Origin of the sequence: Ancylobacter sp. SL191 (genome assembly GCF_026625645.1) — a bacterium.
GTDB lineage: Bacteria > Pseudomonadota > Alphaproteobacteria > Rhizobiales > Xanthobacteraceae > Ancylobacter.
Map to the genome: position 1 here is coordinate 3,417,061 of NZ_CP113056.1, position 54,229 is coordinate 3,471,289.

General features: G+C 68.3%; 60 protein-coding genes, 1 tRNA gene and 1 pseudogene (2 of these 62 running past the window's edge). 27 read left to right on the forward strand and 35 right to left on the reverse strand.

All coding sequences use genetic code 11. The features are described 5' to 3' along the window. The 14 genes from OU996_RS15630 to OU996_RS15695 form a co-directional block, all read left to right on the forward strand. Window positions 1-31 carry the end of a phage baseplate assembly protein domain-containing protein gene (locus tag OU996_RS15630; protein ID WP_267582536.1) on the forward strand. It extends 452 nt beyond the left edge of the window, so 31 of the gene's 483 nt are visible here — the last part of the coding sequence; its start codon lies beyond the left edge, outside the window; it ends in the stop codon at window positions 29-31. Window positions 32-48: 17 nt separating this feature from the next. Beyond that, window positions 49-558, forward strand: coding sequence for a phage GP46 family protein (locus OU996_RS15635; RefSeq protein ID WP_267582537.1), 510 nt, complete (start codon window positions 49-51; stop codon window positions 556-558). Window position 559: 1 nt separating this feature from the next. Then, window positions 560-1,642: a baseplate J/gp47 family protein gene (locus tag OU996_RS15640; RefSeq protein ID WP_267582538.1), complete on the forward strand. Its 1,083-nt coding sequence runs from the start codon at window positions 560-562 to the stop codon at window positions 1,640-1,642. 24 nt (window positions 1,643-1,666) lie between these two features. Then, a complete protein-coding gene (locus OU996_RS15645) occupies window positions 1,667-2,377 on the forward strand; it encodes a putative phage tail protein (protein WP_267582539.1) in 711 nt (236 codons plus the stop codon). 34 nt (window positions 2,378-2,411) lie between these two features. Next, window positions 2,412-3,194, forward strand: coding sequence for a gp53-like domain-containing protein (locus OU996_RS15650; RefSeq protein ID WP_267582540.1), 783 nt, complete (start codon window positions 2,412-2,414; stop codon window positions 3,192-3,194). A 9-nt stretch (window positions 3,195-3,203) separates the two neighbouring features. Continuing rightward, the gene (locus tag OU996_RS15655) at window positions 3,204-3,752 is read left to right on the forward strand and encodes a hypothetical protein (protein ID WP_267582541.1); all 549 of its coding nucleotides are present in this window, start codon (window positions 3,204-3,206) and stop codon (window positions 3,750-3,752) included. Window positions 3,753-3,754: 2 nt separating this feature from the next. Beyond that, window positions 3,755-4,849 (forward strand): alpha/beta hydrolase family protein, encoded by a 1,095-nt coding sequence (locus OU996_RS15660; RefSeq protein WP_267582542.1) that lies wholly within the window; start codon window positions 3,755-3,757, stop codon window positions 4,847-4,849. Between the two features lie 65 nt (window positions 4,850-4,914). Then, entirely contained in the window at window positions 4,915-8,337 is a 3,423-nt protein-coding gene (locus OU996_RS15665) for a hypothetical protein (RefSeq protein WP_267582543.1), read from the forward strand. A 136-nt stretch (window positions 8,338-8,473) separates the two neighbouring features. Beyond that, entirely contained in the window at window positions 8,474-8,707 is a 234-nt protein-coding gene (locus OU996_RS15670; protein ID WP_267582544.1) for a hypothetical protein, read from the forward strand. Beyond that, window positions 8,694-9,269: a lysozyme gene (locus OU996_RS15675; protein ID WP_267582545.1), complete on the forward strand. Its 576-nt coding sequence runs from the start codon at window positions 8,694-8,696 to the stop codon at window positions 9,267-9,269. Before OU996_RS15670 ends, OU996_RS15675 begins: the two co-directional genes overlap by 14 nt. After that, a complete protein-coding gene (locus tag OU996_RS15680) occupies window positions 9,269-9,628 on the forward strand; it encodes a hypothetical protein (RefSeq protein ID WP_267582546.1) in 360 nt (119 codons plus the stop codon). Before OU996_RS15675 ends, OU996_RS15680 begins: the two co-directional genes overlap by 1 nt. Continuing rightward, on the forward strand, window positions 9,579-9,863 hold the full coding sequence (locus OU996_RS15685) for a hypothetical protein (RefSeq protein WP_267582547.1): 285 nt from the start codon (window positions 9,579-9,581) through the stop codon (window positions 9,861-9,863). The genes OU996_RS15680 and OU996_RS15685 overlap by 50 nt, the downstream gene beginning before the upstream one ends. Then, a complete protein-coding gene (locus tag OU996_RS15690; protein WP_267582548.1) occupies window positions 9,863-10,255 on the forward strand; it encodes a hypothetical protein in 393 nt (130 codons plus the stop codon). The genes OU996_RS15685 and OU996_RS15690 overlap by 1 nt, the downstream gene beginning before the upstream one ends. Continuing rightward, window positions 10,233-10,448 carry a hypothetical protein gene (locus OU996_RS15695; RefSeq protein ID WP_267582549.1) on the forward strand — a complete coding sequence of 72 codons (216 nt, stop codon included), beginning with the start codon at window positions 10,233-10,235 and terminating at the stop codon, window positions 10,446-10,448. The genes OU996_RS15690 and OU996_RS15695 overlap by 23 nt, the downstream gene beginning before the upstream one ends. Before the next feature lie 143 nt (window positions 10,449-10,591). Here the strand turns inward: OU996_RS15695 and OU996_RS15700 are convergent, their stop codons facing one another. The 3 genes from OU996_RS15700 to OU996_RS15710 all read right to left on the reverse strand — a co-directional run bounded on the left by OU996_RS15700 (window position 10,592) and on the right by OU996_RS15710 (window position 11,725). Continuing rightward, entirely contained in the window at window positions 10,592-10,840 is a 249-nt protein-coding gene (locus OU996_RS15700; RefSeq protein WP_267582550.1) for a hypothetical protein, read from the reverse strand. A 200-nt stretch (window positions 10,841-11,040) separates the two neighbouring features. Then, a tRNA-Pro gene (locus tag OU996_RS15705) sits at window positions 11,041-11,118 on the reverse strand. Between the two features lie 22 nt (window positions 11,119-11,140). Further along, on the reverse strand, window positions 11,141-11,725 hold the full coding sequence (locus tag OU996_RS15710; RefSeq protein ID WP_267582551.1) for a GNAT family acetyltransferase: 585 nt from the start codon (window positions 11,723-11,725) through the stop codon (window positions 11,141-11,143). 130 nt (window positions 11,726-11,855) lie between these two features. Here OU996_RS15710 and OU996_RS15715 point away from each other — a divergent pair, with 130 nt between their 5' ends. Then, entirely contained in the window at window positions 11,856-12,542 is a 687-nt protein-coding gene (locus OU996_RS15715; RefSeq protein ID WP_267582552.1) for a nitroreductase family protein, read from the forward strand. Here the strand turns inward: OU996_RS15715 and OU996_RS15720 are convergent. Further along, the gene (locus tag OU996_RS15720) at window positions 12,512-14,062 is read right to left on the reverse strand and encodes an aldehyde dehydrogenase family protein (RefSeq protein WP_267582553.1); all 1,551 of its coding nucleotides are present in this window, start codon (window positions 14,060-14,062) and stop codon (window positions 12,512-12,514) included. The genes OU996_RS15715 and OU996_RS15720 overlap by 31 nt on opposite strands. A gap of 413 nt (window positions 14,063-14,475) precedes the next feature. On the opposite strand from OU996_RS15720, the gene OU996_RS15725 reads away from it, so the two are divergent. Continuing rightward, window positions 14,476-14,844, forward strand: coding sequence for a septal ring lytic transglycosylase RlpA family protein (locus tag OU996_RS15725; protein ID WP_267582554.1), 369 nt, complete (start codon window positions 14,476-14,478; stop codon window positions 14,842-14,844). Between the two features lie 1,127 nt (window positions 14,845-15,971). Here the strand turns inward: OU996_RS15725 and OU996_RS15730 are convergent. From OU996_RS15730 to OU996_RS15755, 6 genes and pseudogenes are all read right to left on the reverse strand, one after another. Next, a pseudogene (locus OU996_RS15730) lies at window positions 15,972-16,212 on the reverse strand (MerR family transcriptional regulator); the annotation flags it as partial. 47 nt (window positions 16,213-16,259) lie between these two features. After that, complete coding sequence (locus OU996_RS15735) at window positions 16,260-16,565, reverse strand: integration host factor subunit alpha (RefSeq protein ID WP_267582555.1); 306 nt, start codon at window positions 16,563-16,565, stop codon at window positions 16,260-16,262. Between the two features lie 106 nt (window positions 16,566-16,671). After that, the gene (locus OU996_RS15740; RefSeq protein ID WP_324290705.1) at window positions 16,672-17,643 is read right to left on the reverse strand and encodes a beta-ketoacyl-ACP synthase III; all 972 of its coding nucleotides are present in this window, start codon (window positions 17,641-17,643) and stop codon (window positions 16,672-16,674) included. Continuing rightward, on the reverse strand, window positions 17,640-18,716 hold the full coding sequence (plsX, locus tag OU996_RS15745; protein WP_267582556.1) for a phosphate acyltransferase PlsX: 1,077 nt from the start codon (window positions 18,714-18,716) through the stop codon (window positions 17,640-17,642). Before plsX ends, OU996_RS15740 begins: the two co-directional genes overlap by 4 nt. A 120-nt stretch (window positions 18,717-18,836) precedes the next feature. Continuing rightward, entirely contained in the window at window positions 18,837-19,367 is a 531-nt protein-coding gene (locus OU996_RS15750) for a YceD family protein (RefSeq protein WP_267582557.1), read from the reverse strand. Beyond that, window positions 19,364-19,927, reverse strand: a complete 564-nt coding sequence (locus tag OU996_RS15755) for a ubiquinol-cytochrome C chaperone family protein (protein ID WP_267582558.1) — start codon at window positions 19,925-19,927, stop codon at window positions 19,364-19,366. The genes OU996_RS15750 and OU996_RS15755 overlap by 4 nt, the downstream gene beginning before the upstream one ends. A 318-nt stretch (window positions 19,928-20,245) precedes the next feature. Here OU996_RS15755 and OU996_RS15760 point away from each other — a divergent pair, with 318 nt between their 5' ends. Further along, the gene (locus OU996_RS15760) at window positions 20,246-20,662 is read left to right on the forward strand and encodes an outer membrane protein assembly factor BamE (RefSeq protein WP_267582559.1); all 417 of its coding nucleotides are present in this window, start codon (window positions 20,246-20,248) and stop codon (window positions 20,660-20,662) included. 39 nt (window positions 20,663-20,701) lie between these two features. Here the strand turns inward: OU996_RS15760 and OU996_RS15765 are convergent, their stop codons facing one another. The 9 genes from OU996_RS15765 to glyA form a co-directional block, all read right to left on the reverse strand. After that, window positions 20,702-21,940 (reverse strand): NAD(P)/FAD-dependent oxidoreductase, encoded by a 1,239-nt coding sequence (locus tag OU996_RS15765; protein WP_267582560.1) that lies wholly within the window; start codon window positions 21,938-21,940, stop codon window positions 20,702-20,704. An 86-nt stretch (window positions 21,941-22,026) separates the two neighbouring features. Further along, the gene (locus OU996_RS15770) at window positions 22,027-22,791 is read right to left on the reverse strand and encodes an ABC transporter substrate-binding protein (RefSeq protein ID WP_267582561.1); all 765 of its coding nucleotides are present in this window, start codon (window positions 22,789-22,791) and stop codon (window positions 22,027-22,029) included. Between the two features lie 103 nt (window positions 22,792-22,894). Further along, window positions 22,895-23,890, reverse strand: a complete 996-nt coding sequence (thiL, locus tag OU996_RS15775; RefSeq protein WP_267582562.1) for a thiamine-phosphate kinase — start codon at window positions 23,888-23,890, stop codon at window positions 22,895-22,897. Between the two features lie 21 nt (window positions 23,891-23,911). Beyond that, window positions 23,912-24,412 carry a transcription antitermination factor NusB gene (nusB, locus tag OU996_RS15780; protein ID WP_267582563.1) on the reverse strand — a complete coding sequence of 167 codons (501 nt, stop codon included), beginning with the start codon at window positions 24,410-24,412 and terminating at the stop codon, window positions 23,912-23,914. Between the two features lie 6 nt (window positions 24,413-24,418). Then, entirely contained in the window at window positions 24,419-24,916 is a 498-nt protein-coding gene (gene ribH / locus OU996_RS15785; RefSeq protein ID WP_267582564.1) for a 6,7-dimethyl-8-ribityllumazine synthase, read from the reverse strand. A gap of 45 nt (window positions 24,917-24,961) precedes the next feature. Continuing rightward, complete coding sequence (locus OU996_RS15790; RefSeq protein WP_267582565.1) at window positions 24,962-25,552, reverse strand: riboflavin synthase; 591 nt, start codon at window positions 25,550-25,552, stop codon at window positions 24,962-24,964. A 1-nt stretch (window position 25,553) separates the two neighbouring features. Next, on the reverse strand, window positions 25,554-26,681 hold the full coding sequence (gene ribD / locus OU996_RS15795) for a bifunctional diaminohydroxyphosphoribosylaminopyrimidine deaminase/5-amino-6-(5-phosphoribosylamino)uracil reductase RibD (protein WP_267582566.1): 1,128 nt from the start codon (window positions 26,679-26,681) through the stop codon (window positions 25,554-25,556). 32 nt (window positions 26,682-26,713) lie between these two features. Further along, window positions 26,714-27,244 (reverse strand): transcriptional regulator NrdR, encoded by a 531-nt coding sequence (nrdR, locus tag OU996_RS15800; RefSeq protein ID WP_267582567.1) that lies wholly within the window; start codon window positions 27,242-27,244, stop codon window positions 26,714-26,716. A 9-nt stretch (window positions 27,245-27,253) separates the two neighbouring features. Next, window positions 27,254-28,561 carry a serine hydroxymethyltransferase gene (gene glyA, locus OU996_RS15805; RefSeq protein ID WP_267582568.1) on the reverse strand — a complete coding sequence of 436 codons (1,308 nt, stop codon included), beginning with the start codon at window positions 28,559-28,561 and terminating at the stop codon, window positions 27,254-27,256. A 254-nt stretch (window positions 28,562-28,815) separates the two neighbouring features. Here glyA and OU996_RS15810 point away from each other — a divergent pair, with 254 nt between their 5' ends. Then, a complete protein-coding gene (locus OU996_RS15810; protein WP_267582569.1) occupies window positions 28,816-29,844 on the forward strand; it encodes a histone deacetylase family protein in 1,029 nt (342 codons plus the stop codon). Window positions 29,845-29,862: 18 nt separating this feature from the next. On the opposite strand, the gene ldtR is transcribed toward OU996_RS15810, so the two are convergent. The 3 genes from ldtR to OU996_RS15825 form a co-directional block, all read right to left on the reverse strand. After that, window positions 29,863-30,429, reverse strand: coding sequence for a transcriptional regulator LdtR (gene ldtR / locus OU996_RS15815; RefSeq protein WP_267582570.1), 567 nt, complete (start codon window positions 30,427-30,429; stop codon window positions 29,863-29,865). Window positions 30,430-30,587: 158 nt separating this feature from the next. Continuing rightward, window positions 30,588-31,019, reverse strand: coding sequence for a DUF6163 family protein (locus tag OU996_RS15820; protein ID WP_267582571.1), 432 nt, complete (start codon window positions 31,017-31,019; stop codon window positions 30,588-30,590). A gap of 25 nt (window positions 31,020-31,044) precedes the next feature. After that, window positions 31,045-32,106, reverse strand: coding sequence for an enoyl-CoA hydratase/isomerase family protein (locus OU996_RS15825; RefSeq protein WP_267582572.1), 1,062 nt, complete (start codon window positions 32,104-32,106; stop codon window positions 31,045-31,047). A 250-nt stretch (window positions 32,107-32,356) separates the two neighbouring features. Here OU996_RS15825 and hemB point away from each other — a divergent pair, with 250 nt between their 5' ends. The 6 genes from hemB (at window position 32,357) to OU996_RS15855 (ending at window position 39,686) form a co-directional block, all read left to right on the forward strand. Then, complete coding sequence (gene hemB, locus OU996_RS15830; protein WP_267582573.1) at window positions 32,357-33,418, forward strand: porphobilinogen synthase; 1,062 nt, start codon at window positions 32,357-32,359, stop codon at window positions 33,416-33,418. An 86-nt stretch (window positions 33,419-33,504) separates the two neighbouring features. After that, entirely contained in the window at window positions 33,505-34,914 is a 1,410-nt protein-coding gene (locus OU996_RS15835; protein ID WP_267582574.1) for a branched-chain amino acid ABC transporter permease, read from the forward strand. An 8-nt stretch (window positions 34,915-34,922) separates the two neighbouring features. After that, on the forward strand, window positions 34,923-36,149 hold the full coding sequence (locus OU996_RS15840) for a threonine ammonia-lyase (RefSeq protein ID WP_267582575.1): 1,227 nt from the start codon (window positions 34,923-34,925) through the stop codon (window positions 36,147-36,149). A 120-nt stretch (window positions 36,150-36,269) separates the two neighbouring features. Then, window positions 36,270-36,734, forward strand: a complete 465-nt coding sequence (locus OU996_RS15845) for an RDD family protein (RefSeq protein WP_267582576.1) — start codon at window positions 36,270-36,272, stop codon at window positions 36,732-36,734. A 109-nt stretch (window positions 36,735-36,843) separates the two neighbouring features. Then, window positions 36,844-37,596 (forward strand): arginyltransferase, encoded by a 753-nt coding sequence (locus tag OU996_RS15850; protein ID WP_267582577.1) that lies wholly within the window; start codon window positions 36,844-36,846, stop codon window positions 37,594-37,596. Window positions 37,597-37,670: 74 nt separating this feature from the next. Continuing rightward, entirely contained in the window at window positions 37,671-39,686 is a 2,016-nt protein-coding gene (locus tag OU996_RS15855) for a PhoX family protein (RefSeq protein WP_267582578.1), read from the forward strand. Between the two features lie 99 nt (window positions 39,687-39,785). Here the strand turns inward: OU996_RS15855 and parC are convergent, their stop codons facing one another. Then, window positions 39,786-42,017 carry a DNA topoisomerase IV subunit A gene (parC, locus tag OU996_RS15860; protein ID WP_267582579.1) on the reverse strand — a complete coding sequence of 744 codons (2,232 nt, stop codon included), beginning with the start codon at window positions 42,015-42,017 and terminating at the stop codon, window positions 39,786-39,788. A gap of 315 nt (window positions 42,018-42,332) precedes the next feature. Between parC and OU996_RS15865 the strand changes: the two genes are divergently transcribed. Next, on the forward strand, window positions 42,333-42,623 hold the full coding sequence (locus OU996_RS15865; protein ID WP_267582580.1) for a hypothetical protein: 291 nt from the start codon (window positions 42,333-42,335) through the stop codon (window positions 42,621-42,623). Here OU996_RS15865 and recO read toward each other — a convergent pair. The 11 genes from recO to rpoZ all read right to left on the reverse strand — a co-directional run bounded on the left by recO (window position 42,604) and on the right by rpoZ (window position 51,666). Beyond that, window positions 42,604-43,347 carry a DNA repair protein RecO gene (gene recO / locus OU996_RS15870; protein ID WP_267582581.1) on the reverse strand — a complete coding sequence of 248 codons (744 nt, stop codon included), beginning with the start codon at window positions 43,345-43,347 and terminating at the stop codon, window positions 42,604-42,606. The two genes, OU996_RS15865 and recO, sit on opposite strands and share 20 nt — an antisense overlap. Before the next feature lie 15 nt (window positions 43,348-43,362). Continuing rightward, window positions 43,363-44,307, reverse strand: coding sequence for a GTPase Era (gene era / locus OU996_RS15875; protein ID WP_267582582.1), 945 nt, complete (start codon window positions 44,305-44,307; stop codon window positions 43,363-43,365). Further along, window positions 44,304-45,029, reverse strand: a complete 726-nt coding sequence (rnc, locus tag OU996_RS15880; protein ID WP_267582583.1) for a ribonuclease III — start codon at window positions 45,027-45,029, stop codon at window positions 44,304-44,306. The genes era and rnc overlap by 4 nt, the downstream gene beginning before the upstream one ends. Further along, window positions 45,026-45,781 (reverse strand): signal peptidase I, encoded by a 756-nt coding sequence (lepB, locus tag OU996_RS15885; protein ID WP_267582584.1) that lies wholly within the window; start codon window positions 45,779-45,781, stop codon window positions 45,026-45,028. Before lepB ends, rnc begins: the two co-directional genes overlap by 4 nt. A 115-nt stretch (window positions 45,782-45,896) precedes the next feature. Beyond that, on the reverse strand, window positions 45,897-46,307 hold the full coding sequence (acpS, locus tag OU996_RS15890) for a holo-ACP synthase (protein ID WP_267582585.1): 411 nt from the start codon (window positions 46,305-46,307) through the stop codon (window positions 45,897-45,899). A gap of 35 nt (window positions 46,308-46,342) precedes the next feature. Further along, window positions 46,343-47,116, reverse strand: coding sequence for a pyridoxine 5'-phosphate synthase (locus OU996_RS15895; RefSeq protein WP_267582586.1), 774 nt, complete (start codon window positions 47,114-47,116; stop codon window positions 46,343-46,345). A 4-nt stretch (window positions 47,117-47,120) separates the two neighbouring features. Beyond that, window positions 47,121-47,714 carry an orotate phosphoribosyltransferase gene (pyrE, locus tag OU996_RS15900; protein WP_267582587.1) on the reverse strand — a complete coding sequence of 198 codons (594 nt, stop codon included), beginning with the start codon at window positions 47,712-47,714 and terminating at the stop codon, window positions 47,121-47,123. An 84-nt stretch (window positions 47,715-47,798) separates the two neighbouring features. Then, complete coding sequence (locus tag OU996_RS15905) at window positions 47,799-48,635, reverse strand: transglutaminase-like domain-containing protein (RefSeq protein ID WP_267582588.1); 837 nt, start codon at window positions 48,633-48,635, stop codon at window positions 47,799-47,801. A gap of 32 nt (window positions 48,636-48,667) precedes the next feature. Beyond that, a complete protein-coding gene (locus OU996_RS15910) occupies window positions 48,668-48,847 on the reverse strand; it encodes a CsbD family protein (RefSeq protein ID WP_267582589.1) in 180 nt (59 codons plus the stop codon). 67 nt (window positions 48,848-48,914) lie between these two features. Next, window positions 48,915-51,119, reverse strand: a complete 2,205-nt coding sequence (locus tag OU996_RS15915; protein WP_267582590.1) for a RelA/SpoT family protein — start codon at window positions 51,117-51,119, stop codon at window positions 48,915-48,917. A gap of 157 nt (window positions 51,120-51,276) precedes the next feature. After that, entirely contained in the window at window positions 51,277-51,666 is a 390-nt protein-coding gene (rpoZ, locus tag OU996_RS15920) for a DNA-directed RNA polymerase subunit omega (RefSeq protein ID WP_267582591.1), read from the reverse strand. A 255-nt stretch (window positions 51,667-51,921) separates the two neighbouring features. Between rpoZ and OU996_RS15925 the strand changes: the two genes are divergently transcribed. Beyond that, window positions 51,922-52,539, forward strand: a complete 618-nt coding sequence (locus OU996_RS15925) for an NYN domain-containing protein (RefSeq protein ID WP_420712640.1) — start codon at window positions 51,922-51,924, stop codon at window positions 52,537-52,539. An 11-nt stretch (window positions 52,540-52,550) separates the two neighbouring features. Further along, a complete protein-coding gene (locus OU996_RS15930; RefSeq protein ID WP_267582593.1) occupies window positions 52,551-53,207 on the forward strand; it encodes a uracil-DNA glycosylase in 657 nt (218 codons plus the stop codon). A 3-nt stretch (window positions 53,208-53,210) separates the two neighbouring features. Here OU996_RS15930 and epmA read toward each other — a convergent pair whose 3' ends face one another. Beyond that, on the reverse strand, window positions 53,211-54,229 hold the 3' portion of the coding sequence (gene epmA / locus OU996_RS15935; RefSeq protein ID WP_267582594.1) for an EF-P lysine aminoacylase EpmA. Its footprint extends 37 nt past the window's final position; 1,019 of the gene's 1,056 nt are visible here — the last part of the coding sequence; its start codon lies beyond the right edge, outside the window; its stop codon occupies window positions 53,211-53,213.

Genomic DNA, 54,229 nt, shown 5'->3' on the forward strand with positions numbered 1-54,229 from the left:
TCCCGGGGCAGACCCCGATCCGTCCATCTAATCCCAACGAGGCCCGCCATGCGCATCGTGCCGATCACGCAGGCGCAGGAGCCGGTGCGGATCCCCGATCTGATCTGGAACCCGCTCGGCTTCATCGGCGATCTCGCCCTCGATGCCGGCACGGCGGACCTGCAAAGTGGCGCGGCGATCGAGACCGCCGTGCTTATCTGCCTGATGACCGACCGGCGGGTCGATGCCAGCGAGCTGCCCGAGGGCGAGAGCAACCGGGGCTGGCCGGGCGACGGCTTCGACCGGCAGAGGGGCGAGGTGCCGCTCGGCTCCAAGCTCTGGCTGCTGCGGCGGCGGGCGCTGACCGAGGATATCGACACCGAGGCCGAGGATTACGCCCGCGAGGCGCTGCAGACGCTGATCGACCAGGGTGTGTGCGTGCGGGTGGAGGTGACCGTCGAGCGGCGGCCGGCCGACAACCGGCTCGACCTCGAGGTGCGGCTGTTCGGCCGCGATGGCGCGGCCACCTATCAGCGGCGCTTCGCCGTGCTGTGGGACCAGATCGACGCGAGGGGATGAGATGGCGTGGTTCGAAGCGCGCGGCCTGGACGAGCTCGGCGCGCGGGCGCGGGGCTATTTCCGGGAATATCTGACGGGGGCGGATGCCTGGATTCAGCAGAATTTCGCGGCGGTGACGGCGAAGGTGCTGGCTCTGCTCGGGCGGGCCTTCGAGCTGCGGCTGGTCTACATCTCCCGCCAGATCTTCACCCGCACGGCGACCGATCTCGCCATTCTGCGCATTCATGGCGCGGATGTGCGGGTCTATCTCAAGGCTGCCGCCGCCGCGAGCGGGGTGATCACCGGCACCGGGCAGGCGGGCGCAACCTATCCCGCCGGGGTGCGCTACCTCTCGGCCGGGCAGACCTATGTGACCATGGCGGCCTTCACGGCGGCGGGGGATGGCAGCTTCAGCGCGACGGTGCAGGCCGAGGCGACGGGCTCGGTGACCAACCGCGACGGCGGCGCCAACCTGACGCTGGCCGACCCGGCGCTGTACCCCACCCTGTCCGACACGGCGGCGGTTTCCAGCGACGGGTTGGGCGGCGGCGCCGATGTCGAGGATATCGAGGACTTCCGCGGGCGAATCCTCGCGCGCAAGGGGCGGCCGCCGCAGGGTGGCGCCCTTCCCGACTATGAGGCCATGGCGCTCGAGGTGCCCGGCGTGCTCAAGGCCTGGGCCTATGCCTTCACCGGCGGTGTCGGCTCCATCGTCGTCTTCTTCCTGTTCCGGGGCCGGCCGAACCTCATCCCCACCGAGGCGGATGTCGCGGTGGTGCAGGCCTATATCGACGCGCGCCGGCTGATCCGCGTGGATGGCGACGTGGTCGCCGCGCCAACGGCCGAACCGGTGGATATCACCATCACCGACCTCGCGGTCGACACGGATGATGTGCGCGCGGCCATCGCCACCAATCTCGCCGCCCTGTTCTTCGAGCGGGCGCGGCCGGGCGTGGTGGCGGAGCCCTTCACGCTCTACCGCTCCTGGCTCTCCGAGGCGATCTCGACCGCGACGGGTGAGGACAGCCACACGCTGAGCGTACCGGCTTCCGACCTTGTCTTCACCGCCAGCTACCCCGTGCTCGGCACCATCAACTATGCCTGAGGCTGGCCATGCGGGAGGCAAGCGATGCGTGATCCCGGGCTGAACACCTGGACCTATTACGAGCCGGTCACCCCCGGCGGCGACACGCTGCCGCCGGTGCCCGGCGATGCGCTCTCCAACCCCAGCGTTGAGGATCTGCTCCCCGCCGGGCTCGCGCTGTGGCCGCGCGGGCCAGTGTGGGGCACGCCGGACGGCATGGCGGCCGGCACCGATACGGTGCTCGCCCGCTTCACCCGCGTTCTGGTGGCGCCGTTCCGCGACCTCTGCGTGCGCGGCTGGTCGCTGGTGCTGGAAAGCACGGCGACCACGATGGACGCCAGCCTGCCGGCATGGGAGGCGGATTACGGCCTGCCGGACGCCTGCACGGCAGCGGACCAGAGCACGGCCGGGCGCAAGGCCACGGTGCAGGCACGGGTGCGCGGCAATGCGGTGATCACGCCGCAGGATTTCGTGCGCCTCGCCTATGACCGCGGCTTCGACATCGCGATCGAGGAGCCCGACATCTTCGAGTGCGGCTTCTCGGAATGCGGCGGCGAGCACACGACCGGCGATCCGCTGCAGGAGGTCTACTGGATCGTCCATGTCTACGGACTGGCGGTCGATTACTTCATCTGCGGCGAGAGCGAATGCGGCTTCGATCCGCTGTTCCAGATCGCCGATATCGAGCGGCTGCAATGCCTGTTCCGGCAGCTTTACCCCGGCTGGACCCAGCCGGTTTACGTGGTCGAAGAGTGAGCGGCGGCGCCGCCGACAACCTCCCGAGGCTTTCATGAAATACTACGCTCCGTTCGGGTCGAGCGACCCGAACGCATCCTATGTCGACCGCAACACGCCGGGAGCCGTCCGAGGCTCGGCAGTGCCGGGAAAAGCGGTCGAGGCGACGCAGCGCGAACTGGTCAATTTCCTGCTGGCGAGCGGGCTGACCCCAACCGAGGAGGATCTTGACCAGGTCGCGACGGCGGCGCGCTCGCAGGCGATGAATTACCGCGTGGCGGGCGGCACGGCGAATGCCTTGACCGCGACGCTTGACCCGGCGCCGGCCTCCCTCGCCGCGCTGGTGGGCGTGCCGCTGCGGCTGGTGACGGTGGCCAATACCTCCGGCACCGTCACGCTTTCGGTCAACGGGCTGGCGGCGACCACGGTCTACCGCCGGAACAGCAACAGCCTTCTGCCGGGCGACATCCGCGCCGGCATCACCGAACTCATGTTCGACGGCACCTATTTCCGGGTGCTCTCGGTGCCCTTCGGTGCGTCGCTGATCAGCGGCAATGGCTGGATTGATCTGCATGGCGGCCTGACGCTGCAATGGGGCAACGGAAACACGGCGAGCGGCACGGCCACCATCACCTTTCCGAAGGCGTTCTCCGCGTCCCCCTATTCCGTGGTTGGCATTGACGGCGGCGCGCTGTCATGGACGACGACAAACGCCACGTTCCTCGGCGTTTCCACCCGCACCTCCACCACCTGCATCTTCCGCTCGGTCAACTGGACGGGTAGCGCCATGGTGCTTGATGTCGCCGGGTTCTTCTGGATGGCCATTGGCCCGACCTGAGAGACGATCATGAAATATTCGGCAAGCACCCGTGGCTTTTACACGGGCGGACAGGCGGCGCCGGAAGATGCCGTCGACCTCAGCCATGAAGAATGGGAGGCGCTGCTCGCCGCGCAGTCGGTCGGCCACCAGATCGTGCCGGATGAAAACGGGCACCCCGTGCTTGTCGATCCAGCGGACAGCGTGTCGCTGGACGATTTCAAGACCCGGCTGAGAGCGGCGGTCGACGCGGCGGCCGAAGTCGAGCGCGCCAAGCACATCACGGGGGGCGCCGGCCAGGCGATGACGTACCAGCAAAAGGCCAGCGAGGCCGTGATGCTGGAGGATGACCCGTCGCCCGATCCGGCCTCATATCCCATGCTGTCCGCCGAGGTGGGCATCACTGCGGCGACGCTTGCCGAGGTCGGCGCGGTCGTGCGGCAGGCTCACGCGAGCTGGATCGTGCTCGGGGCGCAGATTGAGGGCGTGCGACTCGGCGCCAAGAAGGCAATCGGTGCTGCCACCGATGCTGAAGCCGCGCGCGCCGCCGCTGTGGTCATCTGGCCGGGTGGCGCCTGATCATGACCCTCGCCACACCCGCCGCCGCGCTGGCGAAGCGCGCCGCGCTGACCAATGCCATCTGGGGCAGCTCTGCCCGCATCCCCCTCCCCGTCACTCGCTATTCCTGCTCTGAGGCGGGCGGGCCGGCCAATCTCGCGCTCACCACCTATTGGGCGCCGGATGCCGACGATTGCGGCTGGCTGGTCGTGCAATCGCTCGGGGTCGGCCTCACACCGTCCGCCCCGGCGAAGATCCACTCCAAGATGCTGTATGCGCAGTTCCCCGGCGCGACGCGGCTGCTGATCGTTCACGGCGGGCATCATCAGGGCTTCACATGGCCCAACCCGACCGACGGCGGGTACACGGGCGGGACGACGCCGGCCGATGTGCATTGGCAGCCGCCGGGCATGCGCTGGCTCATCAAGCGGGCGGCGGTCAACGGCTGCGATCTGCTGATGGTGCCCATGCCGCTGATGGGCGAGAACCGCATCTTCTGCGACCGCGACGGCGAGAATGTCGACCTTGTGGTCGCGGGGCCGCAGACGCCCGACGGCAACCCGCATGAGTTCTTCCCGATCCGCCCGGACCTCTGGCCGGTGACGGGGCATTGGCTCAAGTTCTTCCTTGATCCGGTGCTGAGCGGGCTCGACTGGATGCTTGCCGCCCGCGCCTATGATCGCGTGGGCATCACAGGCGTCTCGGGCGGCGGCTGGACCAGCACGGTTGCGGCGGCTCTCGATCCTCGTATCGAACGGTCCTACCCCGTGTCCGGCAGCGTGCCGTTGGCTTATCGCCGCGAAGTCATCCGCCCTGGCTATGCCGGCCGGGAGGGCGATGCCGAGCAGTATGAGCCGGCGTTGGTCGGCACGGCCGACTATGACGACCTGTACCTGATGGGCGTGGCCGATGCCGGGCGGCGGTCGCACCTCTATTACAGCATGTGCGATCCCGTCTGCTTCAGCGGCGAGGCGGTCTCGCGCTTCGGCTCTGCTCTGGAACGGCACGCGGCGGATGGTGGCTTTGGCGATCTGCGCATCCGCGTGCTGCCCGGCGATACCCACGATTTCCAGATCCCGATGGTCGACGCCATCCTCGACGACTTCCTCGGCGCCTGAGCGCCGCCGACATTGCCCCCTTCCATGCCGCCTCCGGGCGGCTTTTTCATTTCTGGAGCCCGCGCGTGACCAGCATCGACACCACCCAGACCCTGATCACGCTCTATCGCCGGGCCGACAAGGCCACGCAGCGCATCGTGTTTCCCGTCGGCATCAGCCTCGCCGGGTGGACGGTGGAGCTGCGCGTGCGGGTGCGCTATGCCGCGACCGACACGGTGCTGACCACGGAGAGCGCCGACCTGGTGATCGAGAGCGACCGCGTGCTGCGCTGGACGGTGCGCCGCGCCATCGTCGACCCGCTGCCGCTTGGCCTGCTGTCCGATTTCGAGGTGCAGCGCGTGGCCGGCGACGTGCGCGAGACCATCGGCGGCGGGCAGATCGAGGTGCTCGACATCGGCCAGTTCCGCGAGGCGGCCGAGGTTCGCATCCAGACGCCCGGCCGCGATGGCTGGTCGCCGCTGCTGGCGGCGGAGACGCTGGAGGATGGCGTCGTGCTGCGCGTGGCCGACTGGACGGGCGGCGGCGGCCCGAAGCCCGGCATCGGCGCCTATCTCGGTGCCGCCGGGTGGGTGTCTGCGGCGGCGGATGCCACGCGCTTTGCCACTGTCGCTGCGGCACAGAGCGCTTTGACCGAGGCCGCCGAGGCGCTCTCCGCCGTGCAAAGCGCGGTGCAGACGACCACACAGGCGGCGGCGCAGGCGACATCCGGGGCCAGTGCCTCGCTCGCCTCGGCGCAGATTGCCAATGGCGCGGCGTCGGCCTCGATCGCGGCGGCCGAATCGGCAACGGGTGCGGCGGCGACGGTTGCCACCCATGCCGCGCAGGTGGCGGGCGATGCGCAGGCCGTGGAGACCGCCCGGCAGGCGGTCGCCGACGACCGATCCGCCGTGCAGGGTCTGCGTGACGAAGCTGTCCCAGCCGCGGCAGCCGCCGCGACCTCGGAGGCCAATTCGGCGGCGCATGAGACAGCCGCGCAGTCGGCTGCCGCCGCGGCCCTCGCCGCGGCGCAGGACACGCAGCCGCTCTCGGCCGCGTCGTGGTCGGATCTTGCCTTGCTGGTCCCGGCCTATCTCGGGCAGCAGGCGCGAATCAGCGCCAGCGACACCGGCTCCCACACCGGACGCACGGCGTTGAGCCCCGATGCCGACGTGAGCGTGCCGCTCAATGCCGGCGTGTACGGCGCCTACGCGCTGACCGCCGGCGCGTGGCGGCGCGACGGAGACCTGAACGTCACCGGCACGGCCTCCGGCAACGAAGCAGCCGCCGGAACCGACACGACCAAGGCGGTGACGCCCTCGGCGCTCAAGGCGGCGCTGCAGTTCGGTCCCTCGGCTGCGCTGGGCGCCGGCACCAATTCCGGCAGCTACGACACCTTCACGCTGCGCGGCATGATGTCGGCGCTGCTGATCGCCAATTCCGCCGGCTATCGGTATCGCGGGCAGGGCCTCGGCCGCTGGCTCAACCCTGGCGACAAGGTGACCGTGGTCTATGTCGTTAATCAGACCATCACGGCCGGCATGTCCTGCCGGTTCGGTCTGTTCCGGGGCGGCTTCGGCATCATCAGCAACCAGCCGGGAATCGGCAACAATGTCGGCATCGTGCAGAGCATGGTGCTGACCAACACCCATGCGAGCGCCGTCGCCAACGAGCTGATCGTCGACACCAACGGCGCCGGGACGCTCGATATCGATTACATGGTGCTGGCGGGCGATTGGACCGACACGACGCCGAGGCACAACACGCTGTTCCACCTGCTGCTGTTTATCGCCAAGGCGATGGCGCTGCCGGCGCGCGACAACACGGTGCGCAATATCGGATTGGTCACTGGCCAGACGGTCAACAACACCACAGGGAGCGCTGCTTTCGACACGCTGACGACCAACGGCATCGGTGACGTGTCCTTCATCGAAGCGTCGGGCTCGGCGTCCTATGCCCGCTCGCCGATCTCGACCATTTCGAGCGGCGGCACCGCGACGCTGGTTTATCGGGCGGTGCCGATCGACAGCACCAAGCCGATCACCGGGGCGATCAAGGCGAGCCTTGAGAACATCGGCCTCGGCGGCGCGACCAGCGAGGTGTTCCTGAACCTCGAAGGTGGCGTGCGTTTCGTTGACTTCACGACGACCCAGCAGGCGAATCGCATCCTCTGGAACGCGACCGCCTGCAATGTGCGCATCCTCTATGCGCTTATTCCGGGGCTGCGCTCGGAGGCGTCCCCGGCCTCGACCAACCTGCAGGCCATGCTGCTGGCTCTCGCCAACATCTTCGCCGCGCCGGTCGGCAACGAGACGTGGACGACGGATGACACCCGCATCCTGTGGCCGACGCCGGTCGCCTTCGTGACGGGGCGCGACACCCGCATCTTCACGCGGCAGATCGTCAAGGGGCGGCAGCGCCAGATCAATCTCGACATCTCGCTGGTATCGCCGGCGACCGAGAGCGACAACGATCCGGGTTTTGGTGAGCTTCTCGGCCCGACGCTGCGGCTCAAGGGCGAACAGCTCAAAGGCTCGACGTGCTTCTGGGACGTGAAGGGCGGGAACATCAGCCTGGGGCAGGTGCGCCGCCGGGCGTTCACCCGATACCTCGCCAACGCCAGCCAGGCCGGCGCGCTGCTGTTCTGCATGCTCGGCGATTCGACGGCGGCGCTGGCGCTGAACGCGCTCCGCAACCGTGTGAACGCGAGCGGCGCGACCTTCACGGGCGTCGGCACGGTCACCTCGGGCGGCATCGCCTATGAAGGCCGCGCTGGATGGTCGAGCATGAACTACCTCGGACGGCAGCGCCCGGCCGGCACGAACCCGTTCCTGCGGACGTTGACCGTCGCCAACTCCGGCGACCTCGCGATCCTCACGGCCAACCCGACCGTGTGCTTCGCCAATGATGACCCGGCGCTCTCCTATGCGCCGGGCACCGGCACGCGCACCAGCTACGCCGCCGACGTGGCAGCCGGCACGGTGAAGGCGACCTACAGCATGTTCGACTTCGCGTTCTGGCGGACGAACGGCGTCGTGGCGTTGACCGGGGCGGAAAAGCTGCGCGTCGGGATGCAGCTCGGCCGCAACGGTTCCACGACCGCGAACTGGCTGGCCGACGAGGAGTTGGCGCAGGCGCACATCGTCACCAACTTCCGGGCGGCGTTTCCGAACGGGACGATCCTCGTCGCTTCGGAGACGGTCGGCGAGGCGAATGACACGGTGAACTTCGCCGATGCGCCGGCCACCTATCGCGAGCGCACCTCCGACCTGATCGCGCTGAAGCTCAAGCTGTTCAGCAACCGCGAATCGGATCGGGTGTGGCTCGTGCCGGCGTGGGCGATGATGAACGCCTTCGGCGGCTACGTCGTCGGCAGCGCCGTCTCGACCGACGCGGACACCGGGACCGTCACCTATCCGGTCGCGGACGTGGTGCATTACGCCGGCGAGAACGCCATCCAGTGGGCCGAAGCGATGCTCGGCCCGCTGCTCTGGGTGCATCAGACGACCTAACTCGTCGCTGGCGCTGGAAATAGGCGGCGCGGAGCCGGATCGCGATCGCGCCGGCGAGCGTGAGGCCGACGAGGATTACCGTCACCCACTGATCTGCGCTCATCGCGCGGGCCCCCCCTGATAATCGGAGCCTACCATGCCTCTGGTGCCTGACTGGCGCCGGGTGCTGCTGCGTGCGTGGAGCGTCTGGTGCATCGCGTTCATCGCGGTGATCCAGGGGCTCGACGTGGCGCTGCCGCTCATCGGCTATGCGCTGCCCATCCCTGAGGGGTGGCTGCCTTGGGTGACGCTGGCCGTCGCCATTCTCGCCGCGCTGCTGCGGCTCATCCCCCAGAAATCGATCAGCGGAGGCCGAGATGGCACCGAGTAAGCTTCGCCCCACCAGGCGGGCGGGGGCGGCAATTGCCGCTGTCGTCGCCGCAAGCGTTGGGGGCTATGTGCTGCTCCCCGGCGGCGACAAGGTGCCCGCGCCCGTCGCACTGGCGATGGAGAACCTCGTGCAGCCGTGGGAGGGCCGCGAGCTGCGCGCCTATCGCGATGTCGTCGGCGTGCTGACCATCTGCGACGGCGACACTGCCAATGTCCGTCCCGGCATGGTGGAGACGCCGGCCGGCTGCGACACGCGCCTGCGCACGCGGCTGGTGCGGGACTTCTACGTGCCGCTCACCCGCTGCATCGCCGGATTCGAGGGCAAGCCGCAGTCCTGGCAGGCGATGATGACCTCGCTCGCCTACAATGTGGGCGTCGGCGCGACCTGCAATTCGACCGCAGCCCGGCTGGGGCGCGGCGGACAGTACCGCGCGAGCTGCGAGGCGGCGACGGCGTTCAATCGTGCGGGTGGCAAGGTGCTGATCGGCCTGCAGCGCCGCCGCGAGATGGGCGACGCCACGCGCATCGGCGAAGGCGAGCTCTGCGTGACGGGGCTCGAGTGATGTTCGGGATCCTCGACAGCCTCAAGATCGGCGCCGGAGCCGCGCTGGGCGTGGTTCTCACCTGGTCGGCACTCACGACCTATGACCGCCTGGTCGACGACCCCGCCGTCGCCCGCGCCGCGCGCGAGGGCTATGTGCAGATCGCCGAAAAGACCGCCCTTCAAGCCGAACTCGACGAGATCCGACGCCAGCGCGGAGTGGCCGACGATGCGCTGCGCGCGGCCCTCACCCGCGCCGAAACCGCCCAGCAGGAGGCCGCCCGTGCCCAAGCCGCTTATGACGATCTGGTCGCGCAGGACAGCGGCGACGATGGCGCTCGTGTCGATGACGGTGATCTGCGCTGGCTGCGCGACCACTGAACAGCGCCTGACAGTGGCGGCCAGCACGACCGGCCAGATCAGCGCCGGCATCGCCCTTCCCGCTCTGCCGGCCGAATGCCGGGAGAGGATGCCGCGCGTGGTGCCCAAGGCCGGGGAGAAATGGCGCTGGGTGCAGACGCGATGGGAGATCGTCGCCGACAACCGCGACGCCCTCACCGCCCGCTGCGCGGCATTCTACGACGACGTGGCCGCCGGCTTCGGGGGGCCGCGCTGATGAGCGACCCGATCCTGCTGGAGATCATGGAGAAGCTTGGCGAGCTTCGGGCGGATGTGCGCAACCTGAAGGATGATGCGGCTTTCGAGAGCGAGACCGGCGCCGCTTTCCGCCGCGAAGTGCGGGAGGAAATCGGGACGGTCAAAGCCGGCGTGGCGGATGTGAAGCACGCGATCCAGCCGGTGGCCGAGGCCGTCGAGCAGCACGCCGCCACGCTCGCCGCTCATGGCAAGGAGGTCGACGCCAACAAGCTGTTCCGCGACCGGATCGGCGCGGTGATCGCCGTCGGGGCGGCGGGCGTCAGCACCGTGTTCGGCGGCGTTTCCTACCTCGTGTGGACCTATTTCAACGAAATCTGGACATTCCTGCGTGGCCTCATCTCTCGAAGCTGAGCGCCCGGCCGACATCGTCCGCCTGCCGACGCTTGAGGATGGCGCGCGCGCCATCCTTCACCGCCCGACCGGGCTACTGATCGTCAGTCGCGGCGGGATATGCGCCTCGGGCTCGCTCGAGGACATGGCGCGGCTGGCGGCAGAGATCACAGCGGCGTGCTGGGAGGCGCGGCGGGTGCGTCAGGAAAACTGAGATTCGCGCGACCGCGCGGATGGCAGCCGGGACCGATCCCGGCATCTGCGGTGCGCGCCCCGTCCGGGCGCGCTCGAATTGACCCCGAGACTTGCCCCGCTCTCCCCGCCGGGAGGGCGGGGCTTTTTTGCGTTTGGGGGCATCTAAACGATCTTTCCGACCGCGCACCCGCCCCCTGCGCTCCATGTGCCGATGTCCTTACCGCCGCACGCGCTGCAGCGGAGCCTGGGGCAGAGATCCTTGCGGAGCGTGCTGTGCTCGCGGCCGAGCCGTTCGGCGAGCATCTGCAAATCAAGCCGTGCCGCGTGCCTACAGGCCGGATTGTAGCACTGGGCCCAGAGATCGAAGCCGGCGTCGATCTCGGCACCTATTGTGGAGGCGTTGAAGGCCATGGGGGGATTATAGCCGCGGGAGGTAGGACTTCGACATGAGCGGCCTCAGCCAGGACAGTCGGAATACGCGGAACACTTCGGGACTTTTTTCGGGAGTTTCGGCGCCGTTATGGGACATTTGTTGCCCAAAGGTTCCGTTTTTGCTACGGCCGGCGGCGCCCCCAGAGGGGGCATTTATCCTGAAATACCAAGCGGTTAAATGGTCGGAGCGGCGGGATTCGAACCCACGACCCCTAGTCCCCCAGACTAGTGCGCTAACCGGACTGCGCTACGCTCCGACTGCCGCGAGGCGTCGCCTGTCTAGCCATTTGCGCCGCGCGACGCAAGCGCCCCCTTCCCGCCATCCCCGTCGCTTTGCCGGCCCCGCCCCAGCGTGGAGCCGCTGGCATTGGCAACCGCCTCGCTGGCCGCCTCCTCTTCCTCGAGGTCAGGCTCGGGACCGACGGTTTCCTCGGTGGAGGCGGAGAGGCGCTGGAACAGGCCGAGCGAGAGCAGCGTCCCGCAGGCCACCGCCACCAGCAGGGCGGGATAGACGACGTGGGAAGGGTCATCGCGCGCGGTCTCGAACACCAGCACCAACGCCTCCAGGAACAGAGCGATGATGATGGTCGAGACGAATTTGGTCAGCCCCCGCCGGGCATCGGCCGCCGTGCGGCGCTCCCGGCCGGCGGGAACCTCCTCCTCGAAGAAATACTTGGCGACATCGAACAGGGCGATGGCGACGATGAGATAGCCGACCGCGCCCAGCAGCGCGTCCGGCGTTGGCCCCTCGCCCGCGAGGAGACCGGCGATCACCTCATAGGGCGCGTAGACCATAAGCCCGGCCGCGACCAGCATGATGGCGCAGGCGGCAAGGGCGAAGACGAGGCGGATGATGAGGCTCATGGCGGGACCACCGGTGGAGACCGGCGGTAACTAGATCGGTCGCGCGTGCCGGCAAGGGGTAACCGGCCACGAACACCACGCTGAGCGGCGCGGCGCCACGCGCGGTATACTCATCCCCGGAGGCCCGCCCATGAATCACGCCACTCCCCATCGCCACGCTCCCCATCACGCCGCGCCGCCGCAAGGTCCGAGCACCGACGCGCCGTTGATGCTCCCGCCCGCCACGGAGACGCTGGCGCTGATGCAGCGCCGCCGCTCGGCGCCGTTGCGCGGCCTCGTCGAGCCCGGCCCGACGCCGGAGGAACTGCGCCACATGCTCAGCCTCGCCGCCCGCGTGCCGGATCACGGACGGCTGGTGCCGTGGCGCTTCATCGTGATTGCGGGAGAGGCCCGCGCGCAGCTCGGCGCGCGCCTCGATGCGCTCTATGCCGCGCAGAACCCGGAGCTGCCGCCCGCCAAGGCGGATATGTGGACGCTGTATCTGGGGCGCGCGCCGGTGACGGTCGTGCTCATCGCCCGCCCGGACCCGGCGGCCAAGGTGCCGGAGTGGAATCAGGTGCTCTCGGTCGGTGCCGCCGGCATGGCGCTGACGCTGGCGGCGAGCGCGCTGGGCTTTGCCACGCAATGGCTGCTGAAATGGCCGGGCCGCGACCCGCAGGCGGCGGCGCTGGTGGGGGCGACGCCCGGCGAGCGCATCGCCGGTTTCATCCATATCGGCCGGCCCGTCGCTATCGCCGAGGACCGGCCGCGACCGGCCCTCGACGATGTGGTCGTTGCGTGGACCGATCAGTCCTCGATGTCGAAGGACACGCCCTGAGCCAGCGGCAGCTGGCGGGAATAGTTGATGGTGTTGGTCGCCCGCCGCATATAGGCCTTCCAGGCGTCCGAACCCGCCTCGCGCCCGCCGCCGGTCTCCTTCTCGCCACCGAAGGCGCCGCCGATCTCGGCGCCCGAGGGGCCGATATTCACATTGGCGATGCCGCAATCCGAGCCTTCCGCCGACAGGAAGGTCTCGGCCTCGCGCAGGTCATTGGTGAAGATCGAGGAGGAAAGGCCCTGCGGCACGCCGTTCTGCAGCTTGATGGCTTCCGGCAGGCCGGAGCAGCGCAGCACATAGAGGATCGGCGCGAAGGTCTCGTGCCGGACAATCTCGACCTGCTCGTCGATCTCCACCAGCGCCGGGCGGACATAATAGCCGTCCGCCGCGCCAGCGACGGTGACCCGGTCACCACCATGCACGGTGGCGCCGGCGGCACGGGCGGCCTCCAATGCCTTCTGCATATTGTCGAAGCCGTCCTTGTCGATCAGCGGGCCGATCAGCGTCGCCGCCTCGCGGGGGTCGCCGATGCTGACCGAGGCATAAGCCTTGGCAAGGCGCGGCACGAGCTGGTCATAGACGCTCTCATGCACGATGAGCCGGCGCAGCGAGGTGCAGCGCTGGCCCGCCGTGCCCATGGCGGCGAAAGCGATACCGCGCAACGCGAGATCGAGATCGGCCGAGGGGCAGACGATGGCGGCATTGTTGCCGCCGAGCTCGAGGATGGAACGCCCGAAGCGCCGCGCCACGCGCTCGCCGACGATGCGGCCCATGCGGGTGGAGCCGGTGGCGGAGACGACTGGCACGCGCGGATCATCGGTCAGCGCCGCACCAACCTCGGCACCGCCGATGAGAAGCTGCGACAGGCCCTTGGGCGCGGTGCCGAAGGCAGCGGCCGCGCGCTCGAACAGCGCCTGCACGGCGAGCGCGGTCAGCGGGGTCTTTTCCGAAGGCTTCCACAGCAGGCTGTCGCCGCAGACCAGCGCCAGCGCCGCGTTCCACGACCAGACCGCGACGGGGAAGTTGAAGGCGGTGATGATCGCCACCGGCCCGACCGGGTGCCAGGTTTCCATCATGCGATGGCCCGGCCGCTCGGAGGCGATGGTGAGGCCGTAAAGCTGGCGGGAGAGGCCGACCGCGAAATCGCAGATGTCGATCATCTCCTGTACCTCGCCAAGGCCCTCGGAGAGGATCTTGCCGGCTTCCAGCGTCACCAGACGGCCGAGCTCGGCCTTGTGGGCGCGCAGTTCCTCGCCGAGCAGGCGGACCAGCTCGCCGCGGCGCGGGGCCGGCACGGTACGCCAGGCCTCATAGGCCTCGACCGAGCGGGTCACGGCGTCGGCGACATGGGCCGGGCTCGCCTCGGCAACCTGCGCGACGACCTCGCCGGTGATCGGCGAGCGGCTGGCGCGGGCGCCGCCCTTCCAGCTTTGCTCAGGCACGCCGAGCGCGCTCATCAGCGCCGCGACTTCCTCGGCCACGCTTTTGTGGGTTCCGCCTGCTGCGCTGTTGCTCGCCATCCCATCCACTCCCTTGCCGGCCCGCGCCGGATGATCCGCTGGCGGGCTGAATAGCATCCCGCGGGCCGACAAATCCATTGCGGCTTTCCGCTGAGATCGGCCGACCCTATGCCGGCTCAAGTCCATTCGCATGGCCGGGCGCGCGCTGATAGCGCAACCCCTGCCCGCGTGGCATTAACTTTGTTGCGGATGCGTATAAGCTGTGCGCGCAAGACAATATCGTACCATTTTGCTTGCAGATGAGATGAGACTCATCCATTCTGAACATATGCGCTGTTCTATGCTGTAGGCTGACGCGTAGCTTGCCGCGCCCGTTTGCGGCCATCAAATCGTGATCACCTCGCCACAATTTCTTTCCACTTGGTTGCGCTCGATGCAACGGGAGAAGGAACGAGGTATTGACGGCTTGGGGAATGGGACGGGTTGCCATCGCGGCATGCGCGATGGGGATCATCTTCACCGCCAGCGGCAAACCTGCGCTAGCTGAACAACCAAAGACCATCGCGACGACCGGAATGGCGTCCTATTACGGCTATGGTGGCCGGACGGCGAATGGGGAACGGCACAGCGCCGCCGCCATGACCGCCGCTCACCGGTCCCTGCCCTTCGGCACGAAGGTGCGGGTGACCAACACCGCGAATGGCCGCTCCGTGGTCCTTCGCATCAATGATCGCGGCCCCTTCATTCGCGGCCGCATCATCGACGTCTCGACCGCTGCCGCCGACAATCTGGGATTCCGCAAGCGCGGCGTCGCCAAGGTGCAGATCGCGGTCGTCGACTGAGAGCCGATCGAGCCAGGGCCCTGCCCCGCTCGTCACTGTCTGAACCACCACGCCCGAGCGCTGCGCCCGGATCCCTTGGGATCCGGGCGGCGGCTCGCCGGTGTTCAGAGAAATTCGCCGATTCCGCCTCGTGGCGCTGTGCGGATGGGTACTAGCGTCAGCGCGCCTTCAGTTGCGCGCGGCGTCGAGGATGCGACGGCATTCCTGCAATTCGTAGAGCGCCGCCTGAAGGCGCTGCACGTCGTCGCGCGTGAGCGACGGCGCGGGCTCGGCGGCGCGCTCGACCACCCGTTCCACCATACGCGGCGGCGGGGTGTCCTCGACCGGACGGGGCGCGGGCGCCATTGCGGGAGGCGCGACCGGCGTTGCTACCGGCATGGGCCGGGTGGGCTGCCGCGCGAGGATATGGGGCGGGCGCGGCTCCGGCGGCGCGGCGAACGGCATGGCCTCGTCAGCGTCCGGCTCAGGCGCCACGGGGCGGAACGGGAAGCTGGCGCGCGGCTCCACCGGGCGCATCAGCGGCTCGGTCCGGCGCGGCGCGAAATCGGCAGGGGCCGAGTCGAGCGGGCCGACATAGCGGGCGGTGACATCCGGCTCCGGTCGCACCGGCTCGCCGCCGCGCGGCGGGCGGGTCTGCGGCGCGAGATCGGGCAGCAGCGGCAGTTCGAGGAAGTCCGGCTCGTTCTCCGGCCGACGGCGCCCGCCGCGCCGACCGGCCGGCGGCTCGTCGAACAGTGCGGGATCACGCAGCACCGGCTCACGCGGGCCCGGCTCGCGGGGGCCGGCGTCACGGAAATCGCTGTCGCGCAGATTGGGCTCGCGCAAAGAAGGCTCGCGAAAGCTGGGCTCGCGCAGCTCCGGCTCGCGCGGCGCGGGCTCCGGCGGGGGTCCGTCGCGCCCGGTATCGCGCGCGCTCTCGCGCTGGCGGGAGGGCAGAAGGTTGAGCAGGCCGCTCAGCGCCCCGCCGCGCGGGGCAGGCTCGGCCTCGCGGCCTGGCTCGCGGTCGCGTCCGGGATGGCCGGCATCGACCGCCTCGCGGGCGCCCTGCCGGCGCTCCAGATCCTCGAATTCCGCGACCTCCAGCGCCTCCTCCTCGGCGTCGCGCCAGATCGCCTGCACATAGCGCGGGCCCTCTTCCTTGAGGATGCGCTGCACGCCGCGGATCGTGTAGCCCTCGGAATAGAGCAGATGCCGGATGCCGCGCAGAAGCTCGATATCATCCGGGCGGTAATAGCGCCGGCCGCCGCCGCGCTTCAGCGGGCGGATCTGCGGAAAGCGCGTCTCCCAGAAACGCAGCACATGCTGGGGCAGGTCGAGATCATCCGCGACCTCGCTGATCGTGCGGAAGGCGTCGGGCCCCTTCTCCACGCTCGCCGGCTCCTTTTCCTGTGCCGTCAGCCCCCGCGGCGGGGAACTCACGATTCGGGCGTCTCAGCGTTGATCTGCTGCTTCAGAATGTTGGACGGCTTGAACACCATGACGCGGCGGGGGGCGATCGGCACCTCCTCGCCGGTCTTCGGGTTGCGGCCGACGCGCTCGCCCTTCTGGCGCACCACGAAGGAGCCGAAGGAGGACAGTTTCACCGTCTCGCCGCGCGCGACGCAGTCGGCGATCTCGGTCAGCACTGTCTCCACCAGCGCGGCCGATTCGGTGCGCGACAGTCCGACGCGCTGGTACACAGCCTCGCACAGATCCGCGCGCGTAATGGTTCGCCCCGCCATGGCCCGCTTCCTCTCGTCGCCCATATCATCAACCATTACCAGCCTAGGCGGCGAGACCCTTGACGGTCAACGGTTCCGCGCAATCTGGCACTTCACTACCGCTGTTCTACCAGCGGACCAGCGCCGAGCCCCAGGTGAAGCCGCCGCCCATGGCTTCCAGCAGCACCAGATCGCCCTTCTTGATCCGCCCGTCGGCATGCGCCGCGGCGATGGCGAGGGGGATCGAGGCGGCCGAGGTGTTGCCGTGGCGGTCCACCGTGATGACAACCTTCTCCGGCGCGATGCCGAGCTTGACCGCGCTCGCGTCGATGATGCGCCGGTTGGCCTGGTGCGGCACGAACCAGTCGATGGTTTCCGCGCTCTCGCCGGTCGCCGCGAAGGCGTCCTCGATCACGTCGGTGATCATGCCGACGGCGTGGCGAAAAACCTCGCGGCCTTCCATGCGCAGATAGCCGACGCTCTTGGTCGAGGACACGCCGCCATCGACATAGAGCTTGTTCTTGTGCCGCCCGTCCGAGCGCAGATGGGTGGTGAGCACGCCGCGTCCATCCTCACCGTCGCGGACGGCTTCCAGCACCAGCGCGCCGGCGCCATCACCGAACAGCACGCAGGTGGTGCGGTCCGACCAGTCGAGGATGCGCGAGAAGGTCTCCGCGCCGATCACCAGCGCGCGCTTGTAGCTGCCGGACTTCAGGAAATTGTCGGCGGTCGCCAGCGCGAAGACGAAGCCCGAGCACACCGCCTGAAGATCGAACGCCGCGCCATGGGTGATGCCGAGCCCGGCCTGCACGCTCACCGCCGTCGCCGGGAAGGTGTTGTCCGGCGTCGAGGTCGCCAGCACGATCAGGTCGATGTCCTGCGCGTCGAGCCCGGCATCGGCCAAGGCGGCGCGGGCGGCGTGCAAAGCGAGATCGGAGGTCAGCTCATGGTCGGCGGCGATGTGGCGCTCGCGGATGCCCGTGCGCTGGACGATCCACTCGTCCGAGGTGTCGACCATCTGCGCGAGGTCGGCATTGGTCAGTGTGCGGCTGGGCAGGAACGCGCCGACGCCGCGCACCACGGAACGAATTGCACTCACGATGAAACCTGTATGTCGTCCTGGGCGGCGGATTCCGGGGCGGCAGCGCCGACCTTCGGGCGGTCATTCATGCCCGCCTCGATGCGGGAGAGAAGCTTGTTGCGGACCATGTCGTAGCCGATATCGACGGCGGAGGCGAAGCCTTCGGCGTCGGTGCCGCCATGGCTCTTGATGACGATGCCGTTCAGGCCGAGGAACACGCCGCCATTGGATTTGCGCGGATCGAGCTTCTCGCGCAGCGCGTTGAAGGCGCTTCGCGCCAGCACATAGCCGATCTTGGCCATCAGGCTGCGGTTGATGGCGGCGCGCAGATAGTCGGCGACCTGCTTGGCGGTGCCCTCGGCGGTCTTCAGCGCGATGTTGCCGGAGAAGCCCTCCGTCACCACCACGTCCACCGTTCCCTTGCCGATGTCGTCGCCCTCGACGAAGCCGTGATAGGCGAACCCGACATGATTCGCCTCGCGCAGCGCCGCGGCGGCATCCTTGACCTCCTCGACGCCCTTGATCTCCTCGACGCCGATATTGAGCAGGCCGACGGTCGGGCGTTCGATGTCGAAGACGATGCGGGCCATCGCCGCGCCCATCACCGCCATGTCGACGAGGTGCTGCGCGGTCGCGCCGATGGAGGCACCGACATCAAGCACCACGCTCTCGCCCTTGTTGGTGGGCCAGAGGCAGGCAATGGCGGGACGGGAAATACCGGCCATGGTCTTGAGGTTGACCTTGGCCATCGCCATCAGCGCGCCGGTATTGCCGGCGGAGACGGCGCAATCGGCCTCGCCGAGGCGCACGGCGTCGATCGCCCGCCACATGGACGAGACCTTGCGGCCCTGGCGCAGCGCCTGGCTCGGCTTGTCGTCCATCCGCACCACGACATCGGTGTGGATCACCCGGCTCGCCGCCTTGAGGCGGGGTAGCCGGGCGAGCACCGCGTTGAGACGCACCTCGTCGCCGAACAGCAGGAAGCTGATGTCCGGGTGACGGGTGAGAGCGATCTCGGCGCCGGGCAGGACGACGTCCGGACCATGGTCGCCGCCCATGACGTCGAGGGCTATGCGGACGGTCGACGACATCTAATTATGCGGTCTCTCTGGTCGGGAAGCGGCCCGGAGGGAACCGCGAAGGCGCCCACGGGATGCCCCAGAAGCGCGGCCATGACAAGCGCGTCGTGCGGTCCCATCCCACATTGAGGGCTATTTCTCCTCGCCGCCGCGCAGCTTGGCGAGGCCGGCGAAGGGCGAAGCCTCCGCGTCGGTCATCTCCTCGACGCCCTTGAAGGCGACGCCGGGCTTGCGCGGATAGGGATCGAGGCCGAGCGCGAGGAACTCGGCGACCACGGCGCCGGCATCTACCGTGCCATCGATCAGCGGATCGGGCAGGTCGAGCTCGGTCACGTCGATCTCCGCGCCGGGACGGATCTCTGGCAGTTGCTCCGGCGGGGCGAACTCGACCTCGATGTCCTCGGACACCGGCCCGTCGAAATCCTCCAGCGTCACCACGCAGGTCTGGGTCACCACGGCGTCGACATGGCCGGTAACGAGCACCCGCCCCTTGCTGCGCGGCACGAGTGTGACCTGCGCTGTCAGCTTGGGAATGCCGGGAATGCCATAGACCGCCGCCAGCGCGGCGCGCGTGGCCTCGTCCGGGGCGAATTTCACGGTGGTGCCGGTGTCGGGAAGGCTCGCCACGAGCACGGGGCGGCTGAGCGGCAGCTTGTCCGTCATGGGGTCGCAAGCTCCTTGGATTGCGGATCCACGGCCGGCGGGAGCGGAAAGTCGCCGCCGGCGAAGGTCTCGAAGGGAACGGTCGCCAGCGCGGCAACCGCGCGGCGGATGAAGTCGGCAAGGCGGGCGGCCTGCGGGGCGAAGTCGGCGTCGGACTGATAGACGTTGCGCAGCACCGCCTCGTCCAGCGCGCCGGCCCCGGCCTCACCCAGAGCGCCATCATACGCGGCAACGCGGCCATAAAATGCCTCGGCCACTTTTTTCATCTTCTTCGGCACGGTGAGGTCACCGACCCCCATCTCGCGCAGATTGGCGTCCATGTCGATGCAGAAGGCATCGAACACGCGCTGGCCCAGCGCGCGGCGCTCCTCGCTCTCCCCCTTCAGCCGGTGGAACAGCAGGAAGCTGTGCAGCAGGATCATCTCGAACCGCCCGGCAATGCTGTCGGGCACGCCATATTCGGTATAGAATACGGGTTCACGCGACTGCGCCACGATCGCGCCATAGAGCCGCTGAATGGTCTCGCGTCCGTCGTTCCGGCGGAAGAAGCGCAGAATCATGGCCGGCTCCGTCTCGTCGGCGCCCCGCTCGGGCGGCGCGCGGTGGCTGGTCGTTCTGGGGGGTAGCGCGCAGCAATGGCGCTGGCAACCCCTGCGGGGTGCGCCAGATGGTTGCCTCACGGCGGCTGGCTGTGCTTTGTGCGCAAACAGATCTGCGGCCCCACGGCTGATGGAGTTGAGTTGATGGCAGTGACGCGCGTTTCGTCCCCGGCTGTTTCGGCCCGCCGGCCTGTTCGCGGGCCGGTGTACCGGCATGGCCCCCTGTTCGCCGCGCTCGCGGCGCTCGGGCTTGGGGGATGCGCCAGCGGCGATCTGTCCATGCCGGCCTCGTCCGCGGGACTGGCGCGCACGCCGACCAGTTTCGTCAGCGAGCAGCAGCGCGGCTATGTGCCCAATCCCGGCGCGCTGGAGCAGGTGCCGGTCGGGTCGAGCCAGGAGCAGGTTCTGCTGGTGCTCGGCACGCCCTCGACGGTCGCCACCGTGGATGGCGAGGTGTTCTATTACATCTCGCAGAAGACCAAGAAGGTCATGTTCCTGCGGCCGGAAATCACCGAACAGCGCGTGCTGGCGGTGTATTTCGACCGCAAGGACAAGCGCGTGACCCGCATCGCCGATTACGGCCTCAAGGACGGCAAGGTGTTCGACTTCGTCAGCCGTTCGACGCCGACCGGTGGCAGCGAGCTGTCCATGCTCGGCCAGCTCTTCAACGCCACCAGCTTCAACCCGACGATGTGACCGCACGGGCGGCGTTTCGCCGCCCGCCAGCACGGCCGCTCAGAACCGCTCGGGCGAGAAGGGCGCGGGATCGACGCAGGTCGGCTCGCTGCCCATCATCTCCGCGATCAGCCGTCCGGTGACCGGGCCGAGCGTGAAGCCGAGATGCTGGTGGCCGATCGCCACCCACATGCCCTTCTGCGTCGGGATAGGCCCGATGGCCGGCAGCATGTCCGGGAATGCGGGGCGACAGCCCATCCAGGGCTCGGCCTCCGCCCGCTCGCCGAGCGGGAACAGCCCGCGCGCCAGCGGCTCGGTCTTCTCCAGCTGCACCGGCGTCTTCGGCGCGTCGCGGCGGGCGAATTCCACGCCGGTCGTCAGGCGGATGCCGCCGACCATGGGCGTGATGACATAGCCGCCCTCCTCGTCCAGCACCGGGCGCGAGAGGCCGGCATTGCCCTCAGTGCGGTACTGCATGTGATAGCCGCGCTTCACCGCCAGCGGCACCTTCACCCCGAACGGGCCGAGAATGTCGCGCGCCCAAGGCCCGAGCGCGATCACCACCTCGGGCGCCTCGACAGGGCCCTGCTCGGTCATTACCCACCAGCCGGCGCCGAGACGGGTGAGCGTCGCCGCGTCGCCGCGCACCACCTGCCCGCCGAGCGCTTTGAGATTTTCCGCATAGGCCTGCGTCACCCCGCCGGGGCTCGACACCGAATGCGGGTCGGACCACAGCACGGCATGGCGGAACACCGGACGCAGATGCGGCTCCAGCGCCAGAGCCTCGTCGAGCCCGATCTCGCGGGCGGTGAGACCGTACTGCTGGGCGAGCGGGAATTCCTTGCGCTCCTGCGCGATGCCGGCCTCGCTGCGGTACAGCTTCAGCCAGCCCCCTTCGCGGAAATAATGCTGCGCGCCGGCGAGCGCGGCGAGGCGCTCATGCTCGGACAGGCTGAAGGCCAGCAGCGTCGACATGGTGCGGGCGTAATCGAGGATGCGCGCCGGCGCCGAGGCCCGCCAATAGGCGAACATCCAGGGCATCAGGCCGGGCAGCGCGTCCCAATGATAGTGCGCCGCCGGGTTCTGGCCGCGCGCGATCTCGATCAACGCGGACAGGCTGCGCGGGAAGGCGACGGGAAAGATCGAGCCGCGCTCGACGAGGCCGGCATTGCCATAGGACGTCTCCTCCCCCGGCCCGCGCCGGTCGACCAGCGCCACGCTGCGCCCGCGCTCGGCGAGGTTATGGGCGATCGAGGTGCCGACAATGCCGGCGCCAAGGACGATCACATCGGTCTTCATCGGCAGCGCATCCGGGAGGGAGAGAAGGCAAGGCGGCGCGGAGGGTTCCCCCGCCGCGCCGGGATTGGATCAGTTGAACGGAACGGTCAGTTGATCGGGAAGGGGAAATACTTCGCGTTGATCTTCTGGTAGGTGCCGTCGGCGACGATCTCCTTGATCGCCTTGTTCAGCATCTCGCGCAGTTCGTTGTCTTCCTTGCGCACGGCGATGCCGGTGCCCTGCGGGTTCACGTCCTTGAGGTCCGGGCCGACGAACTTGCAGCACTTGCCGGCGTCGGTCTTCTCCAGCCATTCATAGAGCACGAACTTGTCGGCCAGCACCGCGTCGAGGCGGCCAGAGGCGAGGTCGGCATTGGCCTCGTCCTGCGTCGGGTAGAGCTTGATGTCGGAGCCCGTGTACTTGTCCTCGAGATAGGTCGCGCCCGTGGTCGAGGACTGCGCGCCGATCACCTTGCCCTTGAGCGCGGCCGGGGAGATCTCGGTGATCTTGGTGTCCTTCGGCGCCATGAAGTTGCCGGGCGTCAGGTAGTAGGGGTCGGTGAACGCCACCTTCTCCTTGCGCTCGTCGGTGATCGACATGGAGGCGACGATGGCGTCGTACTTCTTGGACAGCAGCGCGGGGATGATGCCATCCCAATCCTGCGCGACGAACGTGCACTCGACCTTCATCTTGGCGCAGAGTGCCGTGGCGATGTCGATGTCGAAGCCGACCAGCTTGCCGGTGGAATCGACCGAGTTGAAGGGCGGGTAAGCGCCTTCGGTGCCGATGCGCACCGTCTTGATCTCGGCATGGGCCGCGCCGGCGCCGACGGCGAGCGCGGCGGCGGCGAGCAGAATCCTGGCGAATTTCATGTGGTTTTCCCGATGTTGGATGCCGTCGCGCCGGCATCTTGGGACCGAGGCTAGGCCGGCGACGACGCGCAGGCAATCGGCGCTTCGGCTAAAAGCGTTGCGTTCAGAAATGGCTGAAGCTGGTGGCGGCGAAGTTCAGCGCCTGGCCGTCGTCCCCGCGGACCACCAGCCCCTCGCCCGCCAGCGTGCGGCCGATAACGGTGGCGCCGATGCCGGCGGCGATGGCGGCGGCCTCGAAGGCGTCGACATCGCCCTCCCCCATCACCGCGAGGATCTCGTAATCGTCGCCCCCGGTCAGCGCGGTGGCGAGCAGCGCCGGCTCGGCGGCGATGGCGGCGCGGGCGGCGGGGCTGAGCGGCACCCTGCCCGCCTCGATCTCGCCGGCGCAGTTGGAAGCGGCCAGCATCTTGGCGAGATCGCCGACCAGCCCGTCCGACACGTCCATGGCGGCGCGGGCATGGGCGCGCAGCGCGCTGGCAAGCGACAGGCGCGGGCGCGGGTGCAGATAGCGGTCGGCGAGAAAGGCCCGCTGCGCCGCATCGAGCGCGGCAAAGCCCGGCCGCGTAGGATCGAGCCGCAAGGCCAGGCCGAGCGCCCCGTCGCCAATCGTGCCGGTGACAAGGATGGCATGGTCCGGCCGCGCCGTCGCCCGCTTCACCATGCGCCCGATCGGCACCGAGCCGAGAGCGGTGATCGAGATGGTGAAGGGGCCGGGCGTCCTCACCGTGTCGCCGCCGAGCAGCGGCGCGCCGAACAGCAGGCAGTCCTCGCCAATGCCGCGGGCGAACTCGGAGAGCGCCGCGACGTCCATCTCCGGCGGAATGGCGAAGGCCAGCATCACGCCCAGCGGCTCGGCGCCCTTGGCGGCGAGGTCGGACAGGTTCACCCGCATCGCCTTGCGGGCGATGGAGGCCGGCGGGTCGTCGGGGAAGAAATGCACGCCGGCGACCAGCGCGTCCTTGGTGAGGACGAGCTTGTGGCCGGCGGGAACGTGAAGAAAGGCGGCGTCATCCTTGAGGCCGAGGGCGCCGGGATGGCGGGCGATGGGCGCGAACAGCCCGGCGATCAACCTGTCTTCACCGGAGCCGCCATCCGCCATCACTCACCCCACCCGGCCCGCCTATCCCGCGAAATCGCCGGGCCGCTGTTCGCGGGCTATGCCGTCCAACACCGCATTGACCATTCCGGTTTCCTCACGGTCAAGGAAAGCGGCGGCGACGTTCACATATTCCGCGACGATGACGCGCGGGGGAATGTCCGGACGGGCGGTCAGCTCATAGGCACCGGCGCGCAGCACGGCGCGCAGCACGGTCTCGATGCGCTTCAGCGGCCAGCCGCGCACCAGCGCCGCGTCGAGAATCGGGTCGATGGCGCGCTGCTCGCGCACCACCCCGCCGACAATGTCGCGGAACAGCGTGACATCGGCCGCGGCGATCTCGTCGCCTTCGATCTCCTGGCCGATCCAGTGGCTTTCGAACTGGGCGAGGATCTCGGCGAGCGGGGTCGCCGCGACATCCATCTGGTAGAGCGCCTGCACCGCGTTGAGGCGGGCCGCGCTCTTGCGCAGCGGCTTGTGGTTCACCGGTTTGGCCGGGGTGGACGGTTTGGAAGGGGTGGACATGCCCGCTCAGGCCCCCGCCAGCTGGCGCTGGTGGCGCAGCACGGCAAACGCCGCCTCGACCGCGCCGGCACCCTTGTTGCCTTCGGTGATGCGCGCGCGCACCCAGGCCTGCTCGTCAGTCTCGACGGTGAGGATGCCATTGCCGAGCGCCAGCTTGCGGGCGACCGACAGGTCCATCAGCGCGCGGGAGGATTCTCCGGCGACGATCTCGAAATGATAGGTCTCGCCGCGCACCACGCAGCCGAGCGCCACGGCCGCGTCATAGGGCCGGCCGGCCGCCGCCGCCGCGTCGAGCGCGATGGCGAGGGTGGCGGGAATCTCCAGCGCGCCGGGCACCGTCAGCACGTCGGCGGTGGCGCCGGCGGCGTCAACGGCGCCCTGCGCGCCGGCCAGCAGCTCGTCGGCGATGTCGTCGTAGAAGCGTGCCTCGACGATCAGCACGCGCGCCCCGTCGAGCGGGAGGACGGGAGCCGCGGACGCGCGCGGCGGGCGGGGGCTCGCCATGGCAGGAAACCTCGTGAAACTGATTGGGCCGACCACGTACAGGCGTCAGCGGAACTCCGCAAGCCGCGCGGCGTAACGGGCCATCATGTCGACTTCGATATTGACACGGTCCCCGGCGCGCACATCGCCCCAGGTGGTGTGGGCGAGCGTATGGGGAATGAGCAGGCAAGTGAAGCGGTTACCGTCTACCTCGTTCACCGTCAGCGAGGTGCCGTCGAGCGCGATGGAGCCCTTGATGGCGATGAAGGGCGCGAGCGCGGCCGGCGCCTCGAAGGTGAAACGCGTGGTCTCGCCGAGATCCTCGCGCTCCACCACGAGGGCGATGCCGTCGACATGGCCCTGCACGATATGCCCGCCCAGCTCGTCGCCGATCTTCAGCGCGCGTTCGAGATTGAGCGTGCGGCCCTCTTGCCAGGCGGCGGCGGTGGTCACCGCCAGCGTCTCCGGCGCGGCCTCGACCTCGAAGGCGTCGGGCAGCATGGCGACGACCGTCAGGCACACGCCCGAGCAGGCGATCGACGCGCCGAGATCAATGCCCGCCGTGTCATAGGCGGTGGCGATGGTGAGCCGCCGCACATCGTTGCGCGGGGTCACCGTGCGGAGCGTGCCGATGTCGGAGATGATGCCGGTAAACATGCTAGCGACGCCTCATGATGCGCAGGCGATCCTCGCCCTGCCATTCGCTTTCCTGCTCGGACAGATAGGTAGCGAGGGCCGAAAGCGGCAGCCCCTCCAGCGCGTCGAGCGCATCCCCCCCGAGACGGATCGGCGCCTCGAAAATCTGCGCCTCGTCGACGAGGCTCGCCTGAAGGAAGCCGGCGGCGATGCGCGGGCCGGCCTCGACCATCAGCCGTGTGATGCCGCGCAGCGCCAGCAGCTTAACGATCTCGTCCAGCGCCAGCGTGCCATCGGTCTTGCGGCGCACCCGCATCACCTCGGCACCGAGCGCGACCAGCATCTTTTCGCGTTCCACCGAGGCATCCTCGGCGGCGAAGACCCAGAGCGGGGCGACGGCAATGGAACGGGCGAGCGCGCTGGTGGCGGGAAGGCGCAGGCCGGCGTCGAGCACCACGCGCACCGGCGAGCGGTCTTCCATCCCCGGCAGGCGGCAGGTCAGCAGCGGATCATCCGCCAGCACCGTGCCAATGCCGGTCAGCACCGCATCATGGGTGGCGCGCAGCAGATGGACGCGGGCGCGGGCGACCGCGCCGGTGATGGCGACGGGCCGGCGCCCGGCGAGGCCCACCTTGCCATCGGCGGAGACCGCCATTTTCAGCATGATGTGCGGGCGGCCCTCGGTGACCCGGCGGATATGCCCGGCATGGGCGAGCCGCGCCTCGGCCGCGCCCGGCCCGACGGTCACGGCGATGCCGGCCTCGCGCAGGATGGAAAAGCCCCGGCCGGCGACGCGGAAATCCGGGTCTTCGATAGCGGCGACCACGCGGGTGATGCCTGCCGCGCGCACCGCGTCGACGCAGGGCGGCGTCTGGCCGTGATGCGAGCAGGGCTCCAGCGTCACATAAAGCGTCGCGCCCCGCGCGCCCGCGCCGGCGGCGGCGATCGCCTGCGGCTCGGCATGGGGGCGCCCGCCGCGCGAGGTCCAGCCGCGGCCGAGCACGAGCGGGCCCTCGGGGGTCTCGCGCACCACGACGGCGCCGACGGCGGGGTTGGGCCAGGTCTGGCCGAGTTCGCGCCGGCCGACGCTGAGCGCGGCGGACATCAGCGCCGCATCGCGGGCCTCATCCTGCGCATCGGAATGGTTCATGGGCACTCTCGCGGCGGCGCGGCTCACCGCGTTCACTCCTCCGCCGGGGCGGCCCCGGCGCGGCGCGACGCCAGCGGTTCGTCATCCTCGTCCTCGACCAGCGGATCGCCGGCGCGCGGCCCGAGCTCACCCAGCACGGCCTCGAAATCCTTGGCCTCGCGGAAATTGCGGTAGACCGAGGCGAAGCGGACATAGGCGATGTCGTCGAGCTGCTTGAGGCTCTCCATCACCCGCTCGCCGATCATCTCCGAGGTGATCTCGCTCTCGCCCATGCTTTCCAGCCGGCGCACGAGGCCGGAGACCAGCCGCTCGATCCGCTCGGGATCGACCGGGCGTTTGCGCAGCGCCACCTGGATGGAGCGGGCCAGCTTGTCCCGGTCGAACGGAACACGCCGGCCCGAGCGCTTGAGCACGGTCAGCTCGCGCAGCTGCACGCGCTCGAAGGTGGTGAAGCGGCCGCCGCAATCGGGGCAGATGCGGCGGCGGCGGATGGCGGCGCTGTCCTCGGTCGGACGGGAATCCTTGACCTGTGTGTCGAGGCTTCCGCAGTAAGGACAGCGCATCGGTGTGCCTCAGCCGTAGATCGGGTAGCGGGCGAGCAGATCGGCGACCTTGCCGCGCACCGCCGCTTCCACGAGGCTATCCTCATCGGTGCCCTTCTGCGAGAGCACGTCCAGCACCTCGGCGATCATGTCGCCAACCTGCTGGAACTCGGCCACACCGAAGCCGCGGGTGGTGCCCGCCGGGGTGCCGAGACGGATGCCCGAGGTGACCATCGGCTTCTCGGGGTCGAACGGGATGCCGTTCTTGTTGGTGGTGATGTGGGCCCGGCCGAGCGCGATCTCGGATACCTTGCCGGTGAGCTTCTTCGGCCGCAGATCGACCAGCATCAGATGCGTGTCGGTGCCGCCGGAGACGATCTCGAAGCCATGGCCCTTGAGGTTTTCCGCAAGCGCCTTAGCGTTTTCCACCACGTTCTTCGCGTAGATCTTGAAGTCCGGCTGGAGCGCCTCGCCGAAGGCCACGGCCTTGGCGGCGATGACGTGCATCAGCGGGCCGCCCTGGGTGCCCGGGAAGATCGCGGAGTTGAACTTCTTCGCCAGATCCTCGTGATTGGTGAGGATCATGCCGCCGCGCGGGCCGCGCAGGGTCTTGTGGGTGGTGGTGGTCACCACATGGGCGTGCGGCACCGGGTTCGGATGCACGCCGCCCGCCACGAGGCCGGCGAAATGGGCCATGTCGACCATGAGATAGGCGCCCACCGAGTCGGCGATGGCGCGCATCTTGGCGAAGTCGATATGGCGCGGATAGGCCGAGCCGCCGGCGATGATGACCTTCGGCTTGTGCTCGTCGGCGAGCTTGGCGACTTCTTCATAGTCGATGCGCTGGTCGTCGGGGCGCACGCTGTAGGGCACCGGCTTGAACCACTTACCCGACAGGCTCACCGGCGCGCCATGGGTCAGGTGACCGCCGGCGGCGAGGTTGAGGCCGAGGAAGGTATCGCCCGGCTGCATCAGCGCGAAGAACACGGCGGTGTTCGCCTGCGCGCCCGAATGGGGCTGCACATTGGCGAAACCGGCGCCGAACAGCTTCTTGGCGCGGTCGATGGCGAGCTGCTCGGCCACGTCGACATACTGGCAGCCGCCATAATAGCGCCGGCCCGGATAGCCTTCGGCGTATTTGTTGGTGAGCACCGAACCCTGCGCCTCGAGCACGGCGCGCGAGACGATGTTCTCCGAGGCGATCAGCTCGATCTCGTCGCGCTGGCGACCGAGTTCGGCGGTGATCGCACCGGCGAGCTCGGGATCGGTCTCGGCAAGCGGGGCGGAGAAGAATCGGTTGATGGAGCTGGTGGAAGAAGCGTGGGCTTCGGACGACATGTTTTCCGGCCTCCCTGGCGCGGGCGGTGGCGACGCCTCCGGCCCGGCCTCGTGCCGGACCCGAGAAATCAAGGCGGGTCGCTTAGCACAGCCCCTCCCCGGTTTCAAAGCACGCCGGACGCAGGGGCGCCTTGCGTGAAACCGACATCACGCGCGTCACAGCCGCCGGGCGGGCCCGATTGGCAGGCTGACGGAATCGCCGCGGCTGGCTTAAAACGGTCGGCGCCCCGTCACAGCAGCCGAGTGCCCCCGCGATGAAGACCGTCTATTCGCCCCGCCATCACGGCCATTCCGGCCATGTCGAGCTCTATAACGGCCAGATCGTCCCGGCTTTCGAGAAGCCCGAGCGCGCCGAGATGATCCGCGCGGCGGTCGAGGCGCGCGGCTTCGGCGCGACGATCGCCCCCACCGAACACGGCCTCGCCCCGCTGAAACGCGTGCATGATGAACGCTATGTGGACTTCCTGTCGCAGCTCACCGAGCTGTGGATCGAAGACGGGCGCCCGCTGCCGATCCTGCCGAGCTTCTGGCGCGCGCCGGGGATGCGCTACATCGAGCCGGAGACGGTGGACGGCAAGCTCGGCCACTTTTCCTTCGACGCCGGCTGCTGCTTCGTCGCCGGCACCTGGGACGCGATCCGCGCCTCCGCCGATGTGGCGCTGACCGGTGTCGACCTTATCCGCGCGGGGGAATCGAGCGCCTTCGCGCTGTGCCGTCCGCCCGGCCACCATGCTCATGCCAATGCGATGGGCGGCTACTGCTTCATCAACAACGCCTCGGTGGCGGCGCAGGCGTTCCTTGATGCGGGGGCCCGCCGCGTCGCCATCCTCGATGTCGATTACCACCACGGCAATGGCACGCAGACCATCTTCTATGAGCGGCCGGACGTGCTGGTGCTGAACATCCATGGCGACCCACGCCAGGAATACCCCTACTTCCTCGGCCATGCGGATGAGACCGGCGCAGGCGCCGGCGAGGGCTTCAATGGCAATTACCCGCTGCCCTGGGGCACGGGCTTCGAGGCCTGGGCCGAGGCGCTGGACCATGCCTGCCACCGGGTGGCCGCCTATGCGCCGGACGTGGTCGTCGTCTCGCTCGGCGTCGACACCTACAAGGACGACCCGATCTCGCAGTTCAAGCTCGACAGCCCGGATTATCTCGCCATCGGCGCACGCATCGCCCGGCTCGGCCTGCCGACCCTGTTCGTGCAGGAGGGCGGCTATGCGGTCGAGGCGATCGGGGTGAATGTGGCGAACACGCTGGAGGGCTTCCTCCAGCGCTGACATCGCACAGGGGGCGGATCAGAGCCGGTAGAGGATCTGGTCCGTCCAGAAACGCTCCAGCCGCCCCAGCGCCTTGTTGAGCTGCTGGAACTCCTGCGGGCCGATGCCGCCGATCTGCTCGATGGTGGCGATGTGCTTGGCGTAGAGCCCGCCGACGATGGTCCGCACTTCTTCGCCCTTGTCGGTGAGGCGGATGCGCACCGAGCGACGGTCGATGCGCGAGCGCTGGTGGTCGAGATAGCCGGTCTCGACCAGCTTCTTCAAATTGTAGGAGACGTTGGCACCGAGATAATAGCCGCGCGTGCGCAGCTCGCTCGCGGTCAGCTCGGCATTACCGATGTTGAACAGCAGCAGCGCCTGCACCGCGTTCACATCCTCGCGGCCGCGCCGGTCGAACTCGTCTTTCACCACGTCGAGCAGCCGCCGATGCAGCCGCTCCACCAGGGTGAGCGCCTCGTGATAGAGCGCGGTGATTTCCTCACCTTGCTCGCTGCCCGTGGGACCGCGCCGAGAGCCCAGCGGCACGACATTGCCACTGAGACTCTGCGAGCTGTCGACCCGAGCCGCCTGCCCTGCTCTCTTCATGCCCAAACCCCTGTCGCCGTCCGGGGATTTGCTCCCTCTAAGCGACCGAGTGTCCGGGGCCGGCGCTAAGAACGGCTTAAGCGGCAGGCTGAATCCTTCGTGAAACGATATGCCTGACAAAGGCTTAAATACCGCCCGCCGGGATTAACCGTGCCGCCTCAGCCCTCGCTTTCGCGCGCCGCCTTGTAGGTGAGGAAGGCGTAGACGGCGACCAGTACCGTCTCGATGCCGGCAACGATCATCAGCCGGCCGACGCCCTCGGGCGCGTTGGCGTTGATGGCGATCTGCACCAAAGCCGTCACCAGCCAGAGCACCACGCCCCAGGAGGCGCCGAGCCACAGGCCGACCGCCGCCACCGGATTCATGATCGCCGCCCAGATCACGGCGGATTGCGCGGCGAGCGAGAGCATCTCGAAACGGCTGGTCTCGCCGTCCCACACGCCGCAGATCAGCGTCCAGCTATAGACGGTCTTCACCAGCAGGAAGCCAGCGAGCAGGCGCAGATAAAGCACCACGCGGCTCTGCCAGAGCGGCATTTCCGCGCCGGCCGGGCCGCGCGACGCGTCGATGGGGTCGTAGGGCGAACTCATGGCGCTTGCATAACCCAGATTGCGCTCAGGTCAGCACCAATTCGTCGGGAAGCGGTTCGTCGAACAGCGCGGCGATGGCGGCGGGGTCGACGGCCTCAAGGCTGGCCGGGCTCCAGCGCGGCGCCTGGTCCTTGTCGATCAGCACGGCGCGCACGCCCTCATAGAAGTCCGGCATGGCGAGCAGGCGCGAGACGAGGCGGAACTCATAGGCGAAGCAGCCGGCGAGATCGATTCCCGCCCCGCGCTGCATCTGCTGGAACGCGATGTGAACGCTGGTCGGCGAGGCCCGGCGGATGGTTGCCGCCTGGATGCGGGCGAACTCGGCTTCCTCCGTGCTGCCGGCCGAGCAGAGATCGAGCGCCAGCAGGATCGCCTCCACCGAGCCACCGGCGAAGATGCGGTCAATGGCGGGAAAAAGCGTGCGCAGGCTGGCCGCCGGCGCATGGGCGGCAAAGCGCGCCAGCGTGCGGTCCGCCGGCTCGCCCTCCGCCAGCGCGTCGATCAGCTCCGGCCAGCGGGTGACGGGGACGTGGTGGGTATAAAGCCCCAGCGCCATGGCATCGGACAGGCCGATGCGCGCCCCGGTCATGGCGAGCCAGGTGCCGCTCCAGCCCGGCAGGCGCGGCAGCACATAGGTGCCGCCGACATCGGGAAACAGGCCGATGGCGACCTCGGGCATGGCGAAGCCGAGATTCTCCCCGGCGACGCGGTAGCGGGCATGGCCGGAAACGCCGAAACCGCCGCCGAAGCACAGCCCATCCACCAGCGCGACAAAGGGCTTGGGGTAGGTGGCGATGTGATAATCCAGCGCATATTCGTCGCGCCAATAGTCGCGGGCGGCCTCCGTATTGCCGGCGCGGCCCAGTTCGGCCATGGCGCGCACATCGCCGCCGACGCAGAAGGCCCGCTCATGCGCCGAGCGCAGGACGATATGGGCGACCGACTCATCGCCCGCCCAGGCGTCGAGCTGCGCCCGCATCGCCCGCACCATGGCGTGGTCGATGGCGTTGAGCGCGCGCGGGCGGTCGAGGGTGATGATGCCGGCGACGCCGCGCAGCTCGAACCGGACCCCGATATCTTCCGCCATGTTCTGCCCTCGCCTGTCGCGTCCTCCCGGACATAGACCAGAGCACGGCAGGGGCAAAGCCGGACGAAGGACGGGATGCCCCGTATAGGAAGCCGCGCCACGCACCCTGCGCCAGCGTCGCGCCAGCCTGCCGCGTCAACGTGACCCGCCGCAGGAAAGCGGTCGCATACGCAATCCTCCCGCTGAACATGTCGCCTTGACGCCCGTATGACGTTATAAGCATTCGAAACTGGTCCGTGAGAGTCCCCTCATGACAATCCCCTTCGCCCGTCCGCGCCCCGCCTTTCCCGAGCCCACGGGCCGCCCGGACGTGTCGTCGAAGCTGGACCTGGTTCAGCGCCCCCGCCGCAACCGCAAGGCCGGTTGGGCCCGCGAGCTGCTGCGCGAGAACACGCTGAGCGTCGCCGATCTCATCTGGCCGATCTTCGTGATGGACGGTTCGGAATCGCGCACCCCCGTCGCTTCCATGCCCGGCGTCGAGCGCCTGACGGTGGACGAGGCGGTCCGCGAGGCGGCCCGCGCCGCCGGCCTCGGCATCCCCGCCATCGCGCTTTTTCCCTATACCGACCCGGAACTGCGCACCGCCGATGGGCGCGAGGCGCTGAACCGCGACAATCTGGTGTGCCGCGCCTTGCGCGCCATCAAAAAGGAAGTGCCGGATATCGGCCTCATCACCGATGTCGCGCTCGACCCCTATACCAGCCACGGCCATGACGGCCTGCTCTCCAGCGATGGCCGCATCCTCAATGACGAGACGGTCGCCGTGCTGGTCGAGCAGTCGCTGGTGCAGGCCGATGCCGGCGCCGACATCATCGCCCCGTCCGACATGATGGACGGCCGCGTCGGCGCCATCCGCCGGGCGCTCGACGCCTCCGGCCATCTCGACGCGCAGATCCTCGCCTACAGCGCCAAATATGCGTCGGCCTTTTACGGGCCGTTCCGCGACGCGGTCGGCTCCTCGGGCTGCCTCAAGGGCGACAAGCTCACCTACCAGATGGACCCGGCCAACGGCATGGAGGCGCTGCGCGAGGCGGCCCTCGATATCGAGGAGGGCGCGGACATGCTGATGGTGAAGCCCGGCCTGCCCTATCTCGACATCGTCTACCGGCTGAAGGAAGCCTTCGGCCTGCCGACCTTCGCCTATCAGGTGTCCGGCGAGTACGCGATGATCGAGGCCGCCGCCCGCAATGGCTGGCTCGACGGCGAGAAGGCGATGATGGAGAGCCTCATGGCCTTCAAGCGCGCCGGCGCCGATGGCATCCTCACCTATTTCGCCCCGCGCGTCGCCGAGAAGCTCGCCCGTCAGGGCTGAGCGGCATCTTGGGCGCGGGGGCGCAGGGCGGCAGCGGCGGGAGTGACGGCGCCCCGGCCCGGCCGCCGCGCCGGACCTGCGGGACGGTGCCGGGCATCGGCCGGTTTCTCACCCTCACTGGCCTGACTGTCCACCTCACTGGCCTCATCGTCCACCTCACTGCACGGACACGCCAGCCGTTCCAGCGGCTTTTCCCGCTGCTCGCCGCGCTGCTCCTGCTCGCCGGCTGTGGCTCGGTGATTGACGCCGATCAGGCCCGCATCTGCCGCGCGGTCGCCCCGGCGCTGCACAGCGATGACGTGGAAGTCCTTGAAACCTCTCTCAATTCCGTACCGGGTGCGCCGACCGCGCTGCGCTACAGCTACCGCGCCCGCAGCGAGAGCGGGACGACGCCGCACTGGCTCATCTGCACCTTCGCCGCGCAGACCGGTGTCGGGAGGTTCGATCTTACCGCCGTCGATACCGATCGGGGCAGCCTGAGCGAGATCAAGCTGTTGATTCTAAAGCGTTGGTGGCTCGCCGACGCCCCGCCCGAGGGCACCATGGCCGCCCTCTTCCATCTCGGCCCCCGCGCCGCCTATTGGGTGCAGCAGGCACTGGGCGGGCTGGTGATGACCGGTGTCTATGGCCTCATCGCGACGGGCTTCTCGCTGGTCTATGGCCTGCTCGGCCGGGTGAACCTTGCCTTCGGTGAAATCGCTGTTGTGGCAGGTACTTACATGCTGATCGCGGTGGGCGTCGCCAGCGATGTCGGGCGGCTGGGGCCCGCCGAACTCACGCTCGCTTTGCTCGTCGGCATCGCCAGCGCGGCGCTGGTGAGCTGGCTGGCGGGCCATCTGGTGGTGGCGCCGCTGGCGACGCGAGCCCGCTCGCCCCAGCCGGTGCTGATCGCCACGGCAGGCCTTGCCATTGCGCTGGCGGAACTGCTGCGCCTCACCGCGCCCGACCGTGTCAACTGGTTGCCAGCGCTCATGAATCGCCCGATCGCCGTGGCCGGGCAGGACGCCTTCATCGCCACCGTCACCCCCGCTCAATTGCTGGCGGCGGGCCTCAGCATGTGCGGTACATCCGTACTCCTCGGCATTGTCGCCTTCACCCGTTTCGGCCTGTTCTGGCGCGCCCACGCCCAGGATCCCGGCATGGCCGCCCTGCTCGGCGTCGATGTGCCGCGCCTGCGCACGCAGGTGTTTCTGCTGGCCGGCGCGGCCGCGGGACTGGCCGGCGGCGTGATTGTGATCGCTTTTGGTACTATTTCACCGGGCGACGGCCTGTCCATCACGCTCAAAGCCTTGATTTCGGCGGTTATTGGCGGCATTGGCTCAGTGCCCGGAGCTTTTCTTGGCGCCGCTCTGGTGGCGGGCGTTGAAATCGGGTGGTCCTCGACGTTCGATATTGCGTACCGGGACGTGGTAACCTACGCCCTTCTGGTCGTCTTCCTGGTGATGCGACCGGGGGGACTCCTCAATCGTGCGGCGCCGACGCCGCGAGAATTCTGAGAATTTTCATGACCTTGCCCGTAACTCCTGCCGACGTCGCCGCTGCCCGCTCTGTGCTGGCCGGCGCGGTGCTGCGCACGCCCACGCTGCCGGCGCCGCGCCTTTCGGCGATTACGGGCGCTCATGTCTTCGTGAAATACGAAAATCTCCAGGTCACCGCGAGCTTCAAGGAACGCGGCGCGCTGGTGAAGCTCGCGAGCCTCTCCCCCGCCGAACGCGCCGCCGGCGTCGTCGCCATGTCCGCCGGTAACCACGCACAGGCGGTCGCCTACCACGCCACGCGCCTCGGCATCCGCGCCACCATCGTGATGCCCAAGCACACGCCCATGGTGAAGGTCGCCGCCACCGAGGCGCATGGCGCCCGCGTCGTGCTGCACGGTGAATCCGTCGGCGATGCCAGCGTGGAGGCCGACCGCATCGCCCGCGACGAGCATCTCGTCTGGGTGCATCCCTATGACGATGCTCATGTTATCGCCGGTCAGGGCTCCATCGCCGCTGAGATGATCGAGGACGCGCCGGAGCTCGACGCGCTGCTGGTGCCGGTCGGTGGCGGCGGCATGGTGTCCGGCATGGCGGTCGCCGCCCGCGCCATGCGCCCGAGCCTCGACGTGGTGGGCGTGGAAACGTCGCTCTACCCGTCCATGTGGAACGCGCTGCACCAGCAGAACCGTCCCTGCGAGGGAGCGACGCTGGCCGAAGGTATCGCGGTAAAGCAGGCCGGCACGCTGACGCGGGAAATCGTCTCGGCGCTGGTGTCCGATGTCGTGCTGGTCGACGAGCCGACCATCGAGCGCGCGGTCAACCTGTTCCTGACGCAGCAGAAAACGCTGTCGGAAGGCGCCGGAGCGGCGGGCCTTGCGGCGCTGCTGGCCGATCCCGACCGCTTCCGCGGCCGCAATGTCGGCCTCATCGTCTCCGGCGGTAACATAGACCCGCGCATCGTCGCCTCGGTGATGATGCGCGAGCTGGAGCGCGAGGAGCGCATCGTCTCCTTCCGCTTCTCCATGCTCGACCGCCCCGGCGAACTCGGCCTCATCTCCACCCTGCTCGGCCAGCTCGGCGCCAACATCCTGGAAGTGGAGCACAAGCGCCACTTCCTCGACGTCCACGCCAAGGGCGCCCGCCTCGACGTGACGGTCGAGACGCGCGACCGCGCCCATGCCGACGAGGTGTACCGCCAGCTCATCCTCAACGGCATGGATGTCGTGCGCGTGGACTGGCGCACCGGCGGCTGATCTTGCCGCCGCCACCCGCGCTCCCTACATCACGGGGGCTGGAGGAGACCTGATGTCCCAAGCCCCCTGGGTGAGCGGCCCGGCTACGCCGAGCCCCTGCCCTATGCTTATGATCCCCTAGTGCAGCCTGAATATTTTCGTGGCGTGCTGGGCCGGCGCTTTGTCGCGTTCCTCATCGACGCGGTGATGATCTGCGCGCCTGTTGGCGCGGCGGCGGTGTTCATCTTCCTGTTCGGCTTCGTCACGCTGGGCTTCGGCTGGTTCCTGTTCGCCCTGCTCAGTCCGGGCTTTGTCATCTGGGCGCTCGCCTATAGCGGCTTGACGCTGGGCGGCCCGCACTCGGCGACGCTCGGCATGCGGGCGATGGAAATCGAGATGCGCCAATGGGATGGCACGCCGATGAACAGCCTGCTGGCGGTGCTCAGCGTCGTGTTGTTCTGGGTGTTCATGAGCGTGCTGACACCGCTGGTGCTGATCGTCGGCCTGCTCAACAGCCGCAGCCGGCTGCTGCACGACCTGGTCCTCGGCACGGTCGTCACCAATACTGAGACGCGGGCCGCCGCGCTGCGCCGTCGCTGGGCGTGAGGCGGCCATGAGCTCGGTCTTGAGCGATTGTGACATTGCCGTGCATTGCGGCGTTTGACGCGCCGGCTGGCTCTGGCAATCTGGTGCCTGTCCAGAGCGTGAAGCAGCCGTGACCGAACATCCGCGCGATACACCGCAATTCTATCTGACGGCGCCATCCCCCTGCCCCTATTTGCCGGGGCGCGAGGAGCGGAAGGTATTCACGCACCTCGTCGGCGAGCGCGCGACGCAGCTCAACGACGTGCTGACCCATGGCGGGTTCCGCCGCTCCCAGTCCATCGCCTACCGCCCGGCCTGCGAACAGTGCCGCGCCTGCATCTCCGTTCGGATCTGCGTCGAGGATTTCGAGGAAACCCGCTCCTTCCGCCGCGTCCGGCAAGCCAATGCCGACCTTATCGGCGACATGCGCGCCGCTGTGCCGACCGCCGAGCAATATTCGCTGTTCCGCGCCTATCTCGACAGCCGCCACGGTGATGGCGGGATGGCGGACATGACGGTGCTGGATTACGCGATGATGGTGGAGGACAGCCATGTCCGCACCCGGCTGATCGAGTATCGCCGCCGGGGACCGGACACCGCGATCCACGGCCGCGGCCAGGGCGCGCTCTACGCCGTGGCGCTGACCGACGTGCTCGCGGACGGGCTGTCCATGGTCTATTCCTTCTACGAGCCCGACGAGCCCGCCCGCTCCATCGGCACCTTCATGATCCTCGATCATGTGAGCAAGGCCAAGGCCTTGGGGCTGCCCTACGTCTATCTCGGCTACTGGGTCGATGGCTCCGACAAGATGAACTACAAGCGTCGCTTCCTGCCGCAGGAGCGACTGATGCCGAACGGGTGGGAGCGCATCGAGGCGCCCTGATCCGGCGTCATCGACGCGTAGTCAAACTATGGAATGGCTCCAGTCTGGATTACGTCCATCCGCTGGAGCGCCCGATGAACGACGATACTCTCGATCCGCACGCCTCGCCCTTCCGCACCAGCCTGCTGGAAGAAGCCGAGGGCAATGGCAGCAACCCGACCGCCAACCCGACCATGGGCGAGCTGATCTCGCTGCGTTTCTCGCGTCGCGGCCTGCTCAAGGGTTCGCTCGCCGTCTCCGCCATCGCCAGCACGGTCGGCCCGCTCGCGCTGCTGACCGCCGAGAAGGCGCAGGCGACCGCGTCCACGGCGACCACCGGCGGCTCCGCCTTCACCTTCGTCGAGGTGGAAGCCGGCGTCGACCAGACCCATCACGTGGCCGAAGGGTATAATGCTGACGTCCTGCTGCGCTGGGGCGATGGCCTGTTCCCCGACTCGCCCGCCTTCGACCCGAAGAACCAGAGCGCCGAGGCCCAGCGTCGGCAGTTCGGGTATAATAATGACTTCGTCGGCTACATCCCGCTGAATGGCTCGCCCGAGCACGGCCTGCTGGTGGTGAACCACGAATACACCAACGAACACCTGATGTTCCCCGGCATCGTCACGGTGGCCGACGGCAAGCTGAAGGTCGCCCCGGCCGACCAGAAGCGCGTCGACATCGAGATGGCGGCCCATGGCGGCAGCATCGTCGAGATCCAGAAGGTCAATGGCGCCTGGCAGGTGGTGAAGGACGGCAAGCTCAACCGCCGCATCACCTCCACCACCGAGATGGTGCTCTCCGGCCCCGTCGCCGGCCATGACCGGGTGAAGACCAAGGAAGACCCGACCGGCACCAAGGTGCTCGGCACCCTCAACAACTGCGCCGGCGGTGTCACGCCCTGGGGCACCTATGTGATGGCCGAGGAGAATTTCCACGGCTACTTCCTCGGCAAGCTGCCCGAAGGCCACCCGGAAGCCGCCAATTACAAGCGGTACGGTGTTCCGGAAGGCACCTATGAATGGGGCAATTTCTACGACCGCTTCGATCTCTCCAAGGAGCCGAACAGCGCCAATCGCTATGGCTGGATCGTCGAGGTCGATGTGAACGATCCGACCTCCGTGCCGAAGAAGCGCACCGCCATGGGCCGCTTCAAGCATGAGGGCGCCGAGTCGATCGTCGCCAAGGATGGCCGCGTCGTGTTCTATCTCGGCGACGACGAGCGCTTCGACTATGTCTACAAGTTCGTCACCGCCGGCAAGTTCGACGCGAACAACCGCGCCGCCAACATGGACCTGCTGGATTCGGGCACGCTCTATGTGGCCCGCTTCGAGGCCGACGGCGCGCTGAAGTGGCTGCCGCTCATCCATGGCGAGGGCCCGCTCACCGCCGCCAACGGCTTCAACAGCCAGGCCGACGTGCTGATCGAGACCCGCAAGGCCGGCGATCTGCTCGGCGCCACCAAGATGGACCGTCCCGAGGACATCCAGCCGAACGGCGTGAACGGCAAGGTGTACGTCATGCTGACGAACAACACCCGCCGCAAGGACGACCAGGTCGACGCGGCCAATCCCCGCGCCAAGAACGCCTTTGGCCACATCATCGAGCTGACGGAAGCCGAGGGTGACTTCGCGGCGACGAACGGCAAGTGGGAAGTGCTGCTGAAGTGCGGCGACCCGTCGGTCGCGGCGGTCGGCGCCTCCTTCTCCACCGACACGACCCGCAATGGCTGGTTCGGTATGCCCGACAATTGCGCGGTCGATTCCGCCGGCCGCCTCTGGGTGGCGACGGACGGCAACAACCCGAAGGAAACCGGCCGCACGGACGGGCTCTGGGCGGTGGACGTCGCCGGGGCGGCGCGCGCCACCTCGAAGCTGTTCTTCCGCGTGCCGGTGGGTGCCGAAATGTGCGGCCCGCAGTTCACGCCGGATGACCGCACCGCCTTTGTCGCCGTGCAGCACCCCGGCGATGGCGGGACCGACTGGGCGCCGTTCGGCCGGCCGTCCTATTACGAGGATCTCTCCACCCGCTGGCCGGACTTCAAGGACGACATGCCGGTGCGTCCGGCCGTCGTCGTCATCACCAAGAAGGATGGCGGCACGATCGGCGCCTGAGCGCGCCCTCGTTCCCACATGACAACGCCGCCGCTTCGAGAGGAGCGGCGGCGTTTCCTGTTTGAAAAGGCCCGTTGTTCGGGGGCCGTCGTTTCAGCGTCAGAACTTGTTGTTGCGGGGGAAGCCCTTGGGCGGCAGGCGCCCGGCGCTGGCGCGCTCGCCGCGCCATTCGGTGAGGTCCGCCACCGTCCAGGTGCGGCCGGAGGTGTCGGTCCAGGTCAGCCCGTCGGCGGCCTTGAACACCTTCACGTCGCTCATCGCGCCGTCCTTGTAGCGCTGCAGCCGTACGCCGCGCCCACGCGTCATCTCGGGAATCTGCGCCAGCGGGAAGACCAGCAGCTTGCGGTTCTCGCCGATCACCGCCACTGTGTCACCAACCGCCGGTATGACCTTGCAGGCGTCCTGCGCATCGACACCGAGCACCTGCTTGCCCTTGCGGGTGTTGGCGATGCAATCATCCTCGGCCACGAGGAAGCCGCGCCCTTCCTTCGCCACAACCAGCAGCTTGCGCCCGCCCTGATAGGGCAGCACGTCGACGATATCGGCGTCCTGTTCCAGCTCGATGGAGAGGCGCAGCGGCTCGCCATGGCCGCGCCCGCCGGGCAGCTTGGAGGCGTCCAGCGTGTAGAAGCGGCCATTGGTGGCGAAGACCAGGAGTTTGGCCGTCGTCTCGGTGAAGAAGCTGAGCTTCAGCTTGTCGTCGCCCTTGAAGGTAAGCGCCGCGAGGTCGGCGACGTGGCCCTTCAGCGCGCGTATCCAGCCCTTGTCGGAGACGACGACGGTGATCGGCTCGCGCTCGACCAGCGCCTCGATCACCGCATCCGCGTCATGGGCGGCGGCCTCGCCGAAACCGGTGCGGCGGCGGCCGATGTCGGTATCGGGCCCGAAGGCCTCGCGCACCTTCGCCAGTTGGCCGGCGACCGCCTTCCACTGCCGCCCCTCGGAGCCGAGCAGCTTCTCCAGCCCGTCCTTCTCCTTGGAGAGCGCGTCATGCTCCTTGCGGATCTCGAACTCCTCGAGCTTGCGCAGCGAGCGTAGGCGCATGTTGAGGATCGCCTCGGCCTGCACGTCGCTGAGCGCGAAACGCCGCATCAGCTCGACCTTCGGCTCATCCTCCTCGCGGATGATGCGGATCACCTCGTCGAGGTTGAGATAGGCGATCAGGTAGCCGCCGAGCACCTCCAGCCGGTGCTCGATCTGGGTCAGGCGGAAGCGCGAGCGCCGCTGCAGCACGTCGCGGCGGTGGTCGATCCACTCGCGCAGCGCTTCGAGCAGGCTGACCACCTTCGGCACCTGGCCGCCGACCAGCACGTTCATGTTGAGCGGAAAGCGGATTTCCAGCTCGGTAAGCCGGAACAGGCTCTCCATCAGCAGCTCGGCGTCGACATTGCGCGCGCGCGGCTCGAGGATCAGGCGCACATCCTCGGCCGACTCGTCGCGCACATCGGCAAGCAGCGGGATCTTTTTCTCGTTGAGCAGGTCGGCGATCTTCTCGACCAGGCGGGACTTCGGCACCCCATAGGGGATTTCCGTCACGACGATCAGATAGGTGCCGCGCCCCGTCTCCTCCTTGTGCCAGCGCGCCCGCAGGCGGAAACCGCCGCGGCCGGTGGCATAGGCGTCGGCGATCGACGAGGGCGTCTCGATGATGACGCCGCCGGTCGGGAAGTCCGGCCCCTTCACGAAGCGCAGCAGGTCGTCGGTCGTCGCGTTCGGGTTGTCGATCAAGTGGAGGCTGGCGTCGATCAGCTCGGCCGCGTTGTGCGGGGGAATGGACGTCGCCATGCCGACAGCGATGCCGGTGGAGCCGTTCGCCAGCAGGTTCGGGAAGGCGCCGGGCATGACGACGGGCTCTTCCGTCGTGCCGTCGTAGTTGGGGCGGAAATCGACGGAGTCCTCGTCGATGCCGTCGAGGATCAGGCGGGCGACCTCGGTCAGCCGCGCCTCGGTGTAGCGCTCGGCGGCGGCATTATCGCCGTCGATATTGCCGAAATTGCCCTGCCCGTCGACCAGCGGGTAACGCTGGGAGAAATCCTGCGCGAGGCGGACCATGGCGTCATAGATCGCCATGTTGCCGTGCGGATGGAACGAGCCCATCACGTCACCGACGATCTTCGCGCTCTTGCGGAAGCCGCCGCCGGGATCGAGCCGCAGCAGGCGCATGCCATAGAGGATACGCCGATGCACCGGCTTCAGGCCGTCGCGCGCGTCCGGCAGCGCGCGGTGCATGATGGTGGAGAGCGCATAGGCGAGGTAGCGCTCCTCAAGCGCCGCCTTCAGCCCGATCGGCTCGATCGCACCGCTATCCGTCGGAATCGGTCCTTCTCCCATGGCTCCTAGGTACAGGGTGGAGGCAACGGGAACAAGACAGGAACGCGGATCTCCCCAAGCCTATTGCCCGTCAGGCTGCCCCCTCAGATGCGACGCAATGCCGCAGGCACGCATGACCCGTGACGCGCGGTTGGTTTCGCTTTGTTTCCAGCCATTTCGCTGCTTCGGCAGGTACATAGGTGCAGCCGCAGGATCAGGGGTTTCGATGTCGGTTTCGTCCCTATCAGCAAACGATATTTCAAAATTATCCCCAATTTCTCGCCTTTAACCCTGCCGGGCGGTAAAATGGGCCCATAAGAAAAGTGGGAGGACGCCATGAGACGATACGCCATCGTCATCGCGGCAGCCGCAGCGTGCCTTGCTTTCAGCGCCCCGGCGCGGGCCTTTCCGGCCATCTCGGCGGACATGGGCGATGCGGATGGACTGCAGGTGACCAATGTCGCCTGGCAGAATGTTTGCCGGGAACGGCAGTTCATGCGGCGCGACCGGACGGGACGGTTGGTGACCCTGCAAGCACCGGTATGCCTGCCGGTCTGGGTCAGCCGCCGCTATTTCTCAAACGGCCGCTACTACGCCGATCCGGGCTTTAGCGTCCCGCTCGACTGACCGGCGGGCGGGCGAGGATGGCGAGCAGCGACTCGCGGGCATCCGCCAGCTTGAGCCCGCGCGGATCGAGCACGCGCTGCTGGAGGAAATGGCCGGTGAGGCGGAAGGCCGCCTGAAGAGCGTCCGGCTGGGGCGGCTCGGCGACTTCGGCGACGAGAAAGTACGGCAGGTCGAAGAGCTGCGTCCGCCAGGGTTCGCCGGCATCGCGGCTGACCGCCCGGCCAGATTTGGGCGAGACATAAAGCAGGTCGTTGCGCCCGCCCGTTGCCGCGCAGGAGGCGAGATCGAGCCCGAAGCCGAGTTCCGCCAGCATCATCAGCTCGAAGCGGGCGATCATCATGCCGACCAGGGCCGGGTGCTGGAGATGCTCGGTGAAGGTCGACAGCGCCGCGTGGAGGTCCGGATGCGGGTCGCGCTCGGGCAGCAGGCGCAGCAGCGCCGCCATATGCGCGAAGCCGAAGGCCGCGTGGGCCGCGCCCATCACGCCAGCGGCGCGGGCCTCCGTCACCTCCAGCGTGAACGTGCCGAGATGCTCGTCGAGGCGCGCGCGCCAGATGGCTCGCACGCTGTTGCCCTGCTGGAGGCTGGCCGCCTGCCGCCGCGAGCCGCCGCCGCGCACGACGCCGAGATGGCGCCCGTGGCCGGCGGTCATCAGCTCGACGATGGCATTGGCCTCGCCGTGCCGTCTCACGCCCAGGATGATGCCCTCATCGGTCCATTCCATGGGCTGAGGCCGGCTTTAGTCGGCGCTCGGGAATTCGAGGCCCATTTCGCGGTAGCGCTCCGGGTCGTCGGCCCAGTTCTCGCGCACCTTCACGAACAGGAACAGATGCACGGGCTGCTCGAGGATCCCGGTCAGTTCCTTGCGCGCGCCGGTCGAGATCGCCTTGATAGTCTCGCCGCCCTTGCCGAGCACGATCTTCCGCTGGCTCTCGCGCTCGACAAAGATCGTCTGCTCGATCCGCACCGAGCCGTCCTTGCGCTCCTGCCAGGAGTCGGTCTCGACCGTGGAGCGGTAGGGCAGTTCCTCATGCAGGCGATGGAACAGCTTCTCGCGGGTGATCTCCGCCGCCAGCATCCGCATCGGCGCGTCGGAGATCTGGTCCTCGGGATAGAGCCAGGGACCGAAGGGGAGCGTCTGCGCCAGCCAGTCGCGCAGCTCGGTGAGGCCGTCGCCGGTGAGCGCCGAGACCATGAACAGCCGGTCGAAACTGATCCGCGCGGAAATCGCCGCGGCGAGTTCCAGCAGCGTGTCGCGCTTCACCAGGTCGATCTTGTTGAGCAGGATCGCGCGCGGCCGCTTCACATTGGCCAGCCCGTTGATGATGGCCTCGACCTCCTCGGTCAGGCCGGCGCGGGCGTCGATCAGCAGCACGATGGCGTCGGCATCGCCGGCCCCGCTCCAGGCAGAACGGACCATGGCCTTCTCCAGCCGCCGCTTGGGCGCGAAGATGCCGGGCGTATCGACGAGGATGATCTGCGTCGGGCCTTCCAGCGCGATACCGCGCACCAGCGAGCGCGTGGTCTGCACCTTGTGCGAGACGATGGACACTTTCGAGCCGACCAGGGCATTGGTCAGCGTCGACTTGCCGGCATTGGGCGCGCCGATCAGCGCGACGAAGCCGCAGCGTGTGGGAGCGGGCGTCTGCGAGGCGGCAATGCCGTCATCCGCGGTATCGTTCATGAATCAACCTGTTCGAGAAAGGCCAAGGCAGCGGCCTTCTGCGCAATCTGCTTGGAGGAGCCCGCAGCCTCGACGGCGGTGAAACCGGGAAGCTCCACGGCAATGCGGAATTGGGGATTATGGTCCGGACCGGAGCGATCCACCAGCCGGTAGGTGGGCGGCGGCAGGCCGCGCGCCTGCGCCCATTCCTGGAGCGCGGTCTTGGGGTCGCGGGCCGAACCGCCGGGCATCTGCAGGCGCGGGCGCCAGAAGCGCTCCACCAGATCGACCGCCGCAGGGTAACCGCCATCAAGATAGACCGCCGCCAGCACCGCCTCGGCGATGTCGGCGAGAATGGCGGCGCGCTCGCGCCCGCCCGCCCGGTCCTCGCCGGCGCCGAGCCTGATATGCGGCGCGATATCCATCACGCGGGCGACGGCGGCACAGCTATCCTCGCAAACGAGGTCCGCGAGCCGGCGCGACAGCTCGCCTTCCTCCGCATTGGGGAAGGCGCGGTAGAGCATGTCGGAGACCACGAGCCCCAGCACATGGTCGCCGAGGAATTCGAGCCGCTGATAGGAGCGCACACGGGCGCGCGCTCCCTGCGCGCCGGTGACGGCGCTGATATGGGTCAGGGCGAGAAGCAGATGAGCGCGGTCGTTGAAGCTGTGACCGAGGCTTTCCTCAAGCGGCGCCAGGCTCGCCGTGTCGATTGGGGGCCCCTGGCGGTTACCGCGGCTCATCGCACGAAGGAGAACAGGCGATCCCACCGGACCGTCCACGGCCATTTCCAGAACTGCCATGCGGCATCCCCTTCTTTGACCGAGAAGAAGATCATCTGGGCGCGGCCGATCAGATTGTCATAGGGCACATAGCCGACCTGGCTGAGCACGCGGCTGTCCGTGGAGTTGTCGCGGTTGTCGCCCATCATGAAATAATGGTCCGGCGGCACCTTGTAGACCGGCGTGTTGTCGTAGAAGCCGTTCTCGACGAGATCGAGCGTGTAGTAGCTCACGCCATTGGGCAGGGTCTCGAGCCAGCGCTTCACGCGCTGCACGCGCCCGCCGCCCTCGTCGTCCATCCAGTAGCCCGCATCCTCGCGCTTCACCGGCTGGCCGTTGATGTTCAACACGCCGTCGATCATCTGGATCTCGTCGCCGGGCAGGCCGATCACGCGCTTGATGTAGTCCGTCGTCTCGTCGCGCGGCAGCTTGAACACCACCACATCGCCCCGGTTCGGCGTCGAGCCGAGCAGCCGGCCGCTATAGAGCGGCGGCGAGAAGGGGAAGGAGAAGCGGCTATAGCCGTAGCTGAATTTCGAGACGAAGAGATAGTCGCCGACCAGCAGCGTCTCCTTCATCGACCCCGACGGAATGTTGAAGGGTTGGAACAGGAAGGTGCGGATCAGGATGGCGATCAGGAACGCCTGGAGGATAACCTTGACGGTTTCGCCAAGGCCGCCTTCCTGCTTCTTCGGTTCGGTGGTCGAGGTCATGTCGCTTTCCGCTGCGCGGCGCGGCCTGTGCCGCCCGCCGGGCCGTGGGCTCTATAGCCGCTCGGGCGTGCCGCGGCAACGCGGCGCGGTCACGATCGCACGAGGTGCCGCGCCGTCAGGCGCCCGCCACCTTGGGCACGGCGCTGATAATGACGAAGGCCTGGGCGATCGGGCCGTCATCGGTGATGGTCAGGTCGATCCGGGCCTCGAAGCCCGGTGGCGTCATGGCGTCCAGCCGCGCGCGGGCACCGCCGGTCAGTTCCATGGTGGGGCGCCCCGAGGGCAGGTTCACCACCCCCATGTCGCGCCAGAACACGCCTTGGGCGAGACCGGTGCCGAGCGCCTTGGCGCAGGCTTCCTTGGCGGCGAAGCGCTTGGCGTAGCTCTCCACCCGGCGGGCGCGGCGCTCCGACTTCGCACGCTCCACGGGCGTGAAGACGCGCTCGATGAAGCGCTCGCCATGCCGCTCGAGAACCTCGGCGACGCGCCGCGCGTCGGTGATGTCGGAGCCGATGCCAAGGATCATGCCTGCCTCATCATGCTTGCCTCATCATGCCTGCCTTATGCCGCTGCTGGGTGCGCGACGGCGCGTCCGTGCGCCATGGCCTCGCGCATGCGCCGCACCGCGGCCTCAAGCCCGTCGAAAATCGCCTCGCCAATGAGGAAATGGCCGATATTGAGCTCGCGCACCTCGGTGACGCCGGCAATGGTCTCCGCCGTCCGGTAGTCGAGACCATGCCCGGCATGGATCTCCAGCCCGAAGCGGGTGCCCTGCCCGGCCGCCTCAACGAGCCGACCGAACTCGGTGGCGGCCTCGGTCGCCTTGCCCTCGGTGAGAAGGTCGCACCAGGCGCCGGTGTGCAGCTCGATCACTGCCGCGCCGATATCGGCCGCGCGGGCGATCTGATCCTCATCCGGCGCGACGAAGAGCGAGACGCGGATGCCGGCCTTGGCGAGGCGCTCGACCTTGCGGGCAAGGTCGATGCCGCCGCCGATCACGTCCAGCCCGCCCTCGGTGGTGCGCTCCTCGCGGCGCTCCGGCACCAGGCAGCAGGCATGCGGGCGCAACTCAAGGGCGAGCGCCACCATCTCCTCGGTCGCCGCCATCTCGAAATTGAGAGGCACCAGCAGCGTCTCGCGCAGCCGGCGCATATCGGCATCGCGGATGTGGCGGCGATCCTCGCGCAGATGCGCGGTGATGCCGTCCGCCCCGGCCGCGCAGGCAAGCTGCGCCGCCCGCACCGGATCGGGCAGCGCCCCGCCGCGCGCGTTCCGCACGGTCGCGACATGGTCGATATTCACGCCGAGGCGCAGCGGCGGCACGATGCGGGTCATCGGCTCAACCCTTCACGCCCTGAATGGCGCGGCTTCCCGGCTTCACCGGCGGCAGCGCCGCAAGTTCGGGCGGCAGCGCGTCGGCGGGATAGGCGGGGATGTCCAGCTTGCAGAGCGCCACCAGCTTCACGCCGAGATCGGCCTTGCCGTTGGAGCGGTCGATCAGGCAGGCGGCGCCGACGACGTTCTTGGTGTGGTCGGCGATGGAGGCGAGGCATTCGCGCGAGGACAGACCGGTAGTGACGATGTCCTCGACCATCAGCACCTTGGCATCCTCGGGGATGGCGAAGCCGCGGCGGAGCTGGAACTTGCCGTCCTCGCGCTCGACGAAAACCGCCTTGGCGCCGAGCTGGCGGGCGGTTTCATAGCCTGGAACGATGCCGCCGACGGCGGGGGAGACGACATAGTCGATCTTGCCGAAGGCCGCCTCGGCCTTCTCGGCGAGCGCGCGACACAGCCGCTCGGTGCGCACAGGATCCTGGAAGATGAACATCTTCTGCAGGAACACCGGGCTGCGCAGGCCGGACGACAGGATGAAGTGCCCGTGCAGCAGCGCGCCGGCATCGCGGAATTCGGCCAGAACCTCGTCTTGTGTCATCTCAGCTGCCCGGAAGTCGTTGAACGTCCGGTCGTGATAACCGATCCTCCCCCGGACGTCACCGGTTGCCGCCTGCGCCAACCGCTAGGCAGCCGCGCGTTCGGCGCCGAGTTCCTCGGTCCACACCTCGAACACCGCGAGGCCATGCGGGCCGAAGGTGGAGACGATCGGCACATCCGCCGCGTCCCGCCCGCGCGCCATGACGATGCGGCCGATGCGGGGAATGTTGTGGCGGGCGTCGAAGCTGTACCAGCGCCCGTCGAGATAGGCCTCGAACCACGCGCTGAAATCCATCGGCGCGGGATCGTGCGGCACGCCGATATCGCCGAGATAGCCGGTGCAGTAGCGGGCGGGGATATTCATCGCGCGGCAGAGCGTGATGGCGAGATGCGCGAAGTCGCGGCACACGCCGCGCCCGTCGCGCAGGCCGCCGCTGGCGGTGCGGGTGTTGTCGGCGAAGCCATAGCCGAAGCGGATATGGGTGTGGACGAAGTCGCAAATGGCCTGCACACGCGGCCAGCCTTCCGGGACGCCGGCGAAGCGGCTCCATGCTTCCGGCCCGAGCAAATCGCTCTCGCAGTAGCGGCTGGGCAGCAGGAAGCCCATCGCCTCCTCGGGAAGATCGGCGACCGGCACCTGACGGGCGGTCATCACCACCGGCTCATGCGCGCCGCTGTCCGCGATCACGCCGTGATGCTCGATGACCGTGCGGCCCGGCGGGAGCACCGCCCGGCGGCGCACATTGCCGAACAGATCGAGTGCGCGGGCATGCAGCACGTTCCGGCCGTCCTGCGTGCGCATCACGATGGGCGATTCGACCACGACATCGCCCCTGCGGTCAGGGTGGACATCGATGGCGAAGCTAGAAGGGGTCGGCACGTTGCATTCCAGCGCAAGCCGGTAACCGTAGCGGATCCGCATGGCGGCTCTCCGTCGCTAGTCGTGAGCGGAACTCAGGTCGTCTGAGCGGCGCGGATCGACAGCCGCGCCCGGGCGCAGGCGATGGCGGCGCGTCCGGCCAGCTGCTCGCAGCGCCCATGAAGCGCGGTCTCCCGGTCGCGCAAAGCGCGGCCCCAGAGTTCACGCGCGCCACCGGACAGGATGAGCAGCGCTCCGTTGATGCGTTCGGCCATGCCGCCTCTCCTCGCATTGTCGGCTTTCAGATGCCGGGACAACGCGAGACCCTAGAACGGGTTCCGGTCAGCCGTTCACCCGCTCCACGCTGGAGACGACGGCGCGCGCGCGCAGATCGGCGATGATGCCGTTGAGATGGCGCAGATCATAGACGCCAATATCGATGACGATGCGCGTGAAGTCCGCCGAGCGGGAGGACATGCGGACATTGTCGATATTGCCGTCGCGCTCGCCGATCACCTGCGCGATCTGCGCCAGCGAGCCCGGCTCGTTGGTGGCGACGACGACGATCTGCACCGGGAAGCGCTGCGGGTTGTCGCCTTCCACGTCCCAGCGCACGTCGAGCCAGCGTTCGGGCTCCTCCTCGAAATCCTGCAGCGCCGGCGACTGGATCGGGTAGATGGTGATCCCCTCGCCCGGCGAGAGGATGCCGACGATGCGGTCACCCGGCACCGCGCCGCCATTGGGCGCGAAGCGCACCGGCAGTTCGCGGTTGATGCCGCGGATCGGGATGACGGTCGCCGGATCGGGATCGCCCTCGCTGCCGGGGATCTTGAATTTGAGGCTCTGCCCCTTGTCGAGCTCGAACCAGCCCTCGCCCTGCGGCGCGGCGCGTTCCTCCGGCCGCGGGCCGGTCCATTCCGGGTGCAGCGACTTCACCACGTCGTCGGCGCGGATCTCGCTGCGCCCGACGGCGGCGAACACGTCCTCCAGCGATGTGCGGGCCAGCCGGCCGACGGCGCCGGCGAGCTTTTCCTCGGAGAACACCTTGCCGGCCCGTGCGAAGGCGCGCTCGACGATCTTCTTGCCCAGCCCGGCATATTGCGCGCGCACCGCCGCCCGTGTCGCCCGGCGGATGGCCGCCCGCGCCTTGCCGGTGACGACGATGGATTCCCACGCAGCCGGCGGCGTCTGCCCGGCGGCGGTGATGATCTCCACCTCGTCGCCATTGTGCAGCTCGGAGACCAGCGGCGAGACCCGGCCATTCACCTTGGCGCCCACGGCGCGGTCACCGACGCCGGTATGCACGGCATAGGCGAAGTCGATCGGCGTCGCCCGGCGCGGCAGGGTGATGAGGCGGCCCTTGGGCGTGAAGCAGAACACCTGGTCGTGGAACAGTTCGAGCTTGGTATGCTCGAGGAATTCCTCGGGGCTCGAGCCTTCCGCCAGCAGCTCGATGGTGCGGCGCAGCCAGGCATAGGCGCTGGAATCGCGCGTCATCGGATCGCCGACGCCGCTCGCATCCTTGTAGAGCGCATGCGCCGCGATGCCGTATTCAGCGATCTCGTGCATCTGCCGGGTGCGGATCTGCAGCTCGACGCGCTGGCGGCCGGGGCCGACGACGGTGGTGTGGATCGAGCGGTAGTCGTTCTGCTTCGGCGTCGAGATGTAGTCCTTGAAGCGGCCCGGCACGAGCGGCCACTTGGTGTGGACGATGCCGAGCGCGCCATAGCACTGCTCCAGCGTCTCGACGAGGATGCGGAAGCCGTAAATGTCGGAGAGTTGCTCGAAGGCGACCGCCTTGGTCTCCATCTTGCGCCAGATCGAATAGGGCCGCTTCTCGCGCCCCTTCACATTGGCCACGATGCCCTTCTGCGTCACCGCCTCGGTCAGCTCGCGCTCAATGGCGGCAACCAGCTCGCCATTGCTCTCCTTCAGCGCCTGCAGGCGGCTGCGGATCGACTCATAGGCTTCCGGCGAGAGCTGGCGGAAGGACAGATCCTCCAGTTCCTCGCGCATGTCGTGCATGCCCATGCGGCCGGCGAGCGGGGCGTAGATGTCGAGCGTTTCCTGCGCGACGCGGGAGCGCTTTTCCTCCGGCACCCATTTGAGGGTGCGCATGTTGTGCAGGCGGTCGGCGAGTTTCACCAGCAGGACGCGCACATCGTCGGCGATGGCGAGCAGGAGTTTGCGCAGATTCTCCGCCTGCTTCGCCTGCTTGGAGACGAGGTCCAGCTTCTTGATCTTGGTGAGGCCCTCGACCAGCGCGCCGATCTGCGCGCCAAAAATGCGGTCGATCTCGTCGCGGGTGGTGTCGGTATCCTCGATCGTGTCGTGGAGCAGCGCCGCGACGATGGTCGCGTCGTCCAGCTTCAGGTCGGTGAGGATCGCGGCGACTTCGAGCGGATGCGAGAAATAGGGATCGCCCGAGGCACGCTTCTGCGTCCCGTGAGCGCGCATCGCATAGACGTAGGCCCGATCAAGCAGTGCCTCGTCGGTATTGGGATTGTACCGGCGGACGCGCTCGACGAGCTCGTACTGCCGCATCATGACAGAGGTACTCGCGAGAATGAGGTGGGCGCGGGGCCCTGCGGACTAGATATCGTCGCGCAGCTTGCCCGAAGCAAGCCGCAGCGCGTGCCATGGCGGCTGAAACGTAAACGGCCCGGCACAGGGCCGGGCCGTCCGAAGGTGATAAGCGAGGGTCTCAGCCCTCGTCGTCGTCGCTCGGCTCGGGCGGCACGAGGCCCTGAAGACCGGCCAGCAGCTCTTCCTCGGTCATGCGGTCGAGCATGACGTCGGAATCGTCGCCGCCCATATGCGCGCTCGACGCGATCATCGGCACGGTCTCGGGCTCCGGCTCGTCCACCTCGGTGAACTTCTGGAGCGAGTGGATGAGATCTTCCTTGAGATCCTCCGGCGAAATCGTCTCGTCGGCGATTTCACGCAGCGCCACGACGGGGTTCTTGTCGTTGTCGCGATCAATGGTGATCGGCGAGCCGGACGCGATCATGCGGGCGCGGTGGCCGGCAAGCAGAACGAGTTCGAAGCGATTGTCGACCTTGTCGATGCAATCCTCGACGGTGACGCGAGCCATGCCTCGGCACTCCTGTCGGTGTGTAGGTTAAGTCGGGTGCCTTAAACCAATGCGGCCCCGGCGGCAAGAGCGGGACGGAGAGGACGGGTGGTTTGCGGCGCGGCCAGAACCCGGCCGGGGAGAAAAACACCGGCGGCGACGCTGACCGTCCCGACCTCGCCACAAATCGGATATGTGTAGGCAGCGGGTCGAAACAACCCGCCGCTTCGATCTGATCCGTCACACCCATTTCAAATGACCGGGCATTGCCTCCACATGGTTCAAGCTATGGAAAAGATCGCTCTTTTCATTGACGGCGCCAATCTTTACTCCGCCACCAAGTCTCTCGGTTTCGATATTGACTACAAGCGGTTGCTGAAGGAATTCCAGTCGCGCGGCTATGTGCTGCGGGCCTTCTATTACACCACGCTGGTCGAGGACACCGAGTACTCGTCGATCCGGCCGCTGCTCGACTGGCTGGACTATAATGGCTACTCCGTCGTCACCAAGCCGGCGCGCGAATTCACCGACAGCCAGGGCCGCCGGCGCATCCGCGGCAATATGGACATCGAGCTCGCCGTCGCCGCGATGGAGCTGGCGTCGCATGTCGATCACATCGTGCTGTTCTCCGGCGACGGCGACTTCCGCTCGCTGGTGGAAGCCATCCAGCGCAAGGGCGTGCGCGTCTCCGTGGTCTCGACCATGCACACCCAGCCCTCGATGATCGCCGACGAACTGCGCCGCCAGGCCGATGTGTTCATCGACCTCGTCGACCTTCAGGCGCGCGTCGGTCGCGATCCGGCCGAGCGTTCCGGCCGCATGCAGGAGCCGCCGCGCTTCCTTGAGCGGCGCGCGACGCCGCCCGGCCCGGATGACGACGCCGGCGACAACTGACGCCGCCGCCCATGACTTTGCCTCAACCGTCTCCTGCCGAGCCGTCGCGCGACTGCCCGCTCTGCCCACGCCTCGTCGCCTTTCGCGATCACTGGCGGGCGGCGGAGCCGTCCTGGCACAACGCGCCCGTGCCGTCCTTCGGGCCGGAGGATGGGCGGCTGCTGATCGTCGGCCTCGCGCCAGGCCTGCGCGGGGCGAACCGCACCGGGCGGCCCTTCACCGGCGATTATGCCGGCGAGCTGCTTTATTCGACGCTCATCAAGTACGGCTTCGCCACCGGCGTGTTCGAGGCGCGGCCCGATGATTCGCTGCGCCTCGCCGATGCGCGGCTGACCAATGCGGTGCGCTGCGTGCCACCCGAGAACAAGCCGACCACCGAGGAGATGCGCACCTGCCGCCCCTTCCTCGCCGCCACGCTCGCCCAGCTTCCCCGGCTCGGCGCCATCGTCGCGCTCGGCAAGATCGCTCATGACCAGGTGCTGGCCGCGCATGGGCACCGGCTGTCGCATTTCAAATTCGCCCATGGCGCGGTGCATCGGCTGGGCGACGTGCTGCTGTTCGACAGCTATCACTGCTCCCGCTACAACACGAATACCGGCGTGCTCACCACGCCGATGTTCCACGCCGTGTTTGCCCGCGTGCGGGCGCATGTCGACACGCTCGGCTGAGCCTCACGGCGCGACGGGCGCCCACAGCACCTCCTCGATGCGCCGCGCCCCGCTCGCCAGCATGGCCAGCCGGTCGAAGCCGAGCGCGATGCCGGCGGCTTCCGGCATATGGGCCAGCGCCGCCAGGAACTCCTCGTCGATCGGGTAGCGCTCGCCATAAAGCCGCTGCTTCTCGTCCATCCAGCCCTCGAAGCGGCGGCGCTGCTCGGCGGCGTCGGTCAGTTCGCCAAAGGCGTTGGCGAGTTCGACCGCACAGACATAAAGCTCGAAGCGCTCGGCGACGCGGGGATCGCCGGGTTTGGGGCGGGCAAGCGCCGCCTCCGAGATCGGGTACTCGCACAGAATCGTCGGTCGGCCGACACCCAGCACCGGCTCGACCTTCTCCACCATGATGCGGGTGAACACATCCGCCCAGCCATCATCCTGCGCCACGCGGATGCCGGCCGCGCGGGCCGCGTGCCAGAGGCCGTCGCGGTCGGTGTCGGTGGCGCTCACCGTCGCCATCAGGTCGATCCCGGCATGGCGGGTGAAGGCCTCCGCCACGGTGACCCGCTCCGGCGCCACGGTGAGGTCGCAGCTCACCCCGCCGAACCGCACCATGGGCGCGCCCGCCACCTCGGCGGTCAGCGCCAGCAGCGCGGCGCAATCGGCCATCAGCGCCTCATAGCTCTCCCCGGCCCGGTACCATTCCAGCATGGTGAATTCCGGGTGATGCAGCGCGGTGCGCTCGCCATTGCGAAACACGCGGGCGAAGGTGAACAGCCGGGGCTCGCCCGCCGCCAACAGCTTCTTGGCGGTGAATTCGGGCGAGGTGTGCAGGTAGCGCGGCGCGCGCGTGCCATCGGGTCGCTCCAGCTCGGTGGCAAAAGCCTTGAGATGGATCTCGTTGCCCGGCGAGACCTGCAAGATCGGCGTCTCGACCTCGACGAAATCCCGCGCCGCGAAGAAGCCCCGCAGCGCCGCCTGCAGCCGCTGGCGCGCCAGCAGGAAGGGTCGCCGGTCGGCATACACATCCGGGGACC

What these genes read in the sequence shown, in the direction of transcription:
- OU996_RS15635 (WP_267582537.1), top strand. Translation starts at nt 49, where the DNA reads ATGCGCATCGTGCCGATCACGCAGGCGCAGGAGCCGGTGCGGATCCCC.
- OU996_RS15640 (WP_267582538.1), top strand. Translation starts at nt 560, where the DNA reads ATGGCGTGGTTCGAAGCGCGCGGCCTGGACGAGCTCGGCGCGCGGGCG.
- OU996_RS15645 (WP_267582539.1), top strand. Translation starts at nt 1,667, where the DNA reads ATGCGTGATCCCGGGCTGAACACCTGGACCTATTACGAGCCGGTCACC.
- OU996_RS15650 (WP_267582540.1), top strand. Translation starts at nt 2,412, where the DNA reads ATGAAATACTACGCTCCGTTCGGGTCGAGCGACCCGAACGCATCCTAT.
- OU996_RS15655 (WP_267582541.1), top strand. Translation starts at nt 3,204, where the DNA reads ATGAAATATTCGGCAAGCACCCGTGGCTTTTACACGGGCGGACAGGCG.
- OU996_RS15660 (WP_267582542.1), top strand. Translation starts at nt 3,755, where the DNA reads ATGACCCTCGCCACACCCGCCGCCGCGCTGGCGAAGCGCGCCGCGCTG.
- OU996_RS15670 (WP_267582544.1), top strand. Translation starts at nt 8,474, where the DNA reads ATGCCTCTGGTGCCTGACTGGCGCCGGGTGCTGCTGCGTGCGTGGAGC.
- OU996_RS15675 (WP_267582545.1), top strand. Translation starts at nt 8,694, where the DNA reads ATGGCACCGAGTAAGCTTCGCCCCACCAGGCGGGCGGGGGCGGCAATT.
- OU996_RS15680 (WP_267582546.1), top strand. Translation starts at nt 9,269, where the DNA reads ATGTTCGGGATCCTCGACAGCCTCAAGATCGGCGCCGGAGCCGCGCTG.
- OU996_RS15685 (WP_267582547.1), top strand. Translation starts at nt 9,579, where the DNA reads ATGGCGCTCGTGTCGATGACGGTGATCTGCGCTGGCTGCGCGACCACT.
- OU996_RS15690 (WP_267582548.1), top strand. Translation starts at nt 9,863, where the DNA reads ATGAGCGACCCGATCCTGCTGGAGATCATGGAGAAGCTTGGCGAGCTT.
- OU996_RS15700 (WP_267582550.1), bottom strand. Translation starts at nt 10,840, where the DNA reads ATGGCCTTCAACGCCTCCACAATAGGTGCCGAGATCGACGCCGGCTTC.
- OU996_RS15710 (WP_267582551.1), bottom strand. Translation starts at nt 11,725, where the DNA reads ATGAGCCTCATCATCCGCCTCGTCTTCGCCCTTGCCGCCTGCGCCATC.
- OU996_RS15715 (WP_267582552.1), top strand. Translation starts at nt 11,856, where the DNA reads ATGAATCACGCCACTCCCCATCGCCACGCTCCCCATCACGCCGCGCCG.
- OU996_RS15720 (WP_267582553.1), bottom strand. Translation starts at nt 14,062, where the DNA reads ATGGCGAGCAACAGCGCAGCAGGCGGAACCCACAAAAGCGTGGCCGAG.
- OU996_RS15725 (WP_267582554.1), top strand. Translation starts at nt 14,476, where the DNA reads ATGGGACGGGTTGCCATCGCGGCATGCGCGATGGGGATCATCTTCACC.
- OU996_RS15735 (WP_267582555.1), bottom strand. Translation starts at nt 16,565, where the DNA reads ATGGCGGGGCGAACCATTACGCGCGCGGATCTGTGCGAGGCTGTGTAC.
- plsX (WP_267582556.1), bottom strand. Translation starts at nt 18,716, where the DNA reads ATGTCGTCGACCGTCCGCATAGCCCTCGACGTCATGGGCGGCGACCAT.
- OU996_RS15750 (WP_267582557.1), bottom strand. Translation starts at nt 19,367, where the DNA reads ATGACGGACAAGCTGCCGCTCAGCCGCCCCGTGCTCGTGGCGAGCCTT.
- OU996_RS15755 (WP_267582558.1), bottom strand. Translation starts at nt 19,927, where the DNA reads ATGATTCTGCGCTTCTTCCGCCGGAACGACGGACGCGAGACCATTCAG.
- OU996_RS15760 (WP_267582559.1), top strand. Translation starts at nt 20,246, where the DNA reads ATGCCGGCCTCGTCCGCGGGACTGGCGCGCACGCCGACCAGTTTCGTC.
- OU996_RS15765 (WP_267582560.1), bottom strand. Translation starts at nt 21,940, where the DNA reads ATGAAGACCGATGTGATCGTCCTTGGCGCCGGCATTGTCGGCACCTCG.
- OU996_RS15770 (WP_267582561.1), bottom strand. Translation starts at nt 22,791, where the DNA reads ATGAAATTCGCCAGGATTCTGCTCGCCGCCGCCGCGCTCGCCGTCGGC.
- thiL (WP_267582562.1), bottom strand. Translation starts at nt 23,890, where the DNA reads ATGGCGGATGGCGGCTCCGGTGAAGACAGGTTGATCGCCGGGCTGTTC.
- nusB (WP_267582563.1), bottom strand. Translation starts at nt 24,412, where the DNA reads ATGTCCACCCCTTCCAAACCGTCCACCCCGGCCAAACCGGTGAACCAC.
- ribH (WP_267582564.1), bottom strand. Translation starts at nt 24,916, where the DNA reads ATGGCGAGCCCCCGCCCGCCGCGCGCGTCCGCGGCTCCCGTCCTCCCG.
- OU996_RS15790 (WP_267582565.1), bottom strand. Translation starts at nt 25,552, where the DNA reads ATGTTTACCGGCATCATCTCCGACATCGGCACGCTCCGCACGGTGACC.
- ribD (WP_267582566.1), bottom strand. Translation starts at nt 26,681, where the DNA reads ATGAACCATTCCGATGCGCAGGATGAGGCCCGCGATGCGGCGCTGATG.
- nrdR (WP_267582567.1), bottom strand. Translation starts at nt 27,244, where the DNA reads ATGCGCTGTCCTTACTGCGGAAGCCTCGACACACAGGTCAAGGATTCC.
- glyA (WP_267582568.1), bottom strand. Translation starts at nt 28,561, where the DNA reads ATGTCGTCCGAAGCCCACGCTTCTTCCACCAGCTCCATCAACCGATTC.
- OU996_RS15810 (WP_267582569.1), top strand. Translation starts at nt 28,816, where the DNA reads ATGAAGACCGTCTATTCGCCCCGCCATCACGGCCATTCCGGCCATGTC.
- ldtR (WP_267582570.1), bottom strand. Translation starts at nt 30,429, where the DNA reads ATGAAGAGAGCAGGGCAGGCGGCTCGGGTCGACAGCTCGCAGAGTCTC.
- OU996_RS15820 (WP_267582571.1), bottom strand. Translation starts at nt 31,019, where the DNA reads ATGAGTTCGCCCTACGACCCCATCGACGCGTCGCGCGGCCCGGCCGGC.
- OU996_RS15825 (WP_267582572.1), bottom strand. Translation starts at nt 32,106, where the DNA reads ATGGCGGAAGATATCGGGGTCCGGTTCGAGCTGCGCGGCGTCGCCGGC.
- hemB (WP_267582573.1), top strand. Translation starts at nt 32,357, where the DNA reads ATGACAATCCCCTTCGCCCGTCCGCGCCCCGCCTTTCCCGAGCCCACG.
- OU996_RS15840 (WP_267582575.1), top strand. Translation starts at nt 34,923, where the DNA reads ATGACCTTGCCCGTAACTCCTGCCGACGTCGCCGCTGCCCGCTCTGTG.
- OU996_RS15855 (WP_267582578.1), top strand. Translation starts at nt 37,671, where the DNA reads ATGAACGACGATACTCTCGATCCGCACGCCTCGCCCTTCCGCACCAGC.
- parC (WP_267582579.1), bottom strand. Translation starts at nt 42,017, where the DNA reads ATGGGAGAAGGACCGATTCCGACGGATAGCGGTGCGATCGAGCCGATC.
- OU996_RS15865 (WP_267582580.1), top strand. Translation starts at nt 42,333, where the DNA reads ATGAGACGATACGCCATCGTCATCGCGGCAGCCGCAGCGTGCCTTGCT.
- recO (WP_267582581.1), bottom strand. Translation starts at nt 43,347, where the DNA reads ATGGAATGGACCGATGAGGGCATCATCCTGGGCGTGAGACGGCACGGC.
- era (WP_267582582.1), bottom strand. Translation starts at nt 44,307, where the DNA reads ATGAACGATACCGCGGATGACGGCATTGCCGCCTCGCAGACGCCCGCT.
- rnc (WP_267582583.1), bottom strand. Translation starts at nt 45,029, where the DNA reads ATGAGCCGCGGTAACCGCCAGGGGCCCCCAATCGACACGGCGAGCCTG.
- lepB (WP_267582584.1), bottom strand. Translation starts at nt 45,781, where the DNA reads ATGACCTCGACCACCGAACCGAAGAAGCAGGAAGGCGGCCTTGGCGAA.
- acpS (WP_267582585.1), bottom strand. Translation starts at nt 46,307, where the DNA reads ATGATCCTTGGCATCGGCTCCGACATCACCGACGCGCGGCGCGTCGCC.
- OU996_RS15895 (WP_267582586.1), bottom strand. Translation starts at nt 47,116, where the DNA reads ATGACCCGCATCGTGCCGCCGCTGCGCCTCGGCGTGAATATCGACCAT.
- pyrE (WP_267582587.1), bottom strand. Translation starts at nt 47,714, where the DNA reads ATGACACAAGACGAGGTTCTGGCCGAATTCCGCGATGCCGGCGCGCTG.
- OU996_RS15905 (WP_267582588.1), bottom strand. Translation starts at nt 48,635, where the DNA reads ATGCGGATCCGCTACGGTTACCGGCTTGCGCTGGAATGCAACGTGCCG.
- OU996_RS15910 (WP_267582589.1), bottom strand. Translation starts at nt 48,847, where the DNA reads ATGGCCGAACGCATCAACGGAGCGCTGCTCATCCTGTCCGGTGGCGCG.
- OU996_RS15915 (WP_267582590.1), bottom strand. Translation starts at nt 51,119, where the DNA reads ATGATGCGGCAGTACGAGCTCGTCGAGCGCGTCCGCCGGTACAATCCC.
- rpoZ (WP_267582591.1), bottom strand. Translation starts at nt 51,666, where the DNA reads ATGGCTCGCGTCACCGTCGAGGATTGCATCGACAAGGTCGACAATCGC.
- OU996_RS15925 (WP_420712640.1), top strand. Translation starts at nt 51,922, where the DNA reads ATGGTTCAAGCTATGGAAAAGATCGCTCTTTTCATTGACGGCGCCAAT.
- OU996_RS15930 (WP_267582593.1), top strand. Translation starts at nt 52,551, where the DNA reads ATGACTTTGCCTCAACCGTCTCCTGCCGAGCCGTCGCGCGACTGCCCG.